Annotated in this window: 39 protein-coding genes and 1 tRNA gene (2 of these 40 running past the window's edge); 18 read left to right on the plus strand and 22 right to left on the minus strand. The window is 25.9% G+C overall.

What is annotated here, in order from left to right; translation table 4 throughout:
* Together ACXYRQ_RS00590 and ACXYRQ_RS00595 are read right to left on the minus strand one after the other, a co-directional pair.
* Window positions 1-502, minus strand: the 5' portion of a protein-coding gene (locus ACXYRQ_RS00590) for a valine--tRNA ligase (RefSeq protein WP_458614470.1). The gene continues 1,988 nt to the left of window position 1, outside the view; the window shows 502 of its 2,490 coding nt (coding positions 1-502); the start codon lies at window positions 500-502; the stop codon falls past the left edge of the window.
* 174 nt (window positions 503-676) lie between these two features.
* Complete coding sequence (locus ACXYRQ_RS00595) at window positions 677-2,167, minus strand: APC family permease (RefSeq protein WP_458614471.1); 1,491 nt, start codon at window positions 2,165-2,167, stop codon at window positions 677-679.
* Window positions 2,168-2,391: 224 nt separating this feature from the next.
* On the opposite strand from ACXYRQ_RS00595, the gene ACXYRQ_RS00600 reads away from it, so the two are divergent.
* The 3 genes from ACXYRQ_RS00600 to ACXYRQ_RS00610 all read left to right on the plus strand — a co-directional run bounded on the left by ACXYRQ_RS00600 (window position 2,392) and on the right by ACXYRQ_RS00610 (window position 6,661).
* Complete coding sequence (locus tag ACXYRQ_RS00600) at window positions 2,392-5,385, plus strand: hypothetical protein (RefSeq protein WP_458614472.1); 2,994 nt, start codon at window positions 2,392-2,394, stop codon at window positions 5,383-5,385.
* Between the two features lie 9 nt (window positions 5,386-5,394).
* Window positions 5,395-5,532: a hypothetical protein gene (locus tag ACXYRQ_RS00605; protein ID WP_435130575.1), complete on the plus strand. Its 138-nt coding sequence runs from the start codon at window positions 5,395-5,397 to the stop codon at window positions 5,530-5,532.
* A 100-nt stretch (window positions 5,533-5,632) separates the two neighbouring features.
* Complete coding sequence (locus ACXYRQ_RS00610; protein WP_458614473.1) at window positions 5,633-6,661, plus strand: Eco57I restriction-modification methylase domain-containing protein; 1,029 nt, start codon at window positions 5,633-5,635, stop codon at window positions 6,659-6,661.
* On the opposite strand, the gene ACXYRQ_RS00615 is transcribed toward ACXYRQ_RS00610, so the two are convergent.
* Window positions 6,651-7,322 carry a hypothetical protein gene (locus ACXYRQ_RS00615; RefSeq protein WP_458614474.1) on the minus strand — a complete coding sequence of 224 codons (672 nt, stop codon included), beginning with the start codon at window positions 7,320-7,322 and terminating at the stop codon, window positions 6,651-6,653. The genes ACXYRQ_RS00610 and ACXYRQ_RS00615 overlap by 11 nt on opposite strands.
* Window positions 7,323-7,404: 82 nt before the next feature.
* Here ACXYRQ_RS00615 and ACXYRQ_RS00620 point away from each other — a divergent pair, with 82 nt between their 5' ends.
* The 6 genes from ACXYRQ_RS00620 to ACXYRQ_RS00645 all read left to right on the plus strand — a co-directional run bounded on the left by ACXYRQ_RS00620 (window position 7,405) and on the right by ACXYRQ_RS00645 (window position 13,768).
* A complete protein-coding gene (locus ACXYRQ_RS00620) occupies window positions 7,405-8,640 on the plus strand; it encodes an MFS transporter (RefSeq protein ID WP_458614475.1) in 1,236 nt (411 codons plus the stop codon).
* Between the two features lie 125 nt (window positions 8,641-8,765).
* Complete coding sequence (locus tag ACXYRQ_RS00625) at window positions 8,766-9,599, plus strand: pseudouridine synthase (RefSeq protein ID WP_458614476.1); 834 nt, start codon at window positions 8,766-8,768, stop codon at window positions 9,597-9,599.
* Window positions 9,600-9,606: 7 nt separating this feature from the next.
* On the plus strand, window positions 9,607-9,909 hold the full coding sequence (locus ACXYRQ_RS00630) for an Asp-tRNA(Asn)/Glu-tRNA(Gln) amidotransferase subunit GatC (RefSeq protein WP_458614477.1): 303 nt from the start codon (window positions 9,607-9,609) through the stop codon (window positions 9,907-9,909).
* Window positions 9,909-11,234: an amidase family protein gene (locus tag ACXYRQ_RS00635; RefSeq protein WP_458614478.1), complete on the plus strand. Its 1,326-nt coding sequence runs from the start codon at window positions 9,909-9,911 to the stop codon at window positions 11,232-11,234. The genes ACXYRQ_RS00630 and ACXYRQ_RS00635 overlap by 1 nt, the downstream gene beginning before the upstream one ends.
* Window positions 11,227-12,651: an Asp-tRNA(Asn)/Glu-tRNA(Gln) amidotransferase subunit GatB gene (gene gatB, locus ACXYRQ_RS00640; RefSeq protein ID WP_458614479.1), complete on the plus strand. Its 1,425-nt coding sequence runs from the start codon at window positions 11,227-11,229 to the stop codon at window positions 12,649-12,651. Before ACXYRQ_RS00635 ends, gatB begins: the two co-directional genes overlap by 8 nt.
* The gene (locus ACXYRQ_RS00645) at window positions 12,632-13,768 is read left to right on the plus strand and encodes a YhjD/YihY/BrkB family envelope integrity protein (protein WP_458614480.1); all 1,137 of its coding nucleotides are present in this window, start codon (window positions 12,632-12,634) and stop codon (window positions 13,766-13,768) included. Before gatB ends, ACXYRQ_RS00645 begins: the two co-directional genes overlap by 20 nt.
* Before the next feature lie 58 nt (window positions 13,769-13,826).
* Here ACXYRQ_RS00645 and rpmE read toward each other — a convergent pair whose 3' ends face one another.
* The 3 genes from rpmE to ACXYRQ_RS00660 form a co-directional block, all read right to left on the minus strand.
* Complete coding sequence (gene rpmE, locus ACXYRQ_RS00650; RefSeq protein WP_435130593.1) at window positions 13,827-14,039, minus strand: 50S ribosomal protein L31; 213 nt, start codon at window positions 14,037-14,039, stop codon at window positions 13,827-13,829.
* A gap of 12 nt (window positions 14,040-14,051) precedes the next feature.
* Window positions 14,052-14,651, minus strand: coding sequence for a 30S ribosomal protein S4 (gene rpsD, locus ACXYRQ_RS00655; RefSeq protein WP_458598161.1), 600 nt, complete (start codon window positions 14,649-14,651; stop codon window positions 14,052-14,054).
* 190 nt (window positions 14,652-14,841) lie between these two features.
* Window positions 14,842-15,435: an FMN-dependent NADH-azoreductase gene (locus tag ACXYRQ_RS00660; RefSeq protein ID WP_458614286.1), complete on the minus strand. Its 594-nt coding sequence runs from the start codon at window positions 15,433-15,435 to the stop codon at window positions 14,842-14,844.
* A gap of 216 nt (window positions 15,436-15,651) precedes the next feature.
* Here ACXYRQ_RS00660 and ACXYRQ_RS00665 point away from each other — a divergent pair, with 216 nt between their 5' ends.
* A complete protein-coding gene (locus ACXYRQ_RS00665; protein ID WP_458614481.1) occupies window positions 15,652-16,839 on the plus strand; it encodes a restriction endonuclease subunit S in 1,188 nt (395 codons plus the stop codon).
* 203 nt (window positions 16,840-17,042) lie between these two features.
* On the opposite strand, the gene ACXYRQ_RS00670 is transcribed toward ACXYRQ_RS00665, so the two are convergent.
* Together ACXYRQ_RS00670 and ACXYRQ_RS00675 are read right to left on the minus strand one after the other, a co-directional pair.
* Window positions 17,043-17,807, minus strand: a complete 765-nt coding sequence (locus ACXYRQ_RS00670; RefSeq protein WP_458614319.1) for a hypothetical protein — start codon at window positions 17,805-17,807, stop codon at window positions 17,043-17,045.
* A gap of 1 nt (window position 17,808) precedes the next feature.
* Window positions 17,809-19,821 (minus strand): S8 family serine peptidase, encoded by a 2,013-nt coding sequence (locus ACXYRQ_RS00675; protein ID WP_458614482.1) that lies wholly within the window; start codon window positions 19,819-19,821, stop codon window positions 17,809-17,811.
* A 709-nt stretch (window positions 19,822-20,530) separates the two neighbouring features.
* On the opposite strand from ACXYRQ_RS00675, the gene ACXYRQ_RS00680 reads away from it, so the two are divergent.
* Window positions 20,531-21,718: a phosphopentomutase gene (locus ACXYRQ_RS00680; RefSeq protein ID WP_435130604.1), complete on the plus strand. Its 1,188-nt coding sequence runs from the start codon at window positions 20,531-20,533 to the stop codon at window positions 21,716-21,718.
* 47 nt (window positions 21,719-21,765) lie between these two features.
* Window positions 21,766-22,692, plus strand: coding sequence for a nucleotidyltransferase (locus ACXYRQ_RS00685; protein WP_458607191.1), 927 nt, complete (start codon window positions 21,766-21,768; stop codon window positions 22,690-22,692).
* Here the strand turns inward: ACXYRQ_RS00685 and ACXYRQ_RS00690 are convergent.
* From ACXYRQ_RS00690 to ACXYRQ_RS00705, 4 genes are all read right to left on the minus strand, one after another.
* Window positions 22,685-23,938, minus strand: coding sequence for a hypothetical protein (locus ACXYRQ_RS00690; protein WP_458614483.1), 1,254 nt, complete (start codon window positions 23,936-23,938; stop codon window positions 22,685-22,687). The two genes, ACXYRQ_RS00685 and ACXYRQ_RS00690, sit on opposite strands and share 8 nt — an antisense overlap.
* Window positions 23,898-24,833 carry a DNA polymerase III subunit delta gene (gene holA / locus ACXYRQ_RS00695; protein ID WP_458614484.1) on the minus strand — a complete coding sequence of 312 codons (936 nt, stop codon included), beginning with the start codon at window positions 24,831-24,833 and terminating at the stop codon, window positions 23,898-23,900. The genes ACXYRQ_RS00690 and holA overlap by 41 nt, the downstream gene beginning before the upstream one ends.
* A 7-nt stretch (window positions 24,834-24,840) precedes the next feature.
* Entirely contained in the window at window positions 24,841-25,854 is a 1,014-nt protein-coding gene (locus ACXYRQ_RS00700; RefSeq protein WP_458607193.1) for a ComEC/Rec2 family competence protein, read from the minus strand.
* Window positions 25,855-26,030: 176 nt separating this feature from the next.
* The gene (locus tag ACXYRQ_RS00705) at window positions 26,031-26,525 is read right to left on the minus strand and encodes an MAG0490 family ComEA-like DNA-binding protein (protein WP_458598091.1); all 495 of its coding nucleotides are present in this window, start codon (window positions 26,523-26,525) and stop codon (window positions 26,031-26,033) included.
* 101 nt (window positions 26,526-26,626) lie between these two features.
* Here ACXYRQ_RS00705 and ychF point away from each other — a divergent pair, with 101 nt between their 5' ends.
* Entirely contained in the window at window positions 26,627-27,727 is a 1,101-nt protein-coding gene (gene ychF, locus ACXYRQ_RS00710; protein WP_458614485.1) for a redox-regulated ATPase YchF, read from the plus strand.
* Between the two features lie 9 nt (window positions 27,728-27,736).
* Window positions 27,737-27,810: transfer RNA gene (locus ACXYRQ_RS00715), tRNA-Trp, on the plus strand.
* 21 nt (window positions 27,811-27,831) lie between these two features.
* Here ACXYRQ_RS00715 and prmC read toward each other — a convergent pair.
* The 3 genes from prmC to msrA are packed head-to-tail and all read right to left on the minus strand — an operon-like array spanning window position 27,832 to window position 30,197.
* Window positions 27,832-28,560, minus strand: a complete 729-nt coding sequence (gene prmC / locus ACXYRQ_RS00720) for a peptide chain release factor N(5)-glutamine methyltransferase (RefSeq protein WP_458607194.1) — start codon at window positions 28,558-28,560, stop codon at window positions 27,832-27,834.
* Window positions 28,560-29,639 (minus strand): peptide chain release factor 1, encoded by a 1,080-nt coding sequence (gene prfA, locus ACXYRQ_RS00725; protein WP_458614486.1) that lies wholly within the window; start codon window positions 29,637-29,639, stop codon window positions 28,560-28,562. Before prfA ends, prmC begins: the two co-directional genes overlap by 1 nt.
* A gap of 60 nt (window positions 29,640-29,699) precedes the next feature.
* The gene (msrA, locus tag ACXYRQ_RS00730) at window positions 29,700-30,197 is read right to left on the minus strand and encodes a peptide-methionine (S)-S-oxide reductase MsrA (RefSeq protein WP_458607196.1); all 498 of its coding nucleotides are present in this window, start codon (window positions 30,195-30,197) and stop codon (window positions 29,700-29,702) included.
* 278 nt (window positions 30,198-30,475) lie between these two features.
* Between msrA and ACXYRQ_RS00735 the strand changes: the two genes are divergently transcribed.
* From ACXYRQ_RS00735 to ACXYRQ_RS00745, 3 genes are all read left to right on the plus strand, one after another.
* Window positions 30,476-37,087: a beta-N-acetylglucosaminidase domain-containing protein gene (locus ACXYRQ_RS00735; RefSeq protein WP_458614487.1), complete on the plus strand. Its 6,612-nt coding sequence runs from the start codon at window positions 30,476-30,478 to the stop codon at window positions 37,085-37,087.
* 43 nt (window positions 37,088-37,130) lie between these two features.
* The gene (locus ACXYRQ_RS00740) at window positions 37,131-37,508 is read left to right on the plus strand and encodes a TaqI family restriction endonuclease (protein WP_458614488.1); all 378 of its coding nucleotides are present in this window, start codon (window positions 37,131-37,133) and stop codon (window positions 37,506-37,508) included.
* 140 nt (window positions 37,509-37,648) lie between these two features.
* Window positions 37,649-37,876, plus strand: coding sequence for a hypothetical protein (locus tag ACXYRQ_RS00745; RefSeq protein WP_458614500.1), 228 nt, complete (start codon window positions 37,649-37,651; stop codon window positions 37,874-37,876).
* A gap of 1 nt (window position 37,877) precedes the next feature.
* Here ACXYRQ_RS00745 and ACXYRQ_RS00750 read toward each other — a convergent pair whose 3' ends face one another.
* Window positions 37,878-38,756, minus strand: a complete 879-nt coding sequence (locus tag ACXYRQ_RS00750; RefSeq protein ID WP_458614489.1) for a DNA-methyltransferase — start codon at window positions 38,754-38,756, stop codon at window positions 37,878-37,880.
* Window positions 38,757-38,802: 46 nt separating this feature from the next.
* On the minus strand, window positions 38,803-41,247 hold the full coding sequence (locus tag ACXYRQ_RS00755; protein WP_458614490.1) for an N-6 DNA methylase: 2,445 nt from the start codon (window positions 41,245-41,247) through the stop codon (window positions 38,803-38,805).
* 316 nt (window positions 41,248-41,563) lie between these two features.
* On the opposite strand from ACXYRQ_RS00755, the gene ACXYRQ_RS00760 reads away from it, so the two are divergent.
* Window positions 41,564-44,455, plus strand: coding sequence for a hypothetical protein (locus ACXYRQ_RS00760; protein ID WP_458614491.1), 2,892 nt, complete (start codon window positions 41,564-41,566; stop codon window positions 44,453-44,455).
* Between the two features lie 506 nt (window positions 44,456-44,961).
* Here ACXYRQ_RS00760 and ACXYRQ_RS00765 read toward each other — a convergent pair.
* From ACXYRQ_RS00765 to ACXYRQ_RS00785, 5 genes are all read right to left on the minus strand, one after another.
* Window positions 44,962-46,104 carry a transposase gene (locus ACXYRQ_RS00765; RefSeq protein ID WP_458614492.1) on the minus strand — a complete coding sequence of 381 codons (1,143 nt, stop codon included), beginning with the start codon at window positions 46,102-46,104 and terminating at the stop codon, window positions 44,962-44,964.
* 1,020 nt (window positions 46,105-47,124) lie between these two features.
* Window positions 47,125-52,935 carry an Mbov_0399 family ICE element protein gene (locus ACXYRQ_RS00770; protein ID WP_458614493.1) on the minus strand — a complete coding sequence of 1,937 codons (5,811 nt, stop codon included), beginning with the start codon at window positions 52,933-52,935 and terminating at the stop codon, window positions 47,125-47,127.
* A complete protein-coding gene (locus ACXYRQ_RS00775) occupies window positions 52,910-53,482 on the minus strand; it encodes an Mbov_0398 family ICE element protein (RefSeq protein ID WP_458614494.1) in 573 nt (190 codons plus the stop codon). Before ACXYRQ_RS00775 ends, ACXYRQ_RS00770 begins: the two co-directional genes overlap by 26 nt.
* Window position 53,483: 1 nt before the next feature.
* On the minus strand, window positions 53,484-56,246 hold the full coding sequence (locus ACXYRQ_RS00780) for an Mbov_0397 family ICE element conjugal transfer ATPase (RefSeq protein WP_458614495.1): 2,763 nt from the start codon (window positions 56,244-56,246) through the stop codon (window positions 53,484-53,486).
* Window positions 56,246-57,671, minus strand: the 3' portion of a protein-coding gene (locus ACXYRQ_RS00785) for an Mbov_0396 family ICE element transmembrane protein (protein ID WP_458614496.1). The gene runs 56 nt beyond the window's last position; 1,426 of the gene's 1,482 nt are visible here — the last part of the coding sequence; the start codon falls outside the window, past its right edge; it ends in the stop codon at window positions 56,246-56,248. Before ACXYRQ_RS00785 ends, ACXYRQ_RS00780 begins: the two co-directional genes overlap by 1 nt.

Below are 57,671 nucleotides of genomic sequence, written 5' to 3' on the forward strand. Positions count from 1 at the left end.
CTTTGTATAATAAACCTTTGTTATACATATCAACAAATACTTTTTGCACTGCAGCACTAGCTTTTTCATCTAAGGTAAAGCGTGCATTTTGATAATCGAGAGCTAATCCCATCTTGTATCATTGTTGTTTAAATATTTCAGCATACTTATGCTTTCATTCTCAAACTCGCTTGATAAATTCGTTGCGACCTAAATCGTGTCGAGTTTTACCTTCACTTTTAAAAATAACATCTTCAACCTTAGATTGAGTGGCAATTCCGGCATGATCCATACCGGGAATTCACATCACATCATAACCTTTAAGTTTTTTATAACGAATAATTGTGTCAGGAATATATGAATCAAGAGCATGCCCTAAATGTAGCATCCCGGTTACATTCGGAGGCGGAAGCAAGATTGAAAAAGGTTTTTTCTTAACATCGTGGGTAATAAAATATTTTTTATCACGTCATTTTGCTTCTATACCTTTTTCAACTAATTTATGATCATAATTTTTGTTCATAAATCCTCCTTTTAAAGAAGTTATAATAAATCTTTATATATTATAAACTATTTCATAAATTTTCTAGGGAAATGCTAAAAATAATATAAACTTATGCAACTTTGTGGAACAATAAACTAAAAGTATGTTTATTTAGTGTAAAAATATTAAAAAAAACTACATAAGATGCAGTTCTTAATTTGTATTAGGATGTTCAATTTCACAATTATGTGTGTGATCGCTATTTTGTTTTAGTAGTTGTGTATATTCTTTTGAAGAAAGATTTTGTGATTGATTTTGTGGGTTTACAATTGCTTTTTTAAAGTCAATAAATCATTTGAATAATAAATATACTCCTCAAACAATAAATCCAATTACCATAAATACAATATAACTTAATATTGTTATTAATTGTGAACTATCATATGCTTCACCTACAATAGGTGGAATAAATGTAATTAATAATACTATAATAATTAAGATACTTGTAATAATGTATACTAACTTTTCTCATAATGGAGACTTAACTTCATTGCGCAATTTTTTCGAAAGAACTAATACTGCTATAATAGCAAGTAAATATTGCACAAAGAAGACTAAATTACCTGCATTTAAGATAGTTTCAAATTGATCTGGTACACCCAATAAACCTGGTAGAATTGTAAAGATAATCATTGAAGCTATAGTAATGGATGCTGCAAAAACGATTGCTTTACGGTGTTGTCCGTTTTTAGCTACTTGTGATAATTGACTTGGTAAAAATCCATCTTGAGCTAATGGAACAACTGCTTTTGCATAATATATCATTGAAAAGACGGTTGAAGTAACTTGTCTAAATAAAAGTCCGATAGTAAATATAATTAATCCTGCAATTCCCATAACCTTATTCATTATTGCAGCGGTATAATTCGAGATAGTTTTTGTTGAAACACTTGATGAATCAATAAAAATAAACATTAAATAAAATACTAAATAAATGAATAAGATGATACCAAAAACAGAAAGCAAGATTTTTCTAAAGTTTTTCGCTTCAACTTCTGTTGATAAACCTGATAATCCTTCTACTCCACCATACGCATATATGAAACTTAAGATTGAACTTATTATCATAAATGGTGTAACTTTTTCTGTGTTTTTAATAAATGAATTCCCTGGATTTTGAATTAATAAAGCTATAACAGAAGCAAAAATAATAGCAATAACAATCCATTTTACATAGGCTGTTCAAACAATAACTTTTTTAGAAATACCAAAATTTAATGCTGAAATAATTGTTAAAACAATAAAAAATAGTAATGCTAAAAGTTGTATTAACAATGAATATTTCTCATAGACTGATGAATTGTTGATAAATAATCTAATAATAGATATAAAGAACAAAGGTGTAGTTGCAGAAAACAAGGGAGCCTGCAAGAACTGGTTTCATCCATTAAAATATCATAGTCATCTTTTCTTTGGGAATGCTTTTTTAACAAAAACATATGATCCACCAACTTCTTTTGAATACATTTGGGTTCCACGTGCAAAAGCAAGCATAACACCACCTGCAATAAAGGAAGTAATAGCAAATACTAAAATACTGTAACTACCTGTTTTTAAAACACTAGCAATCGAGGCAAGAAGACCAAATCCGACGATATAATTAATACCATAGAAAAGAAAATTCTTTCCTTTAATTTTTTTCATTTAATCACTCCTAATATATTGATTTTTAAATATATATCAATAAATAATAGCAAAAAATTAATTTTTTCCTAAAAAAATGATAAAAATTTAACTTTTTAGTTATATAAATCCTGTTATAAAAGTATATATAGTATTTGATATTATAAAATATCAAAATATTTTACTTTTTTTGTTTCTAATTTGTTCTTTTGTTGTTCTCTTAATATATATAAAGTGGAGGTAAAATGACAAAAAACATAAAACTGATTATGATTTTAGGTTCAACTGCAGTTGTTGCAGGAGCAGCAGCATATCCAATTAAGCTTGCAATAACGAAACTGCAGAAAAATTCATCTAATTCACCTGTTCTTACAAATCAAAAAAGTTTTGAATATCAGAAGGTAATTGAAAATATAGACAATTTTAATAAGCAAAGACCTAGTTTTGATAATTTAAATGCAGAAAAAGATGCATTTGTAAAATTACAAAACCAAATTAATGAGAGAATAAATAAAATAAAAGGTTTTCAAAATAAAATCCAAGACGAACTAAAACGAACGCAAAATATAAATCTTTCTTTTAATCAAAATATCTTACCGATTAAAGAAGATTTAAAAATTTTTTTAAACGATATTATAGACAAAAATAACGAAATACAAGCTGTTAAGTTGAATCAAGAACTTAATTCAAATCAAATAAAATCATTAAAAAGTTTTTTAGATGAAAATAACAATAGATTGAACTCTAAATGAGATATTTATCTAAAATTGATAAAAAAACATAATGAAAATTTGAAAAAACTATCAGCTGATACAGATGAAATTCCATGAGTAAAGCAAAGTTATGAACAAACCGCTTTATTAGAATCTAATATACAAACTTTATTAAATGAAATAAATAATAATGTTTGATTGGAAACCGATGATTTTTTAGGTTACTATAATCATATAAATAAGATTATTAATGATGTTATTGGATTAATTGATTCAAGCGATATATACATAAATTTTTGAATAAAGCATGATTTGAATATTAATATCAATTATGCTAATTCGATTAAGAATAACGAAAGTTCTTTAAAAAGTTTGCAACAAAATATGAATTTATTAAATCAGAATTTGCAAACTTATAAAGAAACAGTTAACAAATTTATTGAATCAACAAATTTGTTAAAAAAGACATTATCTGAATCTAAAAACTCACTGCAACAAAAGCAAGAAAGTTATTTAAACTATCTAAATAACTATAAGAAAGTGATTAATGATGCATATACAAAGCAACTTACTTTATATCAAAGCGCATTAAAAACAAGCCAAAACAATGATATAAAAAAAATAGCAAGCAATATGAATGATGCTATAAGCAAGCAAGAAAAAGAATTTGAAGACAAATATAACAAAGAAGAAAAAGCAGAAAATAAATTTAATAATATAAGTAATTTTATAAGTAAGGATTTTTGATTTTTACAAAAGAATTGGTATAAACTAAGTCAAAATGTCTTAGATAACGAGAATAATGTTTCAAAAAAAGCATTTGATAACGATATAAAATTAAACGATAAGAATATTGTAGTTTTAAATTTATATAATCAACTTAATAAAGTAAATCATAGAAATATGGATTTAAAAAATGAACTGATTAGACAAAATAATGAGTTAGATAAAATAGACAAACTTTATAAAGAAAATAACAGTGATGAACTATATATAAAGAAGCAAATTTTTCTAAGAGATATAGATAAAACTAAAAGATTAATTGAAGATACTGATAACAAAATAAAACAAACTCAAAATCAAATTAATCAAGAAATAAATAAATATGATGAAATATTAAAGAATACCGATAAATATTTTACTGGTTCGTTGCAATTATCTAATGCAAATTCATTATTTTTTTCTATCAATGAAGAAAATATGAGTACTATAAAAGCACAAGGTAGGCAAATAGCATTACTAGAAACAGATATTAATGATAAAAAGAAATTAATCGATTTATTAAAAGGTAATATTAATGATTTAACAGATTCAAAAAGAAAACTTGAATCTAAATTAACACAGTTAGATAATGATAAAAAAGAACTAGAGCAAAAATTAAATGAAACCAAAAAAATAACAAATAAAATGAATCAACAAAATGATGATAACTTAAAAATTATTAACACAAAAAACAAAGAAATAGAGATATTAAGACAAAAAGATTCTGAAAATGAAAAATTAATTCAAACAAAACGTAACGAAATAGACAGAATAAATACAGAAAATTTAAAAATTCAAGAACAAATTCAATTTAATAGACAAAAGATACAGCAATTAAATGGTCAACTTGATGGCAAAGTTGAAATAATAGATAATTTAAATACACAAATCCAACAACTAAATGGCCAGCTTACACAGAATCAAGATGCAATAAATGCAAAGGCAAAAGAAATACAACAACTTACAAATCAAAATAGTGAACTAAGAGAGCAAATACAACAAAAAGATGAAGAAATTTTAGAACACCAAAGAACAATAGCAGAAAATACAAAAATTATTGAAGGAAAAGACAAAGAAATAAAGCACTTATTGCAAACATTAAGAAGTGCATATCAAGCAAGAGATGAAATAGCAAATAATACCAAAAATTATGGTGAAAACATTGTAGCAATGTATTTAGAAATAAACAAACTCAAAGAACAGTTAAATGATATAAACCAAAAATATGCAGATACAGATCAAGAAAAGAATCGACTTCAGGCATCACTTAATACACTGACTACTAATTTCAACAATTTACAAAACCAAAATAATAATAATTTAAATGAAATTCAGTTACTAAATAAGAGAAACAACGATTTAAAGGACAATAAAACTAAATTATTATCTGATTATCAAAGTATGATTAATAAATATGAATTCGCAAAAAAACAATATGAAGATTTAAAATTAGAAAATTATGAATACAGAAGAAAATGAGGTGTAGCAGGTGAGCTAAACAGAGAAAAAGATGTAACTATTGCAGTTCTGAACAAAAAACTAATTAATTATAGTGAATTAATCAAGCTGGTAAAAGAACTAAGAGATATCTATGATGGTATTTCAAAAAAATCAAAGTATAGATACAGAGAAGGGCCTTCATCTTCTGGATATCCTTATACAGGAAGCGAAATGTATGAAAAAATAGATTATGGTGCCACATATGAATACCACGCCAGAAAATTTCTAGAAAATGCTAAACCATATTATGAAAATGAAGAATAAAGGAGATAAATGAATACACCGAATAAACAAGAATTATCAAATAACCAAATAAATGAATTATTTTTTGAGTATATTGAAAAAAGCAAAAACATTGAATGTTCTGATATTTTCGATTTTACAATATATGAAAAATATTTAATGACATAACATTAGCAGCCTAATAAGGCTGTATTTTCAAATTTTGACATTTTAAAACATAAATTGTTATATAATAATTAAACAAAAATTAAAGGTGATAAAGTAAAATATGAATAAAATTAATTATGGACAAGTATTTACGCCAAAAGATATCGTTTTAAAAATGATATCTTTAATTTCTTTTGATAACAATGCTTTTATATTGGAAACTTCATCTGGAACAGGTAATTTTTATTTTGAATTAATCAAAAAATATAATAATCTTATAGCATTAGAAATAGATGAAAATATAGCACATGTAGGAGCAAAAGTCATATCATATTTTAATACTAATTATCATCCAGATGTTATTATAGGAAATCCACCATATGTAGATTATAAAAATATTATAGATGCACCCAAAAGTAAATTTTTAATCCACAAACCTAACCTATATTTATATTTTTTAGAAAAAGCATTATCAGATTTAAAGCAAAATGGCGAACTTATTTGAATAATTCCTGCTGCAATTTTTACAACAACTTCTGCAAAGTATTTGTTAAAAATTATTTATGATAATTTTTCAATTACATACTTTGAATTAATCCCTGAAAACATTTGAGAAAACGCTGCTGTTCCTACTGCTATTATAAAGATAGTTAAAGTTAAAAATCATAAAGATAAAATTAAATATTTTTGATCTAATTGAAAAATTTTATTTGGTAAAAAACCAAAATTACCTACAGATATTATTGTAAAAGTAGGTGGAGCAAGTGGCTTCAATTCAAAATTGCAAAAAGGGAATATATCTTTTGTTGTTTCACATACAGAGAGAACAAAACAACTGAATAATATTTTGTATCAACCAAATAAATGAATTCGACCTGTCCCGATCCCACCAAGAAAATTTACATATCAAATTTTTGTTAACTGTAAAACAAGAAATAAAAAACCTTTTTATGTTTTAGATTTTCAAGAAAAAGGCGAATTTATCCATTATGATGCATCAGTTTTGTCAATATATGTAAATTTAGATTATCAAAATACTAAGAAAATTGTTGATATTTTAAACAACATTGACTGAGAATTAATGGGAATAAAAAGAGACGGAAGGTATCATTTTACACAAAGTATCTTACAAGCAATATTTAATTTTTAAAATTGTCATTAAAATCATCTAAAATTTTTGCTCTCTTTTTAACGGAATGAAAAAGTATATTTAATAAAAACTCTTTAGATTGTGCATATGTTCGATTAACTAATTTGCGATTCAAATTAGGATTAAATTGAAAAGGTAAGTTATTCCCGTTCGGAATTAAATATTGCATCCTTTTTAAAGAAGTAAAGAAAATATCCTTAGGACTATTTTTGTTGAATACTAGCAAATAATAATCTGTTTGTGTTGCTTTTAAATTCTTTGCTAACTTATAAAAATAATTTCCTCATATATTAGAAAAATTTGGATTTATATCCCCAGTTAATGCAAAATATAAACCTGTTTTCGAACTTATATTACTTGCTGATTTAAGATTTGGATTAGTTATTTTAATATTCAACGGGAGAAAAAACGAATTATCAGTATTTTTGATTACTATATCATATCAAAATCTTGGTTTTGGTTGTTCATAAATTTTGACATCATATTCTTTTAAAATATTTATTTCATTTTGGATATTTAAAAGAATTTTTACTATTTTTTCTTCATTAAAAATTGAATTAATTCGTCCATCATTGTAACTTTTAGAGAAATTTATATCAAGTTCTTTTAACTTTACAATAACTTCATTTAAAACTTTATCATAATCGCTTACATAATACATATATTCCTTAAATGTTTAAATTTTACATTAACAATAATAAAATAAAAATAAAGTTGTAAAATAATAAATACAAGGAGATTTTATGGTGAGCATTAATAGACAAATCACTAATAAAATTTATTGATTTATTGCAGTTTTTGTATTATTTTTTGGTAGTCAAGGTTTTCAAATCGGAGCATCAGTATATATTTTTCAAAGTTTAAATAACTTGTGATATATCACTCTTTATTATATTTTAATTCAAGTTCCGATGATATTTGTTTTTATTTTCGGACCAAAAATTATAAAGTTATTCAAATCCAAAAATATTTTAATTTTCTCTGATTCAGCAAGTATATTTATATTATTAATAGTTTTAATCATTGCATTTAAAACACATGATAAAGCACTTTCATATTCTTTAATAGTTGCTAGTGGTTTATTTAGTATAGTCAACTCATTCAGAATTTTAGCATTTAAAAATATTGTCTATTATTTAGCAAACCAAAGCAAAGAACTTCCGATATTTAATATTACAAATGCATTAGCTATTGCGATTTCTACATTCATCTCTCCTTTATTCACTTTATTTTTATTCAAATGGCCTTTTTTTGCAGTTGTTATTTTTAACATTATTACATTTGCAATATCCTTATTTTTCTTTATTTTATTAAAGCCTAATCAGCATTCATTAAAGTTAGTTGAAGAACATACACAAGATAAAATTGCAAAAATTAAATATGAAAAATGAATTTTTGCTCTTAGTTTAGGATTATTTTTCTCGATATTCTTATTTCCTAAACAAACAGGGATTTTGCAGTTTTTTAATTATATAAAATATGATTATAAAAAATGGTCATTTTTATTTTCGATGATTATAGGTGGTTCAGCTTTATTAGGAACCGGTGCAATTTTAGGTTATATAACAGCAAAAAAGAAAGTATCGCGAAATCGGTTGTTTATGGGACTTACAATTGTTGCTTCTCTTTTAAATCTTATTTGAATCCCGATTTTATTTGCTGTAAAGGAAGACAAATTAGCACTGCTTATCACATATATAATTTTAAACTCATTTATGCAACTATCACAATCATTGCTATTTCCTATCGGAAATAATTATTTGTACTTAATTTTTGATAAAAATGAGTTCAATAAACAAAATGCTGTGACATTAATTATACGAATCATTTTTTATTGTTTAATCTTAGTTATATTTACTTGATTAGATGATTCATATGGATTTGAATATATGTTCATCCTTTATGCAATTTTATTCTTTATCATCCTTATTGCAATGGTTATTTCTCGTTATCGGATACATAAAAAAATACATCATTAATTAAAATTACTTTTAATGCTTATTTGTAGTATTAAAAGTAATTTTGATATATTTATAACTTATATAAAAGCATCAAATAATCAAAAACACAAAATAATGTATAATTTTATTTATATAGGAGCAAAATGTTTGAAATTAGTGCAACAAATAACGATTCTGGGCGAACATTATTTAAACTTATAATTAAATATTTGAATAATGTTCCAGTTTCACGGATAGAAAAACTTTTTCGAAAAAAAGATATAAAAGTGAATAATAGTAGAAAAGTAAGTAAAGATCAAATAATTAATGAAAATGATGAAATTATTGTATATGGGATAAATGATATATTTAAAAATACCTTTAAAAAAGTATCATTTGATTTAAATATTTTATATGAAGATGATAATATTCTTTTAATTAACAAACAAGCAGGAGTGGTGGTTCATGGCGATGAACATAGTTTAGATCAGCAAGTTCTTTCATACCTTAATTATAAGCAAATTGATAGTTTTAAACCTAGTCATGTAGGTCGTTTAGACAGAGAAACCAGTGGAATTATTTTATATGCTAAAAATTATGCTTCATTGGTTTCTTTAAATGCTTCTAGTATCAATTTTATTAAAAAATATTTATTTAAAAGTGACTTTAATGAAGCATATAAAGAAGTTGAATTATATTTTAGTAAGCAAAATAATAAAATTAAAACATCAGTTAAAGCTAAAGATGGTTATAAATATGCTAAGACTATCTTTTCAATAGAAAACAACAAGCAAATAGCACAATTGCTGACTGGACGCAAACATCAAATCCGTTTATCATTAAAATTCCTAGGTAAACCAATTTATGGTGATATGAAATATGGTGGTAAAAAAGCATCTAGATTGATGCTACATTCATATTATTTAAAATTTGTAGGTTTATCTGGTAATTTATTTTATTTAAATAACTTTGAATTTTATGCACCAGCAAAGTGATAGGAGAAATATGATTAAAATTACTAAAGAAAAACTGAATGAAATTGTTAAAACTTTGATGTTTGAACCTACCAAGCAAGTAGTTAATGACATCCTTGAAAATTGAAATAAACTGCAAAAACAAATTAAATATTTTGATAAATTAGATTTAACAAATGTTAAACCAATGAGTCATATTAATGAAAGTTATCAAATTGATTTTCTTAGAGAAGATGAATATAAAGAAGAAGATCGCGTTACAAAAGCAAGAATATTATCTAATGCACCTGAATCAGATGGTGATTACCTTAAGTTAACAAAGGTGGTAAAATAGTGCGTAGAATCAAACATCTTGGAAATTATGATGCTGCATACAATGATTTAAAAAATGATAAAAACAATGCTGTTGCGTACTTATTTCCTTATAATACAGTTTTTTATACCAAAGATATGAGTTTATCAAAAGCAGTTTTAACAATTAAAGATAACTATGCAACTAAATGTGCTCCAACATCAGGATCATCAAAAATTTTAGAAAATTTTGAACCTGGTTATTCAGCTACTGCAGTTAAAAAACTATATGCTAATGGAGCACACTTTGTTGCCAAAGTACATCTTGATGAATTAGCACTCGGTGGAACTGGGACATACAGTGGATATGGGTTAATAACAAATCCGTTAGATAAAAATCGTTATGCAGGTGGTTCTTCATCAGGTTCTGTTGCTACATTTAATGAAAACATTTCGATTGCATTAGGTTCTGATACTGGTGATAGTGTAAGATTACCAGGTAGTTATAATGGAATCCCAGGATTTAAACCATCATATGGAGCAATCAGCCGCTACGGTTTATATGCTTATGCATCTTCGCTTGACACAGTTGCTTATTTTGCTCATAATGTTAACGATATTATCGCAATGTCACAGGTGTTATATGGTAAAGATAACAAAGATATGACATCTGTGGATGTTGAAATTAAAGATGTTATTAAAAGTAAACCTAAGAGTGTAATTGCACTTGATTTTTCACAATTTTGTGAAGATTATATCAATGATGCATATCAACAATTGTTGCAAAAGTTATCTGCTACAGGGATAAAAGTTGAAAAAATTAAACCAAATATAGATATTTTAAGATGTGTAAAACCTGCTTATGAAATAATTTCCTATTCAGAAGCAAGTTCAAATTTAGCTAATTTAACAGGTATCGGTTTTGCAAATCGTATTGATGCAAGTTCATGAGAAGAAATTATTCGTAGTACTCGTTCAAAACACTTTGGAAAAATGGTTCAAGAACGCTTGTCGCTAGGTAGTTACTTTTTATATGCTGAAAATGTTGAAGAAATGTTATTTAAAGCACAAAAAGCTCGTAGGGTAATAGTTGAGTATTGAAAATCCTTGCAAGATCAAGGTGATTTAGTTATTTTCCCAGCCTTTGCTGCAGTTGCTCCTACTTTTGATGCTCCTAAAGACTACGATGTGATGAGTTATATCTTAACTACTGCCAATTTAGCAGGGAATCCATCGATTACATTACCATTAGCAAAGCATCAGAATTTACCATTTTCGATAGCATTAGAAACCAAGATTTATGATGATAAAAAGTTATTAGCATATGCAGAATGATTTGAAGAACTAATCGGAGAAAAACATGAATAATTTTGAAACAATTATTGGAATTGAAATCCATGTTGAATTAAAAACTAAAACTAAAATGTTTTCTGCAATGTTAAATGATTATAATGCACCGGTAAATACCACAGCAAATCAAATTGATTTAGGATATCCAGGGACCTTACCACAAGTTAATAAGCAGGCTGTAAAGTATGCTATTGCACTTGCTAAAGCATTAAATATGCAAATTGATACACAATTACATTTTGACCGTAAAAATTATTTTTATCCTGATTTACCAAAAGGATATCAAATCACTCAATTTTACCGTCCGATAGGTAAAAACGGTAAAATCGATATCATAGTAAATGATAAAATAAAAAGTATCACAATCGAAAGAATCCATTTAGAAGAGGATACAGCACGTCAACATCATAGTGAGCAAGGGACTTTATTAGATTACAATCGTGCCGGAGTTCCACTGATTGAAATTGTAACATATCCTGTGATAAAAAATTCCGATGAAGCAGCAGCATATGTAGATATGATTAAAAAGACTGTGCAGTCACTTGATATATCAGAGGGAAAACTAGAGCAAGGAACTTTACGTGCTGATATTAATATTTCTTTACGTCCTTATGGTGTAGAAAAATTTGGTACAAAAGTTGAAATTAAAAATATGAATTCGCTTTCTAATATTAAAAAAGCAATTGAATATGAAATTAAATTACAAAGAAGTAAGTTACTTTTAGGACAAGAAATTTTACAACAAACTAAAAGATTTGACGATCAAAGCAATGCTAATGTTGTAATGCGAACTAAAACAGCAGCAGTTGATTATCGCTACTTCCCTGAACCTAATATTCCTTATATCAAACTTTCTGATGCATTTATTAATTCAGTAGTATTAAAAGAACTACCACTTGAGCTAAGAGTTAGATATCAAAGTCTAAAAATTCAAAATATTTATATCAATAGCTTATTAGATGATATTAAATTAGCACAGTATTTTGATTTGATTCCTTATGAAAATAAAGAAGCTTTATCAAAAGTATTTTTTGCTGAAATAGTTTCACTTGCTAACTTAAAAGGTGTTTTAGCCTATGATTTAGGGATAAAAGTTGAGGATATCGCTAAAGCAATGCAACTTTTAGACCAAGGAGTTATTTCAGGTAAGTCATTAAAGAAATTGATTCCTTTGCTTGTAAACTTTAATTCAGATATTAATGATCTTTTAGAGCAACATCAACTTAAACAAATTTCAGATCCAAAACTTATTACAAATTATTTACAAGCAATAATAGAAAATAATTCAGCATTAGTTTCTGAATACTTAAATCGGCCTGAAAAAGTATTGAAGTTTGTGTTAGGTAATTTAATGAAACAGACAAATGGACAAGTAAATCCGATAATTTCAAACGAAATTGCAGTTAAGGTTCTCGATGCTCGCTTCAAAAAATAAACCACTTAGTTACAAAAAACTAATTAAAATGCGAATACCAAAAAAGATATATAAAAGATTTTATCTTAATATTGTTTATTTTGCTACCTTTGATTTCTTTTATTGGATTTATGAGTTTTTTATCAAAGGAATTATTAGTATTTTTGCTTTTGTTTTAATTCGCAGTTATAATCAAAATCAAAAAGTTAAGCGGCGTAAGGTAGTAAATTATGTTTATGATAAATTCTCTTCATCTGAATATAACTTTATTTGACTCTCTACTGCTTTTTATATGTTAATTTCCTTTGTTTCTGTTATTTATATTGTTTATTTTTTAAACATTACCATAAATGATAACATTGGTTCATTTACAAACTATGTAGATAGTTTTTATAAAGAAACAGTTGAAAACAAAGATGGTAACACTAGTACTTTTCAAGCACTTTTTAATGTTACCATCTTTAATAAATTTATTCCAGGTGGAGATTTATACTTTAACCCATCACCTGGTAAAATGCAAGTTAATAGTTTGCTACAAAAGTTATACACTTTGATTCCTGGTTCCTTTGTAGCCTTACCTGCTTTATATATAGCAGCAGGTGGATATGGAAAACTCATCACTTCTTATAATGTAATTTATTCGCATGAAAAAGTAGGAACATATTGAGGTAATAAAGCAAAAGGTTTGTTTATCGTACTTGGTGTAGCTATTATTTTATGAGCTATGTCTACTCTTAATATCTTTATTCAAGCACGCTTATTTAATGCACACAGACTTGATGGGAGTGGTGTAAACGACTTGTTGTATATTATTTTCACTATAATATTTTTTATCTTAATATTTTTGTATTTATTTAAATTTGTTCCATCTTTTAAAATAAATTTTAAAGGCATTTACAAAGGTGTTATTATTTCTGCTCTTCCTTCGGTTATTTTAGTTATCGCTTATACATATTTAAGTAGATTATTTACTAATAATAACTATGGAGCAGCAGTAGGATTCTTTTTTAGTATCGGATTCTTTGTGAACTGATTTGTGTATTTTATGTTTTTAGGAATTACATTTAATAATGCATATTATAAAAGTTATATTAATACAAGGACGATACCAAAAAAAACCTTGGCATGATGGTTTTAAAAAAACTTATCGATATGGATAAGTTTTTTATTAATCACAAATATTGGTATCTATAATATTATTTAGATGCCTTCTTTTCAAGACGTTTGTTAAATCTATCAATTCTTCCAGTTGCTTTTGCTTGTGTTCTATTTCCAGTATATACAGCATGACATCCTGAACAAACATCAACTGTAAAATGTTTTTTAGTTGAATTGAATTGAAATTCACTTTGACATGTTGAGCAAGTTACTTTAACTTGATGGTAATCTGGGTGTAAATCTTTTTTCATATTTATTCCTTATTATTTTGAGTAGAACTCAACTACTAATGAATCTTTAATTTCTGGGTGAATTTCTGTTCTTTCAGGTAAGCGATCCAATTTCACACTAAAGTCTTTTCTGGTTAATCAAGCAGATGCTACTTTATTTGCTAAACTTTCAGTAATTTGTACATTTGCTCTTGATTTTTCTTTTAATTCAATAACATCTCCTACTGATACAGTTATTGAAGGAATATTAGCTTTTTTACCATTTAAGGTGAAATGATTATGGTTAACTAATTGACGAGCTTGTCTACGTGTTGAAGCGAATCCGGCACGATAAACAAGGTTATCTAAACGTAATTCTAATAATTGTAGGAAGTTGGTACCTGTAACACCTTTTAATTTGGTTGCTCTTTCAAAAGTTCTACGAAGTTGTTTTTCGTTAAGTCCAAATAGGTGTTTTACTTTTTGCTTTTCATATAAGTGCAATCCGTAATCTGATAGTTTAACTTTTTTATTTCCGTGTTGTCCTGGTGCATATGTTCTTTTTCTACCTTTAGAAAACTCTTTTCCAGTTTCTAATATTGAAAAACCAAGACGACGTGATTTTTTAAATACTGGTCCAGTATATCTTGACATTTATTATCCTCTTTTCTGCATATAGAAGAGGGTTTATTTCTTGTTTAATAACTTTAACTTAATGCTTTCAAAATTCAGCTTTATCTACTAACAAGTTATGTGCGTTAAATTTATATAAAACAATAACAAACTGCTGCTAATTTATGCTTCTTAATTCTATCACAATTTTGTTTTTATAAAAATTAAATGATTAGAATTTTGCAAGAATATGATCAAGTTCATGTTTGTGGTTATCTACATAAACTGTAGCTTTTTCATCAGAAATAGGTTTTACCTTAGTTCCGTTAATTCGGTAGATTTGTACATTTTTAGCACCTAGGAATTTTCATGTTCCTTCAAGTCATGAAACATGTGAACCTCATTGATACCAATCTTGTGGCGCTCCTTGTGAAGCAATAATTAAAACATTAAGGTGATCTAATAATCCAATTGCTTCACCTTTTTTAGAATATTTATATGAAAAAGTTTTATCAGCTAACGAAACACTGTCAATAAAGTTTTTAACTACAACTGAAGCAGCAAAGTTAATCATTGATGTAGAAATAACTACTAAATCAGTTTCTTTTAATAAATTAATTCACTTATCCGAATCAATTTGTTTTCAATAATCAGGATATGTTTTTTTGGTTAAAAAGATGTCTCCATGAGTTTCATTTAGATCAAATCTTTTAACATCTTTACCTTCACTTTTAAATTTTGTTTCAAGATAATCCATAGTATCACCGGTATATGATGAATGATCCTTGTTAATTAAATTACCGTCTAAAAGTAATATTTTTTGCATTAATTCTCCTTTATTTATTTAGGATATTATTATACTATTTTTCTAAAAAGTATAAAAAAACTTGCATTTTTATAGGTTATTTTTTGTTTTTTGTTTTGTAGTTGATTAAGAGTGGAGTTTTAATTACTAGATATATTTATATTTTGTATCGAATTTTATAAATAACAAACAAGTTATTATAAAATAATTTATAATATATATTCAAAGGTGGTAGAGATGAACAAAAAAATACCTGAAATAAGATTTAAGGAATTTACTGGTGATTGAGAAGAGGATCTCTTGGGAAACATTTACGATTATGCTTCTGAGGGCGGAACCCCAAATACAAACATAGAGAATTATTATAAAAATGGAAAAATTCCTTTTTTAAAAATAGAAGATACATCAAGCAAATATGTTTATCAAACAAATAATTTTATTACTGAAGAAGGTTTAAAAAATTCTTCTGCATGAATGATTAAAAAAGATAGCATAATTTTTACAAATGGAGCTACTATTGGAAATGTTTCTATCAATAAAATACCCCTTTGCACAAAACAAGGTATTTTAGGGATAGAAATAAGAAATAAATTTAACCTGGAATTTGTATATTATTTACTAAAAACATGAAATGTTCATTCTCAAACGCTTAAAAATGTTACTGTTGGTACAATACCAACAATTACACTAGGAAATTTTAGTAATATTACTTTTAAAAAACCTAAAAACACAACTGAACAACAAAAAATCTCCCAACTTTTAACTTCCTTAGATTCTTACCTTACACTTCATCAGCAAAAATATGACTTTTTAATGAATATTAAGTCTACATTGCTATCTAAAATGTTCCCTGATCAAAATTCAAAATTTCCTAATATTAGTTTTTCGGAATTTACTCACGCTTGAGAACAGGATCAAATTAAAGAACTTTTTGATATAACACGTGGTTATGTTTTAGCAACTAAGGATATTTTTCAAAGTCAAAATGGAGAAAATATATACCCAGTTTATTCATCGCAAACACTTAATAACGGACTACTCGGTTATTATAAAAAATTTCTTTTTGAAGATGCTATTACATGAACCACCGATGGAGCAAACGCAGGAACTGTAAATTATAGAGAGGGAAAATTTTATAGTACAAATGTTTGTGGTGTTTTATTAGAGAAAAAATATAAACCTAACTTATTTCTTGCTCACTCATTACAAAACGAGTCATTTAAATTTGTAATGAGAGCAGGAAATCCAAAATTAATGAATAACACTGTTGCTGATATTACTATAAAGGTAACTTCAAGTGTCCCTGAACAACAAAAAATATCTCAACTTTTCACTTCCTTAGACTCATACCTTTCACTTCATCAGCGTAAGTTAACTGCTTTAGAGAATATCAAAAAGACAATGTTAGATAAAATGTTTGTTTAAACAAAACACTACATCACAAACCCTCTGATGTAGTGTTTAATTTTATAACAACTAAGTTGTTACTTGCTTATTATCTTTTAATTATTTCACCTGTATCTAAATTATAAATAGTGCTAGGGATATTACTTCCTTTCCGAAAGCAATATAATGATAACAAACAGGATGTTGGTACAATATCACACCAACATCCTGTTTTTGTGGTTTTATGTTTTAGACATAGGAAATACAAAACTTATTTCCTTAGGTAAATATTCATAAAGGTCTTTTACCTGCTGATTACTAGGGTTTATATTAGCTGTTATGGTTTTAGATTTATCAATGTATTTTACATTCATAGTTATACGACTTTTTCGCGAACTTTCTTCAGCCATATATTTAACACCTATTTGTTCTAAATTAATAAGTCAAAAATGTAAATTTTCTGTGTCGTCATTTATGTAATCTGGGACTAAATTATATTGTGAAATCTGAGAATTCTGGTTTCTTGTTTCATACATTAACAAATTCTTACTCTTGAAGAATTCATTAATATTTTCGTTGTTTAAATAAATATTTTGAAACTCTTCTTTGTTAATTTGTTTTAGTTTTTCTTCTGTTAAAGTATTTATGTCAAAATTAACTTTGTCTTTAAATGTTTGATAATATTTCTTAACATAATTTAAATTAAATTTATCTAAAAATAATTTATTGAGTTCATCTACTGATTTAATAAATACATATTTGTCTTTGAATAAGGGTTGAAACATCCCGTTATTTTCTTTGTTATTTTCTCACAAATAATAAAAGTAATTTTCTTTAATTTTCTTAATATCATTTAGTCTTTGATATTCATCTACATATACATAAAATCTTTTTAAATCGTATTCATCATATTCTTTATTATTGTTTGTGTTATTTGTACAACTAGCAACAACCAATGATGTTAATGCAGAAAAAGGAAAAATTCATTTTTTTATAAAATTCTTCATATTATTTTTCCTGTATGGTATATGTTAATGCTAAACTATCATTGATTGAATTATCAAATAAAACATCAGAATATTTTTTAACTTTTAATCGATATATACCTGATTCAGGAGTTACATACTCAAGTATTTCATCGTTAGAGTCACTTGATATGATGCTTTTTACAACAGTTCATTTTCCAGAACTATCTTTTTTTTCTAAATATAAATCATAATCAGAAAATAGTTTATCATTTTGTTTTTGATTTATTGTTTTTAGATTCAATCTTTCTTCATTAATATGAGTATTTTTTCATTCTGCTTTTTCTTTTGCTAACCTTGATCCCTCAACAGAATTAGCTATAACACCACCTAAAACTCCTAAAAACCATCATCAATTTACATTTGCATTATATGTAGGTAAATTTTCATGTTCTTTTAATAAACCTGAATTGAACAATCAAGAACTTGCTCCCTTGATTTTTTTATCTTTTTGAACATAGAATTCTCTAGTAAACAAAACAAAATCATTATCAGATTTTGAAACTTCTTTAGTTACTAAATTATCGGCTGCTTCTAACATATTTTCAAAATCTACAATACCAGAACCATATTTTTCTGTATATCCATTCGCTTTATAATTGAGATTATTTACTTTTGGGGTTCTTGATGAAGCACCTATAATCGATTTTATAGATTGTAATCTAATTTTGTCTTTGTCTAAGAAATCTCTTTCTCTTAATAATGTTGAAACTAAACCTGTAACAACGGGAGATGCAAAGCTTGTACCTTGTGTATCTAAGTAATTTCACTCACCTTTACTATTTTTATGCCATCTTTTATATAAATATCCTGGAGCAACCACATTAGGTTTAGAAGTGGATGTAAAACTTTTAGGTAATAAATAATTAGAATATTTTGCTATCGTTTCGGTAGGTTTTTGTGCTCAATTACTAAAATCAAGAGCTCCTACAACTAAATTATTAAGGGAAAGTTTATATCCATTTAATCATTCGTTTTCTTTTTCTTTTTTATTGTTACCGTTACCTGATGAAAATATATTTACAACTCCATATTTTCTAGATATATAATCTAAAAATAGGTTTTTTTCATTATATATTGGATGCGCATCATCAATTGTATAACCGTAGCTATGGTTTATAACCCTAACCTTTTTATCTTTAACCATTCATTCAATACCTTTTTGTCATTCAGAATCTTCTATAAAGGCAGAAAAGATAAGTTTAGAATATCTATCATATCCTTTTTCGCCTGCTGTTATATTTGAAACTTCATTTGCATGATGGGTAATTGCAAAATCTGGAGTTTCGTTTATCTCAATACCAAATCTATTAAAATTTTGTAGTTTAGTTTCATCTAATCTCCCTATTACTTCTAAAACTCCAACATTCCCTAAGTTATTGTAATATCTTCTATTCTCTCTTTCTATTTGCTTCTTAAAATTTACTATTTCTAAATCTTTTGTGTTATCGATTGTAATATCCCTATCATAGTAAATATCTCAATCAATAACTTTTTGCTTGCGTGAATTCGTTGTATTAGATAATTGAATATTTTGTATTTCGTTTGGAAATACAATACCTTTATAAATTTCTTTTTTTTCTATAATACTTTTGACAAATTCTTTTCTTTGATTTTCATTATCAAAATAGAATCAAACGATCGGCATCATCGAGCTTGTTTGATAGCTTTTGAAATATAAATTTGATTTTTTAATGTTTTCTATGAATTCATTATTTTTTTGGACAGTTCATTTTTCATCCATAACTGAATTTTCTGCTTCATAATTTAATAAAAGTTTTAATTCATAATTATTGTTTACAGGTACATTCCTCACAGAATTAAATAGTTGTCCGTTTTTGTTTATACGAACTTCTAATTTATTATTTTGATATCCTAAATATCAAGGTTTTTCTTGATTTTTTAACACATTTGTAGTTGTTAATGCTGGTATACTAGCAACTGATGTAGTTAAAATACTACTAAATAAAAATATTTTTTTAATTTGCTTTTTCATATTTACTCCTTTTATGTTTAAGTAATAAATAAATTTTTCTTCAATTTCTTAACATTCTTATTCTACATAAAAAAAAGGTGAAATTAGAAAAAATAATTTAAAATATATTAAAAAATTTAGAAAATGTGCAAAATCTATGAAAAGGAAGTTTAACAAGAATTAAGATAAAAAATTAAAAAATTTTAGACATTTGTGAAATCAATTACTGATTTTCAAACTTAAAATCTAAATTTTTAAGTCATGTAGGTTATATAAAAATAACTTATGAACAAATATTTGGTATTAATGAGTATAATATGAGATGATTAATACTTAATAAAAATATAAACAAATTTAAATCAAAATCGCCACAGCTATTTGCTGCAACGATACAAAGTTAAATCTGTTAGTTTTATACTTTCTTGTTTATGTGTTTTTCCTGTATTTCCCGTTTTGATGGTGAAAATTCTGTTTACCTATTGTTTATAGGGGTAAACAGAATTTTAAGGTATTTTTTTCTTACTAATTTTTTAATCTTCAAGCGTAAGTTAACTATTCTTAAAAATATTAAGAAAAAATTATTAGAAAAAATGTTTATTTAGGTTAGAATACACAAGAATTTAAACATAAAATATGATAACTTACAATATTAGTAATTTATCAGTTATTTTATTCTGCTAAAAAAGGAGTAAAATATAATTAATATTAAAATATAAATACAGGAGCAATTATGGCAAAATTTAGACGTATTTTTATGATTGTAACAGACGGTTTAGGAATTGGTCCGGATAAAGATCAAATTAAATTCGGTGATGCTGGCGCAAACACTATTCGATCTGCTTCAATGGTTGAAGAATTTCAAATTGATACTTGAAAAAAATTAGGTATCGGTAATATTGCTAATCTTAACGGAAATTATTATGTTCGTAAGCCACTTGCATATATGGCTAAAGTTCAAGAAGTTTCAAATGCAAAAGATACACTAGCTGGACATTGAGAAATGATGGGGGTTAAAACTAATACTCCGTTTCCTACATTTACTGAAAACGGATTCCCACAAGAATTAATAGATGAATTATCAAAGGCTTTTGATGGAAGACCAATTGTAGGAAACAAAGCTGCATCAGGGACTGAAATCATTAATGAATTAGCCCACGAAGAAAAAGAACGTGGTGCAATTATAGTATATACATCAATGGATTCGGTATTACAAATTTGTGCTCATGAAGCTTGAACTGGTTTAGATAACTTATATCGTTATGCTAAAGCAGCGCGTGAAATTTGTTCATCAAAATCTGAATGAAATGTTGGTAGAATTATATGTCGTCCTTATATAGGTGATTTTGGTAGTTTTGAAAGAACTTTTAACCGACATGATTATGCTAACGCACCAGGTTATACTATTTTAAATAGTTTATATAACAAAGGTATTGAAGTTATTTCAGTTGGTAAAATTAATGATATATTTGTAGGCAGTGGAATTTCTAAGCACTTTCCATCCGAAGGTGATGCAAATGGGATGGATATTACAATTGATTTAGCGACAAAAGACGGTGAAAATCAATTTATTTTCACTAATCTTGTACAATTTGATTCGCATTTTGGACACCGTCGTAATGTGCATGGATATGCACAAAATATAGCTAATTTAGATACAAAACTTGCTAAGTTAATCAATGTAATGCGTGAAGATGATTTATTGATTATAACTTCTGATCATGGAAATGATCCAACCTATCCAGGATTTAACCATACCCGGGAATTACTGCCAGCAACTATTTTCTCTAAGTCATTTAAATCTCCAAAGGTTTTAACTAACTTTAACGGTTTGGGAACATTAGGAAACATTGTAGCACGTAATTTCGATGTTGATATAGTCACTGAAACCGGAGATGATATCTTTGATGAGTTAGTTTAAAAATACAGCAGTATTGCTGTATTTTTAAAAATGATTATAATTTAAATATGAATAAGCAAATTAAAGTAGGAATTGTAGTTGAATATAATCCGATGCATAATGGACATATTTATCAAATTAATTGAATTAAAGAAAAATTTCCTAATGCAAAAATAATCATAGCGATGTCTTATAAATATTCACAACGTGGTGAAATAATTTGCTTACCTTTTTATCAAAGAAAAAAAATGGCTAAAAAATATGGAATTTATAAAGTTATTAAAATAAATAACAAAATCTCAGCACAAGCTGCACATATTTTTGCTTCAGAAGCCATTAAGTTGCTTAATAAAGCAAATATTGATTATCTTGTTTTTGGTTCTGAAACAGATGATATAAACACTTTTATCAATGTTGCTCAAATAATTAAGAATAATCAAGAAAAATATAACCAACTTGTTAAAAAATACCTAAAACAAAAAGGTAATAGTTTTCCAAGAGCAACAAATTTAGCATTAAGCAAATTAAGTGGATTTGAAATTAATCAACCTAATGATATTCTAGGTTTAGAGTATGTTAAAACTATAATAAATAATAATTTTAAAATTATCCCTATTTGCTTAAAACGTACCATCGGATTTCATAGCGAACAAATAAGTAATAATTTTGCTAGTGCGACAAAATTAAGAGCAATGCTTAAAGAAAATCAAAGTATAAAGCCATTTTCTCCTTTTGATATAAATAAAATCAAGCCGAAATTTCTTATAGAAAATACTTATCCAAAATTTCAAAAGATTGTAAGAAAACTATCAGCATCCAAAATAGCTCAATTTCATATGGTAACTGAAGGAATTGAAAATCTTTTTAAAAAACATATTGAACAATCAGATTATCAAAGTTTTATCCAAGCATGTGTGAGCAAAAGATATACTGCAAGTAGAATAAAAAGAACATATTTATATGTTCTTCTTAAAATTAAGAAATTCGTTATTTAATTTTAATAGAATATGCATTGATATTTTTATAAGGAATATCATTTGTGTTAAAAATCATAGTTTTCTTAATTGAATCAACAGTTATTTTAAAATTATAGATATATGGAATAAACAGATTATTAAAAACTGTGATTTTTACAATTTTTGCTATTGGATAATGAAAATAAAAAGTTTTTTGTTCACATTGATTAATAAAATATGAAGTTAAAATTTGATAATAATTAACTTGTGACAATGGTTTTATAGAATTATCATTTGATGTTAAATGTCTTAAAATAAATCCAATATTATTAGGAATCAAGCAATATAATTTAACTAAAAGTTTTATTTTATCTATTAAATAAAAATATCCTGATTTTTCAAAAACCATAAACTTTTTTAAATCAAAGATAGTAGTGTATTTTGATTTAAAAGTTTTTATAATTGCTTTAAATATATGATTGTAGTTCGATGAAATCCTAAAATCATATAGGTAATCATCAAAAACTTGAAATGTTTCAAAAATAGACAAATTACTTTCGTTTTCTTCATGGATATATATTGATCGATTATATAAACTTTTAAATGCATATAATGTTTTTTTTAAGTAATTAGTTATTTCTTCTTTGTCTTTTTTATTAATTTTATTTATCTTAGATGATATGTTTTTTAGCATTAAATCATCATTGTTGAATACTTCGGAATATTTCTTAGTAATTAAAATTAAGTTATCTCTTAATTCATTTTTGCTAGGATCAAATTTACTTAAATCTAGGTTTTTTGTTACTAACATATCTTCATATATAACATTCTGTGTCGATGTTAGCGTTTTTTGTATTGTTTGACTATCTTCTGAATCATCAAGAATGTTTTCGTTTCGGTTAATTGCATTTGCAATAACCAAAATATTACTAAAGTTCAACTCATAAGCAATTGAAATATTTTTAAATTGCGAAATCAAAGAAAGAAAATTTTGTAATAATTTCAATTTTCTTTCTTTTTCTTTTTTATTTTCAAGTGTATATTTTGAACTTTTTTCAATATACATAAATTCTTCATTGAAAAAATATAAATATATATCAGGAATAACAACAATAAATTTTGTTAATGATTTAGTTGTGTTTTTAAGGTGAAAGAATACCGAATCATAATATTCTTGGTTTTTTTGATAGTTACTTTTTGTTATTACTTCACCATCTAAAAATACAAAGTTCTTATTATCAAAATTATGTGAAGTTTGTGATCAAGAATGTCTCAAATAATACATTACTTGGAACCTCCGAACTTTTTAGTTGGATATCTAACTCAGCAAGGTTTATTAAAATATTATGAATCTTTTTAATTCCGTATAATTTTATAACTTGCAAAATCTTCTTATACCTTCAATCTTGCAATTTTGTTTGTTGCATTATATCATAATCAGTATATTCAAGTTCTTTGAGATTATAAACCCTATCTGCAAGTGAAAAAATACTAAAAATCTGTGACATTAAAGTTATTTCATTATCACCTTCACTACTGCGTTCAAGGTATTTTTGATAAATTTTACCTACATCTTTACTTTCTATCGAATTTATAAAAGCAAATTGGTTGTTTAACTTATAGTCTGATATAAAATCGTCAATAATATCCTTAGTTAAATTATCGGTATATGAAGTCATTTTCTCAACTTCATTTTGGATGATAAATAAGTTTTCTGGTAATTTTTCAAGCAAGTAAATTAAGTTACTTTGTGATATTTTTGTTCCCTTAGAACGAATAAAATTACCTATCTGTGTTCTTATTTCATACTTATTTATTTTATGTAGTTCTATAACTTTAAAAGCGCTCAAAATAAAATCTGTTAAATTATTTCTTGCATATTTAATTTGATTTAATACTAAAATCAAAGCATTTTTGTTCTGTCGCATAAATACTTTTTTAAAATATTCGATTATTTCTTTGTCTTTTTCGGAAGTTTTTGTTGCAGTTAATAGATTAAGATTATAAACGATAAATAATTTCGGTTGCTCAAACAAATTTTCACTTGAAATTTCATCTAAAATTTCAAGTAAATTATAATTTTCACGATAAGTAAAGATATTTTCATCTAAAAATTTTTCCTTAATTTTATTAATTTCGCGATTTATAAAAAACTCTTCATCACCTATTATAAAATACATAATAATATTATAACTGATAATGCCACTTTTTATAAAGATACATCATTAAAATAGAGCAAACATAAATTAAAACTACCATAATTTCTTTAACATATAAAAATTCAATTTTGATATTTACTACAAAATATAGCATCATTGAAATAATTGAGTTTACACTGTATATAACTAAAAAAGATGCAAAAGGAAATCAAAATAAAACTAACGATACTATTAAAATTATCTCATATAATATAGCAAAAATAGGTATGATTAAAAAAGAAAGCAAATTTATATTTTTATTCATATAAATTATGAACAAAATTGATATAAATCATAATGCTAATGAAGTAATAATTTTTGTTTTAATTCTAGTTAACTTTTTTGTAAAAAGTAGTAGATAAGTTAAAATAAAGGTGATAAATAATCCAACAGATAAATTAATTTGATTGTTTAAAGCAATACATATAAATGCAGTAAAAAGATATTTATCAGACTTATCCTTGAAATATTTTTTATTTCTAGGGAGTATTTTAAAAACAAAAGCACGGTTAGTTGAAAAACTTCAGTTACACAAAAATCAATAAATTCCTATAACAAAAATTCCAATTCATTTTCTTTTTGTTATTTTCTTTAATATTTTATCAATTATCCCAAAATGTAGTCCACTAATAATAAGCAGATGCATAATACCAATTTTTGATGCATTATCAATTAACGATGATGTTTTATATGTATATCCAAATGTCATTGGGATCAAGGTTTGCTGGTAACCATCAAATTTTGAGTAAAAATTAAAAATATAGTAGCGAAAATCTCAGTTTGTAGCAGGTGAAATATTTGTTGATAGGATTTTTTTATAACTTGTTTCAGCAATGTTTCCTTGCACATTGATAAATTGATAAATTGAATAATTATCATTATAATTTGAAATATAATACTTTAAATTTCAAAAATTTCGTATTGCTATATAGCTTTTATAAACACCAATTACTTGGAATGTGTTATTTACACCTGATGCATAAAAATATCTATATATAAGCATTTTAGATAATAAAATTACAGATAAAATTACTATGAAAATAAGCAGCCGAATTAAGTATTTTCTAAAAATATAAATCTGAATTAGTGAAATAATTATCCAAAAAAGTAAAATCAAAATACTAAATGATGATAAAACAAGATAAAAGAATGTTAAAACCAAAAATGCATTAAATGATGCTATTCTAGAATCAAGAAAGTTCTTAATTTTTCAATTGTTTTCTGGCCAATACCAGAAATTTTTGAAAGCTCGTCTCAAGTTATTATGTATCCTTTACTTTCTTTATAATCAATTATCTTTTGTGCATATGATTTACTTATCCCATAACTTGTTAATTGATTGATTGAATGCAAATCTTCTCAATTAAGTTGATGGTTTTTAAACGGAACATATATTTCTTTATTTTCAATTGCTAAATCATCTAATTTAAATGCAGATACATCTCCATCTGGTAATAGTTTTGTAATAAAGAATAACTGCCGATATGTTAGTGGACTAGAACTTTCGTGAATCCCTGTTTGTTTTACTGCACCTTTTAAGATATATCTTTTTATCATTTCTTTTTTTACTGTATTTTGCTGTGGTGTAGCAAAAAAAGTAAAATAACTAAGTGTTCCAAGTGTAGCTGCTATCAAAATTATGCTTATTATATATTTAAAAATTTTTGCTTTCATATTTTATATATAGATTATTTTAAAAAAAGAAAGCAAAAAGAACAAAAAAAGAACTTTTTAAGAACTTGAAATTTAGTAAAATATAAAGAACAAGGAGATTTATGTCATTAAAAGCAGGTATTGTCGGACTTCCAAATGTTGGAAAAAGCACATTGTTTAGTGCGATAACTAAAAAACATGTTGAAGCAAGCAATTATGCATTTACAACTATTGAGCCTAATATTTCATCGGTTCCTTTAATCGATGTAAGATTAAAAAATATAGCTAATTTAGTTAATCCAAAAAGAATAGTATGAGCAACTTTTGATTTTGTTGATATTGCCGGATTAGTCCAAGGTGCTTCAAAAGGTGAAGGATTGGGAAATAAGTTTTTAGCTAACATTCGTGAAGTAGATGCAATTATTCATGTGGTTCGTTGTTTTTTAGATAAAAATATTATGCATGTTTCTAATTCAGTTGATCCAGTTCGCGATAAAGAAATAATTAATATTGAATTAATTTTAGTTGATTTAGAAACAATTAATAATGTGTTAAACCGTGTTGCAAAGAAAGCTAAATCAGGGGACAAAGATGCTATTATCGAGCAAAATGCCGCAATGAAAATAAAAAAAGCACTCGAATCTGAAATACCTGCTAGGGAAGTTGACTTAGATGAATATGAAAGTAAATTTATTAAAGGGTATCATCTATTAACTTATAAACCAATTATTTATGTTGCTAATTTATCATCAGAACAATTTTTGGATTATAATAATGATGCAGTTTATGTGAAACTAAAAAAATCTTTAAAAGATTATGAAAAACTTTTACCGATTTCGGTAAAAGTTGAATCAGAATTAACCGAAATCGAAGATGAAAATGAAAAACAAGAATTTTTATCACTTTATAGAATAAAAACTAGTGGATTAGATTTACTTACCAAACATGCATTCGATTTATTAAATTTACAAACTTATTTTACAGCCGGAGAATTAGAAGCAAGGGCTTGAGTGTTTCATAAAGGATGAAATGCTCCTAAATGTGCCGGAGTAATTCATAGTGATTTTGAAAAAAAATTTATTAAAGCAGAAGTAATTTCTTATAATGATTATATAAATTATCAAGGTGAATTAGGTGCTAAGAATGCTGGAAAAATGAGATCGGAAGGAAAATCATATATAATGCAAGATGGTGATGTTTGTCACTTTAAATTTGGTAAGTAACTTCTTTATGGGGGTTTTGTATAATGGTATTATAGCAGTCTCCAAAACTGATGATAAGGGTTCGATTCCTTTAACCCCTGCCATATCAAAATGATCAAAAAAACCTAGTTGTTGCTAGGTTTTTTATATGCAAATTCCACAATTCTTGGTTTATTAGCAATATCATTAATAATTTTGATGTCATATTTTCATTTTTGATGATTTCATCAGTTTAAATGTAACGGGTTGATTTCAAAAAATATTTTTGCTTCATTTTTTAAATATTTATCAGCTTTTTTAATAATTTGCTGATAAAAATATAAACCATTATTATCAGCAAATAAAGCATTATGTGGTTCAAAATTAAGAACTGATTTATCAAGTTTTTCGTTTGTTGATAAATAAGGTGGATTACTTACGATAACATCGAATTTACCTGTGATGCTATCAAATAAGTCGCAATTGATAATCTTGACTTCTAAATTATTTATCTTCTTATTTAAGTTACTTTGCATAATTGCTTCATCAGAAATATCAGATAAAATTACTTCTGAATTAACAAAATATTTTTTTAATGCTAGTCCGATAAAACCTGAACCACAGCATAAATCTAAAATTCTTAATTTAGCATTTTTAGGATACATCTTTTTCACATATAAAATTAATTCTTCGGTTTCATATCTAGGTATTAAAACATTATATCTCAGATCAATTTTTACATCAGCCATTTCAATATATCCGATTATTTTTTGAACTGGCATACCTTTCATAAGTTGTTGTTCTTCAAAAGAAGATATGTTTTGATCCAAACCATATCTTCTTTTTTCAAGCAATAAATCTGCTTTTGTTGACATTAGATCCCTGCTTCTTTTATTTTTTCATTTTGTTCTTCTGCTAATAATGCATCAATAATCGCATTCAACCTACCTTCCATAATAGGCGCTAAGGATGTTGAATAACTGATGCGATGGTCAGTAACACGATCTTGTGGGTAGTTATAAGTTCGTATTTTTTCAGCACGCGCTCCTGAACCAGCAAGTTTTCTAAATGCTGATTCTTCGGCATGCTTTTTTTGAATTTCCAAATCATAAAGTTTAGATTTTAAAATTCGCATTGCAATCTCTTTATTTTGGATTTGTGATTTTCCTTCTTGACAAGATACTACAATTCCACTTGGAAAGTGTGTAATTCTAACTGCTGAATCAGTTGTATTAACTGATTGACCACCATTACCACTTGAACGGAACACATCAACACGGATATCTTCGGTTTTCACTTCTATTTCTACATCATCATCAATTTCTGGCATTACTGTAACAGTAGCTGTAGATGTATGAACACGTCCTTTTGCTTCGGTTACAGGAATTCTTTGCACACGGTGTACTCCTGATTCAAATTTTAATTTAGAATAAGGTTTTTCACCTTTCACAGCAAAGGTAACTAATGTAAAACCCCCTGCTTCAGCTCCAATTGAATCTAATAATGTAATTTTCATATTATTTTGTGTACATCATTTTGAATACATACGGTATAAATCACCTGCAAAAATATTTGCTTCATCGCCCCCAGCTGCTCCACGAATTTCAACTATTATATCTCTGTTATCATTTTCATCCTGTGGAAGAATTAAAATTTTTAATTCTTCAGTTAATTTGTTCATTAATTCTTCGGTTGTTTGAATTTCAAGTTTAGCAAATGCCAAAATTTCTTCATCTTTTTCTATTGATAACATTTCTTTTGCTTGTGTATGATTTTCTTGAGCATCAAGGTATTTGTTAAAAACTATAACAATATCTTTAATTGAATTAATTTCTTTGCTGATTTTGTTATATTTTTTTATATCCGAAATAATTTCAGGTTTTTCAAGCGACTTTTCAAGTTCTTGATATTTTTCCTTGATTTGATAAAGTGATTTATACATTGTTTGTTCCATAGTATTTTTATTTTATCATAATTTAAATATAAAAGAACCAAAGCGTTCGCTTTGGTAAATTTATTTACGATATTTCGCTGGAACACCATCTAAGTTGATATGACAATATCCAAATGGATTTTTGTTTAAGTAATTTTGATGGTATTCTTCTGCCTTTGTATCATCACTAACAGGTAAAATCTCAATATAATTATCTTTACCTTCAGTTTCTTTAAATGCTTGATTTAGCTTTTCAAATTCAGCTCTTAGTGCAGTTTCATTAGTATATATCCCAACACGGTATTGTACGCCACGGTCATTTCCTTGTTTGTTTAATGAATAAGGATTAATAATTAATAAAAATAGTTTAAAAATATCATTAGGTGTTAAAACATCTGCATCATAAATAATTTTTACAGCTTCAGCATGCGATGAACCATTACATACTTGTCGATATGAAACACCTTCGCTACCACCATTAATATAATGAACACTTGTGCTTAAAACACCTTTGACTTTTTGGAAGAATGCTTCTACTCCTCAAAAGCAACCACCAGCTAAATATACTTCTTTGTTCATAATTTCCTTTCTGTATAAAATTATATATAAATTCTTTAATAAATAAATTTCATTTATTTCTTTCTTTGTTATGAAAATAAAAAAAATTTTCAAATTTTTGGTTTATCTTGTACAATAAAACAAAACAATGTAAAATTTTTTCATCTATTATGATGTTGATTCCTTGTTTGTTATAATTGCTCCGTATATATATATATATAGGTTGTGCTTTCACTAAAACCACTTGTATATAGGAAGAAATATATTTATATACCTTTTAAAACATAATAGAGGTTTATATGAATTTAAAAAAACTCAAAACCTTGCTAGTATCTGCATCAGCAGTTGGATTACTAGCAAGTATTTCAGCAACTGATTCACAACCAGCAACTAATAAAGATAGTTCTAAATCAGTTGATAACACAAATAACGATTCTCTTTATCAAATTTTTCCAGGTGTACAACAATCACAATATCAAAAAGATAAAGACTTTTTAATCACAAATGATGTAAATATCATTTTTGAAGAAGGAATTGATGATGCAACAATTGCACGTTTTGATGAAGTATTAAAACTAAAAAAACTGCATTATAAAGCAACACGCAGGTTTATAGCAGGTAAAACTAATATTTTAGTCGGAATCAAAGGTGATAGCACAGATGATTTAGTTGATAAAAAAGTTAAAGAAATAGGAATCAATTTAGATGATAGTTTAAATACTAAAATCGATTCATATCAATTGGATTCTAAAAAAGTTGATATCGACGGACAAGAAACTGATTATATAACAGTTATGGCTAAAAATTCCGATGCTGCTTTTTATGGAGCAACCACCTTGTGACATATCTTTAAACAACTTGATGGGAACAAAATTGCAAGTTTTGAAATCAAAGATTGAGCAGATGTTAAAACTCGCGGAGTTGTTGAAGGATATTATGGAAATCCTTGGAGTTTACAAGATCGCCAAGATTATATGAAGTGAGGAAGTTACTATAAACTTAATGCATATATGTATTCTCCAAAAGATGATCCAAAACATCGCATCAAATGAAGAGAGTTATATACACAAGATGAACTTGATCGTTTGATCAAACCGCTTGCAAAACTTGGTAATCAAACCAAAGTAAGGTTTATTTATACCTTACATCCATTTTCAGATAGCAGAATGACTATTGCAAACTATGATAGCGATTTGAAAGTATTGAAAGCGAAATTTAAGCAAGTTATCGATGCAGGTGTTCGTCAAATCGGGGTGTTAGGTGATGATTTTGGTAAACCATTTAAATCAGGTAATGATCAAAATGCTGAAACCCAATCTGAAAATCAACAAAAGAAATTTCTGGAAGATTTAGTTTCTTGATTAAAAGAACTTAAAAAAGATTATCCTGATTTAGTTCTAACCATACCTTATGTAGTTGATGAGTATATGGGTGATGGTCAAAAATATTTTGCAAGTTTTCCACCAGAAGTATCAGTTGTTATGACTTCAGGGGCAATTTTCGGAACCGTAAATAATGATTGATTAAAAAAATATGATCAAACATTATCAAATCAAATACAAACTCAAAATACAGATTCAAAAACAACTGCAAATATGGTGAATCCACCATTATTATGGATAAATTGACCAGTTAGTGATCAAGCCAAAACCAAACTGATTTTAGGTGGATACAAAAACTTTTTAAAACCAGATGTGGATGCTTCTAAGTTTTCAGGATTACTGCTAAATCCGATGCAACAAGAACAACCATCAAAAGTTGCTATTTTTGGTGGAGCAAACTATGCTTGAAAAGTTTGAAAATCCGATGCAGAAGCAGATAAAATCTGAGAAAACTCCTTTAAACATGTACTAAATAATTCCGAATTTGATAACGCAGTTTCAATTGCATTTAGAGAAATTGCAAAACATATGATTCATCAAGATCAGAGTAATTTATCTCCCCCACAACTACAAGAATCACAAAATATCAAGGATATAATTACAACACTGCAAAACAAATTATCTAATGATTCATTTACTGATTCAGATATCAATTCATTAATCGATGCATTTAATACAATTTCAAACTCTTTAAAAATCTTTTCATCTTCTACTTTAAATCCACAGTTAATTGCTCAAATGAAACCATGACTTGATTCTTTTAAAGAATTATCTGCTGGAATTACTATGTTATTAAATGGGTTAAAAAGTTATAAAAATGGTGAGCCAGATAACTTTATTGAATTTGCTAATGTAGGTAAAAATTTGATCGATGCATCTAAAAAACATAGTTTCGATTACTTAGGTAATCAGTTAAATGCTATTCCTGGTTCACAATACATCCAACCACTTGCACAAAAATTAATTGATTGAACCTTAAATAAAATTAATAATCAAACATTGCAACCTAGCAGTTTTACCAGTACTTTTATCACTGAAATGAAAGGTAAACAAGGAAACATCGATCCATCAGTTGTTTTTAATAAAGATAATACAACACAACTTATTTATACTCAATCTAACGACGCTAGTGCTGGCATCAAAGCAGGTGATTGATTTGGAGCAAGATTTAATCATCCTATTTCGCTACATTCTGTTTTTGTTAAATTTGTAGGGGCAGAAGGAAATCACTTTTTAACGTCTAAATTACAATATCAAATAAATAACAGTGACCAATGAGTAGATGTTCCAAATCAAACATCAATAAATTATTCTGATAATGAATCAACAGGTAAAGATATAAGTTTTAATACTATATATAATGTAATTGCAATAAGACTATATGATACAGAAGAAGCACCAAGAAATAATAAAAATTTACGTTTATTAGAATTTCGTGCTAATCCAGATGTAGCTGCAAGTGATATTGCATATACAGGGCTACAATTTAATCAAGAAAATACTACTATGCAATCAAAAGATGCTTATCAACCTGATGCACATAGTGGACCTGCTTATTTAACTGATAATAAATTATCAACAGAAGGATGATATTCTAATGCTAAAAACGGTCAAAATGATACTGTTTTCGTCGGTGACACACTAGGATTCAGTTTACCAAGCAAGCAACTTGTTACATCAATCCGAGTAGAACAAGCTTGATCAAAACCTGCTGATGCATTAAATGATTTTATTGTAGAATATAAAGATGAAAATGAAACAGACCCAAGTAAGCAATGAAAACAATTTGGAGCATTTCATCTTAATAATCAACAAATTCAATATATTTCAGGTTATGCTAATGCTAAGGATTTTAGATTTAAAGTAGTAGCACAACAACATGTATGATGAAGATTAGCTGATATTTCAGTATATGGACCAAATTATACCAGTAAGCAAAAATATCGTATTTCTTCAAACATGAAAGTTTATCAAGATTATAACTTAGACCATGTTTTGGATGCAAATGATCAAAGTTTCGCATGACTGTCACATTCTGATAATGGAAATGTGCAAAATAGTGATTATGTTGATATTGATTTCAAGCGTCCGATGCAAGTTGCATCCTTAAGGATTTTGCAAGAGAATGCTGATAAAGTACATAATATCGTTATTCAAGCAAAAAGAAATAACTTACCAATTGATTCAGATGTTGAAAATATCACTGATGCAAAAAATGATCAAAATATCAATATCCCCGATTCGTGGGGTATTATAACCGGGATTAGAATTAAATCAAAAGATAATTTGCAAACTTGATGAAAATTACATGATGTGTCATTTGTTGAAAAACCGCAGCCATCAAATAAATACTTATTCACCGATATCCAAAGTCCAAATCTTGTTACAGATAAAATTGATAATACATTTAAATTATTTAACCAAAATAACCCCGATGCAACCTCGAATATCACTGTTGCAAAGGACAAATTCATCGGTATTGATTTAGGTGATGTATATAATGTAGATTCAATAACAAAAGATATAACAAATCCAGATACAAATCTAAAACTACAATATTCATCAGACGGATATCAATGAACAGATGTTGAAAACACACTTAGTGCTCCAGTAAGAATGCAATTTGTGAGATTAATAAACAAAAAGACAGGCAATTCGGATACTAATTTATCAGTTACTTTTAAAAATTTACAAGTTCATATTATAGATTTTAAAACATTTGGATATTTAGTTTCTTCAACCATAGCAAACAATCATAACAACACAGATACAAGAAATTCAAATTATGCTTTTGATGGTGACATTAACACATCAGTTAGCTTTACATCAACACCTAAAAAAGATAATGAAATTATCTATGATTTAGGTCAGCAAATTGATTTAAAATCTTTACGGATTTATGCAAGTAAATCAACTTCAAATTATCCAAGAAATATAGAAGTTTTAGCATCGGCAACTAATGAAACATCTGCTCATTGAACATCGCTTTTTAGTATCAATGATACCGTCGATTCAACTAATAACTTAGCAAATGTGCAAGCAGGAACAGAAGATCCAAAATATCCAAATGCTAAATATTGAGGAAAAGATGATATCTCTACAAAAGCTAGATATATAAAACTAAAGATAACCAAAGATTATCCAGCAAATACATCATTAACAATTAATGAAATTTTAGTTAACAAAGGTGTCTATATCCCTGCCGATAACGATCCAAGGTTTGGAGGAGAAAATTACTCAGAAATTTCAAAAGATACCAAACCTGCTAATACATTAGATTCAAATTTAAATACATATTATGAACCTAAAAATGCTGCTGGTAAGTTAATTTGGTACATCGAAAAAGGTTATTTTGATAACCGTAATTTAAGGGTTGTTTCAGATGGCGATTCATATGCATCAGTTTATGTAAATATTCTTGATACATCTACAAATGCAGTAGAAAAGAAGTTGGTAGGTAAATTATTTACAAATATTGTTGCATTCAAACTACCACATCAAACAAATAAAGCAATTATATCTGTAGAAATTGATTGAGATGCAAGTAAACCTAAGCCAAAAATTACTGAGTTAATTGGTTATGATATTATCCAAACTGCTGAGACTGATAAAAATGCTTTAAAAACCTTAGTTCAAGAAAACATTGAATCAACTTATAACAATTGAACAAAAGAATCAAAAGCAAATTATGATGCAATTAAAGCTATTGCTCATGAAGCAATTAAGGATGATGAACTCTTAACACAAAAAACTATTGATGATATTAAAACCAGACTAGAAAATGCTAAATCTTCTGCTTTAACTAAAACAACTAAACAACAACAATTACAAGATATTTTAAATTCTGTATTAGAAAACACTGATAATGTAGTCTATACTCTTGATTCATATAGTAAATATCAAAACACTATTGATGATATTAAAGCAGCACTGAAAAATACAAATGATTTGACCGATTCTACTGTAACATCACTAAAACAAGCATATCAAAAAGCAAAAGAATCACTGGTTGTTTCTGATGTTCAACAACAAATAGCACAACTTAACATCAAAAATTTCGATACTATTAATAAGTTAGAATATACTGAATCTTCTTATAATTTGTTAAAAGAGAAATCAGATGCATTAAAAGCAGAGTTAAGAAAAACTAATCCATCTGCAGTTGAGTTAAAAAAACTTAATGATGCATATATCCATGCATACAAATCCTTAGTAGCATCAGTCAAAGGTGCTAAATTACTAGCATATAATGAGTATTTAGAAAATGATGCTTATGGATTTACAGATAAATATCAACTTCGCTTTCCTAGCTTATCTAAAAATATTGCTGATTTAATTAATCAACAGAGTGTGGTAATAAGTAACCCTGATGCTACTTCTGACCAAATTGATGAAGCTTTAGCATCGTTGAAAATAACTACTAATAAAGCAATTGAGCAAAGAAATCATTTGATTTCAAAATATCAACTTCTTACCAAAACACAAATTCCTAATACCAACAATATCTATACAACAGATTCATATGCTGATTACAGTCGAGTTTTTAATCAAATTAAAAATAATCTAATCGATGTTCAAAGAATTACTGAAAAACAAATCAATGATGCACAAAGTCAGATAACAAATGCACAAGATATGCTGAAAATTAATCCATCTAATTTAAATGATGCAAAAAAATATGCTCTAGCTCAATTAGAAAAATTAGATGATAAACAAGATTTTGCAAACAAAATTAATGCTTCCGATTTAACAGCTGATAAATTAAGTGAAATTTTAAAGCAAATTAATGATTTATATAATGCACAAGAAACCAAAAAATTACAAGATCAAAGAAATAAAACAAAAGCCTTAATTGATAAAATAAAAGACTTAAAGATAAAATCTGATTTAACTAATCAAATGTCAGATGCAGATAATATTATTGATTTACAAAAAATCTATCTTACAGCAGATGCACAAATAAAAGCAGAAGCAAAAGCACAAACGGACTTTGATATATATAAAGAAAATATCAAAGGAATTGCAAATCAAATCTTAGATTCAACCAAGAAAGGTCAATTCATCGGTCAAATTGATGCTGCTACTACTAAACAACAGCTAGATTCACTAAAAACTTTAATAGATAAAGAAATTAATGATGAAAAGCAAGCACAACAAGCAAAAGATGAAAAAACTAAGGAGCAATTAGATCAAGCAAATTCAGATGTTGATGCATTAATCAAAAAACTTCCTGATAATCTGCAAGTAGCATATCTTAATAAACATGAGCAAGTTAAAAATAACATTAATGATGTTAATGCATTAAAAGATGAAGTTCAAAAGAAAATTGATGAAATTAACAAAAATCAAGAATCTAAACCTAAAACACCTGAAAATCCTATACCAACTGAAAAACCAGCAGAGAAACCTAAACAACAAATCAAAGCATCTAATGGTTGAAAAATAGCTGTAGGAGTTATAGTAGGAATTTTAAGTTTAGGTATCATTAGTGGGTTAACATACTATTTTATAAAGAAAAAACGTAAATAAAATAAGCATCTATGGATGCTTATTTTTGTGTTAAAATAACAATATGGATAATGCATTCAATGAATTTCTAGAATCAATAAACTTAGATTTATATCGCACTAGATATAAAAATATCAAAATTATGGAAGCAGATATACCAAAAGAAATCCAAGCACTTGATGCTATATATCAAGTTTATTGACATAATAATAACTTACTTGATTTTGATGATTGATATTTAAATTATTATTTAACCGACGATATGAAAGCAAAAATTCTAAATTTCAATAAAAATCATATTGGATTATGCGAATGTTGTTTATTTAAAGGTATAGAGCAAGGATATATCGAACCTGAGCATCAATTATTACATAAATTCAAGCAGGTTATTGTTGTCAAAGAGTTTTTGGTAAAGAAAATGTATTTCAATCAAGTGACTTAGATCGAGATGGTATCGATATTCTAATAGATTATAAAGCTGTCAAAATCGGGATACAAATTAAAAAGGAAACTGGTAGAAAAGAAATCAGAAACAGGATTTCATTAGCTAGAAAATAAAGCATTGCTAATAAAGTTATTGATATTTATTATACTGTGATAACTGATGAACAAGTTGAAAAATGTAAGTATGTAAAGAAAACCAAAGAACATAATCAAGGTGATTATAAAGATTATGCATATTTGTATGGATTAAATGGAGATAGTCCGTATTTAAAAAAACTAAGCAACGGATTTGTAATTTTTACACTTAAATATTTTCAAGAAATTAAAGATTTGATTGATAATAAAATTCAAATATTGTATATTTAGTTTATTTAATTAAATTTACAATATTTTCAGCAAGTTTTATATAATCAGGATTTATTTCAAATGATAAATAATTTCCGCCCATTTCTTTGGTAACATAACATTCGCTACCCGAACCACAAAACGGAATTAAAACATTAAATTTACAATCTTTTGGTCTTGATGCCATAATTAATTTACGAGTTAAATCCATAGGTTTTTGAGTAGGATGGATAATAATATCACATTCATCATGGCTTCTACGTTGCTTCGGATTGCAAAAAATATTATGTGTTTTACAGTAAAAATAACGCTCTTGCAATGCTTTTCCGCCTGCCAGAGTGGATATTTCAAAAACATCCTTAGGTAATGCTCCTTTTTCATGTGGGGTGTAATAGGATTGATAATTTGAATCACTGTTAAAACGACACTTAGTTGAAGTTCGCTTTTTACCAGCAGAGTTTTTTATAAAATTTTCTGTATATGGAACGCGAACATCATCAGTATTAAAGTGAGGTTTATCTTTTCAAAAACAAATTATACTTTCATGTGAACGCTGTCAAAATTTTAAACCTGGAGTAACTTTGTTAGTATAATGTCAAATTAGTCATCGTTGCTTTTTTAGATCTATTTGTGTTGAAATATGTGCTAATATTTCGCTAAAACCATAAATATAACCTAAACCATTTGGCTTTAATATTCGATAACACTCACTAAATCACTGCTTTGCTCAAGTGATATATTCATTAATATCCATTGAATCTTTATTATTACCAAAGTCTTTACCTATATTATATGGTGGATCAATAATAATTATGTCAGCTGATTCATCTGGGATATTTTTTAAACCATCTAAACAATCTTTATTTATAATTCGATTATTAAATTCATAAATTTTGTGCATATTTACTTTCTTTGGATAAATATATAAATTAACATTTGTATATTTATTATAATAATTCTGAAATTTTCATTCCTTCTATAAAACTTTGAATATATTCTCAATCTATTTTACCATCGGTTGTTTGTGGTAGCAGCAATAATGTTTGATCAAATCGCTTTGATTGTCAAGTTCTACCATAAGAAAACTTATAACGGTGCTGATCTAAAATTGTGATCAAAAACATTGCAGTATAGATATTTAAGTGTTTAGATCTTCCAATTGTAATAAATGAATTAGCAATAAAATCATCAGGATGATATAAACTATATCCACCTGAACCATCGCCCCCGGTGATAAATCCAATGCAATTTCCTTTGGTAACTAATTCTTCATCGTATTCAACTTTTTCTAAAACTCCGTTATTTGTCTTTTTAGCAGCAACATAATAAATATCATCGCCTTTTATTAATTGATGAGTTGTTTTTAATCTACCTTTTTCAAGTTTATATAGGTTATCAAAAACTTCTTTAATATTAAATTCTTTTCAACTACTTATATCAATTTTTTCATCTTTTGGATTATTTTTCAAATAATTTAACAGCTTATCAAATTTTTGTGATTTAGATATATATCAAATTAAATCAAAATCTGATATTTCTTTTTCAACTATATCCATTTCTTTTTTGATTTGAAATATCAAAAATTCTTTGATAGTTTTTTCAAAAGAGAATTTAGTTAAATTTGAATAATTTGTTTTTAGATGCGAATGCACATTTCATTCTGAATCAGGTTTAATAGATACACTGATAGCTTTGGATGTGTCAAAATTATTATTGAATAAAAAATCTAATAATTTTGCTTCATTTTCTGCATATTTATCAAATAAATCAATTCTTCCTTTTGCAGTGACAACTAAGCCATCATCAAAGTTATAAAACTTTACATCTTTTTTATAATCATGTGGTAGGTGTGTTTGAAAAACTGCAATAGCAGTATATGTTGATGCATTTGGTTTAAATAAATCAGATGGCATATTAATAACATATTTTAAAGTATGTTTATTTAAAATCATTTGTCTACGATGAGGATCTTTAAAATACATTGATAATGGAGCAATAATTATTCCATATCTGCTGCAGTTATCTAACATCTTAGTTAAAAATGTAATCTCTTTTGGTGTAGGATTACTTGAACTTTCTTCGCCTGAATAAGGTGGATTTATAAAACCAATAGTTGGTTTAACTTGTGCAATAATTTGATCACTTTTTTTATCATTTATAGAATCAATGTTATAAATTCTAGATTTACCATCACCACGGAATAACATATTAGAAATAGAACAAATAAACATTGTCGGATTAATTTCAAAACCCAAAAGTTGATTTTCTTTTATGTTATTTATTTTTGCTTCTTTGTCTGGTATATTACTATTTTCAATTAAATCAATTAATTTATTCATTGCTGCAATTAAAAATGCACCTGTACCACAACATAAATCCATAATCACATCGTTTGCTTTTATATCAACAAGTTTTGTAAATAATGTAGTGATATGTTTTGGGGTTAAAACAATTCCTTTTTTAACATTAGATACACCTGCATATTTTAAAAATTCTTCATAAAATCTACCAATAATATCATAGTTTGATTTAGAAGCAAATTGATTGTTAAACAAAGGGATAATATTATGTTCAATTTCTTCAAGTATTTTTATTAAGATATTAGTTTGTGAAAGTTCTTTAATTTGTTTATATGTTTGTATATAAGTTTTAAAAATTTCTATTTTTTCTTTAGAAATTCCTTGTGATTCTAAAATAGCTTGTATAGTGTAAAATAAACTATTTAAAATATCTATCCCTTGTTGTGCATATTTATATGTGATAGGAAAATTATTAAGGTAGTTTTTAGGTTTATATAAAGATATCATTAACATTGATAAAATTACAGGGCGTTGCTGACTGTCGAGATTTCTTAATAATTTATTTATTTTCTTACTTGATTTTGTAATATTTGCAATAGCAACTTCTTCATCAAAATCATAAAATAATGATAAGAATTTTTCTTCACTAACAAAATTATTAATTTGCTTTTGATGTAAAATTTCATTATTTGCTATTTTAAAACAATCAAAATAATAAGAATTTTGAGTTGATAAATCACCACTTACTGCAATACCTAAAATTTTGTAATTGTCAAATAATGAGTTATTCAAGAACTTAGATAAATATCATTTTATCCCTGAAATAGCACCTTTTTTAATATCAGCATCATAATGATCTTTGATATTTGTTTTTTCTTCAACTAAAATTAATAAATTTGTTTTCTTATTAAAATAAATTCGATCCGGATAACCTGGTTGATTATTTTTGTTTTTTGAAGCAGTATTAAGAACAAAAAGAATATTTTGATCTAATTTTTTGTTAGTCTGACTATCATCTCAATCAGAAAGATTGTATCCAAGTTGTTGTAATTTATCAGTTACTGATGGTGTTATATTTTTATCTTTTCGCATTATTACCTCATATAAGTCTCATATACAATTTAGATATTAATTATACATTATCTAACAAGGATATTTTCATATTCTTATAATTTATTGTTATTTAGAAGATGAAGGTATTCAAATTTACATCATATATTTAATAAAAATAATGAAAAAAATAAACTAAAAAAGGAATAAAATTTTATCAAATTTGATAAAATAAAATGTACTATATTTAGTTTGCTAATGTTATATTATGAATGAAAAATAACCATAAATAACTACATAAATTTTTTATGAATTTATGTTTATTTCTCACTTAAAAATATTTTAATCGGAGATATCAATGAAAAAGAAATTATTTTCTATTTTAGTTCCCGCTTCTTCGCCTGTTATCTTTGTTGCTGCATGTGCAAATACAAATAATAATGATGATTTCCCGAAGCAAAAATTTTATTTTTTAGATTCAGATGATTTTATGAATCTAATGAATAAACTACAAAATGATTATCAAGCAAATAAAGAATTAATAACAAATAGAAATTTTATCGATAGTTTGTCAAAAAATGTTATTTATTTTAATGAACTAAAATCGCAAAAAGATGATGAGAAGTTAAGAGATAGTAATGATGTTAAAGATAAGTATCAAGAAATTATCAAATTCCTTAATTCTTCTTCTTTTGATTATAAAAACATAAATAATTATTTTAGTAATTTGCTTCATGATTTAGACAATTTAATTAAGAAAATTAATAAAGATAATGCTCAATCAGAATTAAGAAATCAAATTACTAAAATTTTTAATCAAAATAATAATGATTCTTTTAATAATATCAAACAACAAATTTTTGAATCAATGCCTAAAAATATTAACCTTTTTTCAAATAATGAATTTCAAAATAAACTCAATGAAAATTTAAAAACTTTTAATTCTAATTATAAGAATTTACAAAATTTAAGTAAATATAGTTTTAATAACGAAGTACAAATAAGTCAATCTGATTTTAATATTAATAATTTTATAAATTCTAAAAGTATGGATTTTAATTCTCTTAATCAAAAATTCAGTGAACTAAATCAAATTCTAAGTGATGAATTAACACAAAAACAGAAGATATTAGACGATAAATTAAAAAATTATGACAACGAAATTAAATCAATGAATATTGATTATAAATTTGATGCAAATTTAATCAAATATTTAAAAACTAAATCTAATTCTTTATTTGTCAATGCCCAAGATGAACAATTTTTATCAACTGTTAATTATATTAATCAGCAGATCAAAGAAATAGAAGAATTTAGAAAACAAAATTCCATTATTTTTAGTGATGTAATAAAAGTAGTTGTTAATAAATATCTTCATTTAAAGAATACTAATTTTGATTCATTAGCTACATTAAATGAACTAAAAGATGAAGTCAAAAAAGTTAACAAATTAATTACATCCTTTATTATCTTAAATAACTATCGTTCAAAAGATATTATTAGATATGCTGAAGCATTAAGTCAAAAAATAAATTCAAGTAAATTTCTAACAACAAAACAAAAAGATGTTTTATTAGATCAATCGAAAAACCTTGCTAATACCTTACAAGTTCAATATTTAACAAATGAAATAAAAGCACAAGAAAGTAATTTTGCTCAACTAAAGAAAGATTTTATTCGGCAAATAAATGCAAATAATCAATTTAGTACATCAATAAAAACCTATTTTAAAACTCGAGCATATAGCAAAGACAGTTTGCAAGAATTTAATGAATTCAAAGATTATCCATTGCAATTTATATTGCTCTTAGAAAATCTTAAAAATGAACTACAAAAAACCGATGATGCTATTTCTGCTAAACATGCAAATGCTAAAAAATTATTAGATCTCTTTTTATCTGATTCTGCGATATTATTTAGCAAAATTTATAACAGTGAATTAAATACCTTAGAAGACTTTGATGTTGAAAACATAGATACAAATGTTTTGAGATTAAATGATTTTTATTACACTTTAAAAAGGTTTAATGAAAAAAATATAGATATAAATAAAACATATGATAATTTATCTTCATTATTATTAGAACAAATAGCAAAACATAACACTGTTTCGCTTGCTAAAGATCCAAATGGATATGATGTTAATCAATATTTACATTCAGGTTCAATAAACTTAAATAACTATCGTGTCTTCTTAAACGAAGGCGATGATGATGTTTTTGATTTTGATGTAAGTAATTTAGAATTAAAACAAAATAATCCGAATATCCTTGTAGTTACATTAAATGTATTTTTAAAAAGCAATCGTTTTATTAAAGCAGAAATTAAAAAAGAAATACCTTTTTCTAATGATATTAAACCTTTTATAAACAAAATTATATTAAACAATCTCGATCAATTTTACAGTGTCGATTATGAATCATTATCAAAATTATCCTTGGATGAATTTATCAAACTTACTGATAAAAAGGTGTTTTTTAAACCCAGAATCAATGGGATCGAAAACTTCTTTAACTTTGATATAGAAAGTTATCAAAAATATCAAGACAAGCATCTATACTTTAAATTTAATGTACTTTTTAATAAACAAATCATTAAGACTGCTATTATCCCAACATTGAATACTGTTGATTTTCTTGAAAATAATGCACCTACATCTCAACAAGATGCTAAGGATTTAGCAGAAATTCAAAAGATATTAAAAGGAAGCAAAGAATACTTTTATAGCATCTTGAAATTTAAACATAATGCATATTATACACATGCACAATATTTAGCTTCAGATGCAATAAAAGCTTTTGATGATGTTTATGATTTACCAAAATTTGGTAAATATCAGATTTTTATCAAAGATGTAATCAATATAGATAATTATAATGCAACTGCTGATTTAATTTTATGATATAAAATTAATGGTAAAGAAGCACCAATTAAGTTTTTAGGTGATTTATATGCAAATCCGATTCATATGATTAACTTTAAACTACAAGACTTTTTTGATATAAAACCCAAAAATGGTGACAATTTCACAGAAAGTGATTTTGATGGATATAAAGCAATTGATGCAAATGATGCCAGAATCTTCGATAACTTAAATGAAGCCAACATTCAGCAAGTAAGAGTCAATGGACAAGTATGAGGTAATGGTAATGTAAGTAATTATTTTAGTATCATCAATGCAAGAGATTTTATACAACAAAGACACTTTTTAGCAGCTAGTTATTTCTTTAAAAGATACCGTAGAAACTAAGGGACATAACATAATCCGTTATCGGTAGAATAATTATACTTTTTTTTTGACCTATCAAAATTTATTTTTATTCTTTTCTACCTTATTTTTACTTTTTTTAGCAATCAAATTTAATATCTTTGATATTAAATTACACGGGTGTACGTACACGCTACTTTAAAGTGCAAGAAAACGACGCTAAAATACCTAACGGCATCGCTATGAAATTTATAAAATAGAATATACATAGTATATTCTAAAATTTCAGTTTTCTTTTAAAAAAGGTAAAAACACTTTAACCTAATGTACACACTATTTTAAAAACACCAAAAATTGTTTTAAGTAATTATCAAAATACACCCCGTAGGGGTGAACACTAAAAACTTTTAGTAAACAAAAAAATATTTAGAGAAAACTTTTATATAAACACTTTTAAATTACCTTTATTTATACCTTATCATATGCTATATATTAAACCCTATTAAATTTTGATAAATTTATCAACAAAATTCTTAAAATCATTTAATTTAAACATATCAATAAACATTAAATTGATCATTTTTTGATATCAAAAATTCTTTTAGACGATCTAAAGAAAAGAGACTAAATCGTTTTGAAAAGGGAGTTTTGATGTAATGATTAATATAAGACTCTGACCATCCCATATCGATATTTTGATATTTAAAGGCATTAAAAATAGCCAACTTATTCTTTTCAAACAACCTTAAAAATGATCGAATTTCTTTATATTTCGATCTAAATTTTGTTGAACTTTGTACATCTTTCTCGATCAATTTTGCTAATTTCAACACCAAATTTAACCTCTTATTTTGTATATATTTTTGTAATAAAGCAACTTGTTTTAACAAATTTAATTCTTTAAAAATTAACAAATTTTTCTTTAAAGTTGTTTTGTTATATCAAAAAACTTGATTAAAATTTCGTATAAAATGAAAGCGATCATAAACACGATGCGCACCTAAATTAATCGCAAATTGATTAAAAACTTGCGTCCCGTCAGCACATAAAAAGGTATTATTTTGATCATAATTTTCAGCAAATAATCCCTTAATTTTGTTTATCATTTCTTGCGTATTAAAACGTTTTACATCGAAAATCATTAAAGACTTTTGCTGTTTTTCGTTATTTATTATCACCAATCTTAAACATTTTTTAATCTTTTTAGCACCCTTATTTTCGATAATATAAGTATCATCAACATTAATTTTGATTAAGTTTTTGTAATCAAAATCCTTATTTTTAAACGAATTTATAACCTTAAATTTATAAGAATTACAATGATATTTCACTATGTCGCTCGGGATAAAATCCCTTATTTTACTACCACGACGAGCATAATTTTTCTTATAAAAAGCATCATAAATATCGATTATAAAATACTTTAAGCGTTTATTTTTAGCCAATATTTCATTATGATAATATGTAAATTTTTTACCACTTTTCTTGTTTTTATACACCCCTAATTTATAAAAATATATCGATCCTTGAATTAAAATTTTACGAATTCTTCATTTTACAAATCATCAATTTTGATATTTTTCTTCATTTTTTCGAACCACATTTTTAAAGTTTTCAGCCTGTTCATTTCAATTTTTGATTAAATTTAAAGTTTGTTTTTGATAAAAATCTTTTACTTGTTCATAGTTCATAGTAATAAAATTTTACATTTTTTTGTTTTAAAAAATAATGTAATTATATTATAATATAATTACACTTTTAAATATAGCAGCAAATTATAACAAAAACTTCTTTTGAATACTAAATCAATCCCTTACTTAAAATCAACTTAACCATATCTAATGAACACATCACATCAATTTTTTATAACAATTACTACAAATTTTTTTATACTAAAAGAAAAACAAAATATAAAATCATCACCTTATGAATTAAAAGTTAAAAAGCAAACAACAAACATTTAAAAACCCCTCTTGATTAGACCTACACAAATTTATAAACTAAATGTTATCGAAAACAATTTAAACATTAATTTTTATCTTTATCACATTTTGATTATTTAAATAACAAAAATTTAAACCAGAAATTAATACTAATATTTAGTTTTCAAATAAATTTAAAGATTAAAAATACAATCATATTTAAAAAAAATCACATAAAAATATATTTGGAACAAAAGCAATATAGAATTTATTATCTTTTTAAAAATAACCAAACTAACAAAAAAGAATTTACATCATAAATCACCTATATAAAAACATAATATCGTATGTATGAGTATGCACACACACGTACACACATTATACACGAGCACACATATAGCAAATATCAATGATAAACCATACTTAACCAAAAATTTAATAAACTAAACACAACCAAAAACAAAATAATTATTTAAATTAACCCCTAGCACCTTTTTAAACCACTTATTTTTACTTTTATATAATTTTGTTTATCTTTTTTATTTAAACCCCTTTAAATACCTTATAACCATTATTTTAAAATAATTAAAAATTTATTTTGTTTATCTTTTTTATTATTATGTTATAATAATAAAGTTAATTAAGAATGTTTAGTTTTTGATTAACAAAAAAATATTAAAAATCTTTTATAATTAAAAAATCAAATCTTAAAGTTTTCTATATAAAAAATCAATATATTGGATAAGAAGTTAAAGATATCGAAAAGACTCCGTTCGGGAGTCTTTTTTATTATTCTACATCATTAATTATTTCACTTTTATTTACTTGATATAACCATTTTAATTTTAATTTAAATGGACTTGTTTTAATCTTAATTTTAAATTTATAAAATCGATATGTAGCAAAATCGTTAGTTATTAAATATGATCTAGCAGTTTTAGACGCTAAACCTAGTTTTCAACCATATTTTACAGCTAAAATTTTTGCTAAAATTACTAATCCAATAATCGCACCTAATAATGCGATCCCACCAAAACTATAACCAATAATCTGCGATATTGATCGATTGATCTTTTTAGCATCTAAATTTGGTAAGATATGTTCTTTGTTTTCTTGATCGATATGTTTTTGATCAGGAGTTTTATGTTCACTTAAATCTTTAATGCGATCTTTAGTAATTTCTTCACCAGTTTTTTTAACTTGTTTTAAATTATTAGAATTCTTTGGATCGTTAGTAATAACATTTTGATTATTATTTTTAGGATCTTGTAGTTCACCATTTTTAGGAGCATCAGGATTTTTTTGATTAACATTTTGATTATTAGGATTATTAGTATTTTTTGTTTGTAAATTTGCTATTTCTTGTTTTGTTTTTAAATTTCGTTCTTCTTGCCATTTTTTATTTAACTTCTTTACTTCTTCATTTAATGTTCTTGCTTCTTGATCTACATATTTATTAGAATTTTGTATTTCAAAAACTTGTTCAGGCGATAAATGATTAATTACTTTACCATATGCAAAACCAAAACTACGGTTCTTGATCGGCATAATTACTAAATTTTTTAAATATATAACGTCCTTAGGATAATCTTTTTTTGTTGTTTGTTTTATTCTTATTTCTTGATCATGTAACTTGTTTTTTAATAAATTTGTAAGTTCGCGATCCGTTCTTATATTAGGTATAAAATCGATTTGTTTTTTTATACCACTACCATCATCATAAGTATTTTCAGTTAAATAAAATTCTCGAAAAGTTCTTATAAACGGGATTCATTTTTTATTAATATCGATATTTTTTTCATCGATATTTTCTTCATTAAATAAATAATAAGTTCTAAAATTATTTATCGCTAATGCTCGAGTATATGCATCTATATCTTTGCTTTGAAGTTCATTTAATTCTTCTTGTGTATATAAATTAACAGCATCAGTATTTAAAATCACATCTAATCACGGGATATTATAACCAGCTCCATATATTAAATAATCTTTATTAGCATATAATCCTATACTTCGACTTTGATCTTGAATGTAATTAGTTATTTTATACTTAGCATCGGATGTATTATCTACATTTAAAATTTTATCATTAGTTAATAACACATCAGATAAATCGTTTAAATTAACTTCATCATTTTTACCAATATTTTTAAATTTAAAACTAAATGAATTAATAATGTTTATGTTGTTAGAAATTATTTTTATATTTAGATTATTATTAGTATTTTTTAATAACATCGTATTTAATAAATAATTATCAATTTTTACATCACGATCTAGTTTTAAAGGTTTATATAACATTCTTTTTGGGTCGTTTTCTAATAATTTTTCACTTTCTTTATTTAAATATTCTTGTACATATTTTTTTAGTTTATTAGCAATTACTTCTTGGTATTTTTTATCAACATAATTAGCAAATAAATAATCATCCTTTAACAACTTTATAATATAAGATAACTTTAAGTCTTCAAATTCTAAATTAATTATATTATCAGTACTTAATTTAGCATCAGGATTCTTATTTTGTATTACATTAACACTTTCACCCTTAATATCAGTATCTTGCTCGCTTTTAAATAAATTAATATCATTTATATGATTATTTGTTAATACGTTTTCAAAACGCTTCACTATCGCACTTCTAATTGGTTTTTTATTAACTTCTATTTCATGATCGTTTAAAGTAAAATCTTTTAAATCAATCGGCGGATAAATAACATTTTGTGCACTATTTAAAAATTCTAATTCCACAAATCCACCAGCATATTTACCCAATCCTTTTATTGGTAATTTATAAATAATTGGATTGCTAGCAACAATTTTGCTTGGATCTGTAAATGTTTTAGCAAAATTATTAATTTCTACGTTATTAATTAAAACATTAAATGGTTGTATTACATAATCAACACCATATTTTAATGGATCAGATCCTATCGATAAAGAATATTTATACATTAAATTATCAGCATAATCTAACAACTTCTTAACAATCCCATTCCCTTGATTCTTATTAATATCATCAGGTTTACCATCCCCGTTTAAATATCATAATTGGTTTATAGTAATCCCGTTTAAATTTAATTTATCATTAGCATTAAAATTATAAACATTAAAAGGATTAGTAAGGGGTTTAACTTGATCATAATTATATGCATAAGAATTATTAACAAAGTCCATGTATTCTTTAATCGTATTATTTAAATTAAAACTAGCTATGGTTTTTAGATCAAAACTTCGTTTTTTAATTAATCAATTAGTAAATGTTGATGGTACTACATTTGGATCGTTTCATAAATAATTAATATAATCACTAAAAGTAACATTTTTAGGTTCTTTTGCTAAAATATCTTGCGCTTGTTTTAAAAAATCTTGTTTTTCATAATAACCTTTTTGATCATAATTATTTAAAAAGTTTCTTACTAAATTTTTATTTTCTACCTTTTGTAAACTATTTAATATATCTTGTAATTGTTTTTTAATATTTATCGATTCTTGTTGTTGTTGTTTATGTTCTTCTACTCTTCTTTTATATTCTATGCTACCAGTTGGATCATTGCTTTGCTGCGCATAATTATTATTAACTACCTTATCTTTAATCGCATCGCTAAAATATTGATCAGGTTGATTATCTTTATCAATTAATACCAGTTGCACATTAGAAATTTGATTATTACTACGACCTACAATAAAATAAAGTCCTTCCGTCGACATATATGAACTTTCACTATTAGCATTTAAGGTTGGTAGATCGATAATTTCACCACTTATATTAAAAGTATTATTAACTTTTTTATATAGCTGCACAACATAATAATCACTAGCATTTTCATTTAATAATAAATTTCTTAATGCCCCTTTACCTAGCACAGCAGCATTAGCAAAAATGCCTAAACTTAAATCCACATTAGATAAATTAGGATAAAGAAAATAAAGTTTTGGTAAAACATTTTTAAATTTATCTAAAAATTCTTTTTTAATCCATACTAATTGATCCTTAGTCCCGGTATTTGGATTAATCAAAGGATCATATTTTGGATTCTTAATTTTTTTACCTTGATCATCTTTTAATACTTTACCTTGTTCATCATATAAATAAGGCGTAATAATTTCTTTTTGTTTCGGATTTACATCAGGATTTCATGCATAATATTTAATATCTTGGACCAAAGGGTAAGAATTAATTATATAATCTATTTTATAAGTAAAATCTATAACGGAGTTATTAGTATCAGGTTTAAATTTAATTACTTCGATCTTATATTCATTTTTAGCATGCGAATTATTTTCATTTGGTTCTTGATTACTATTAGGATCATTTAAAACTTTTTCTTTATCATCAATCCCGTTTCGTTCATCGCGAAGTTCTATTTCAAAGTGTCCGTTTAAAACATCCACCCTTTGTCCATTTACAATTAATACTTCGTTTTCAATATACTTATTATTTTTATTTAATACATCAAAAATTACCTTAATCGGCCCTTTTACTTCTCATTTTCCACCATAATGCTTTAAATTTTCAGGTGGCTGTAGTTGTTTAGGGGTATCTTTAATCCATTGTTCATTAATCCGGTCCGATCAACTTTTTTGATCATCATATAAATTATTTAAAGAATTAGCATCATTAACCACATAAGAATAATCTATTTGTAATCGCGATGCTAATTCTGCATTAGATGCATAACGATTATAAAGTTCACTATTTTCTAATATAATCGGGATATTATTTACCACAAGTTGCGATCCTTGATCGATTACACCTTCAATTAGCTCTAGCATACTTTCATAATAATTATAACGACTAACTTTATAACTATCATTATCACCACTATTATATAAATTAAGTTTATTTAAAAATTCCCTTAGTTCATCCTTTTTTGTTAAGGTATATCATATCTTACTACTTAGATCATTTTTAATCGAAACGTTATTATATAAAATATCTTTTAAAACTAATTTTAACCCTAATTTATTATTAGTATTAAATGCTGCTTGAAATGAAAACACAATTTTTAAATTACCATAATTAACTTCATAACTTTTGCTATTTACTAGTTGATTAATTTTATCTAAATTACCTTTACCACCAGCATCAGCTACTTCTTTTAATAAATTATTATCATTTAACTTAGAATTTTTACCAGCATCAGTTACCAAATGGATCACATTATCTTTAATTCAATCATTAAATACATATTTTACATATTTATTTTGATTTTTATTATTAGATATATTATTTAAAACATTGTATAAAACTTCAAACTCATCGTTTCTTAGATCATATAAAGAAGTTGTATTATAAATATAATTTTGTTTTTGTTTAACTTTTAAATAAGTTATATTTGGATCATGTGGAGTATGCGTATTATCATCTAATAATAAAGTAGAATTACCATTTAATGTTTTAATCCCTTGTATATAAGTCGATGGTCACAAATCTTGTTTTTGTTGAAAATTAAATAAATAATAACTATAATACGCCCCATTATCATAAACAGGATTTCACATACTATTTTGTTGTTCTTTTTTGTAAGGATTTAATTTTATATTTATATCAACCATATTTTTATAATAATTACCTCTTTTATAATCATTATATGATATGTTAAATCATAAAATATGATTCCCAGAATCATAAAACATAGATTTATAACTTTCTTCATATTCACATCCAAACCAAGAACAAAAATCATAACCAAGATAAAAAACTCTAGCATGCGAATTATAAGGATTAAAAAAATCATAACTTGAGAATTTACTATTAGCATTTGCTTTGTTAGGTATAGATGTAACTTTTTCTTCATCGAACTTAAAATTATTATCTTTTGCAAAATTACTTAAACTAATACCTTTATTATTTAACCAATCAACAAATTTATCAGCATTTTTAACATATACTAAAGAAATATAATCACCATTAAAATTCTCTGCTAATTTAGTTGTATAACCAACGTCACTTTCGCTTATCCCCGCATTTGATAAAACTGTATATAAATTAGTACTTTCAGTAGGTAGATGTATTAAATTATTAGATGTTATTTTTTGATAAGAATCATATTCATGCCCTTTATTAGAATCATAATAATATACTGCAGAATCACTTTGATCTAAAATCCCTCACAAACCACTATTTCACTCATTTAAAGTAATTTGTTTTCTTCTACTAGAACTATTTAAATTATAAAATCAAACTTTATTTCCACTTTCTGCTTCAGCATCCTCGTATATACCCTCTAGATCAGGATTTTCATATTGATAATCAAATGCTTGATTCCAATAAATTTTATTAATACCTACATTATTACCAAAATTAAAATTTAATTTATTATTAATATCTTCTTTATAATACATACTATGATTCAAAAAATCTACATTAGATTTTCATTTAACACCATTAAATGTATAAGAATTAGTATTTACATCCTTTAATCATACATAATCATTATTTCACCTTGCTTTATTTAAAATTCCAACATTATCTAATGCTACATTTTCACCAAAGGGGTGATTATCATTATCATAAACATAAGAAATAGCATTCAATGTTAAAATAGGGGTCAACATAACCCCTAGCATACTAATCTTCTTCAAACTCTTCTTCATATTTATTTTCAACCTCACCTTCATTTTCTTCATCATACGGATTCCCGCCGTTCATTTCAGTTCTTAAATATCTTTCAAAAGTTTTTTCTATTTTTTCATTTATTTTTTTACTTTTACTTTCGATATTTTTAGCACGTTCATAATTATATTTTTTTAGTTGTGCAAAATAACTTAGATCCTCAATGTCGCTTTCTTTTAAATTATATAAATTTACCTTTTCATTTTGCATATTTAATAATAAATTTAACTTCTTATCGATTATTTCATTAGTCATTAACAATAAATTAAAGGTATTATCGATATGATTAAAATAAGGAGTCATCGACGCAAACAATGCTTTACGCAGTGCATAAAATAATCGATCTTTACCTTTTTCGATAATTTCTTCTTCGTAAGTATTATCAATAACTTTTAATACAATATTTCGCAACACTTCATAAGGAGTTTGTTTTTTTCTTTTTAATGCTGCTTTTCACGCCCAAAGTTTTTCTACATTTTCAGCACCAGTAACACGGGTTGTTATTTGCACAAAATCTTTTTCTTTCATATTATCCTTTCTTAAAGAATAACGACTTTTCATAATCGTTATAATGTAAATTAACTTTATATCTTATATTTTCATTAATCCCCAGCAAACACTGTCCACGTTGTTTTTGCGCTAATAAATTAATTTCGCTAGGAGTTAATGGATTTGCAGAATTTTCATACAGTTCTTTTACAGCATTAATATCATTACTTTTCATCCCTAAAAAAATACTATAATTACAGTTTTGTATGATTCTTGATGCACTTTCGATTACTTCACTACTTGATCGATAATCTGATGGATTTTGCGTTGTATGTATAGTAGAACCATCAAACTTTCTAATCGTTTTAGTTGCTTCGACAATATAATCTAAGGTAGCAGGATTCTTAGCATTGATATAAATATGTTCTTCATCGATACATAAAATAATTCTAGTTGTAAGTTTATCAATTTCTTCACTACTTAAATATGTTAAATTATGTTCTTGTTTATATAAATTTCGCTTCTTTTCATTATCGATAAAATTTTGATATATCACTTCATTACAAAAACTTAGCACTAACATAATCCCTAATTTCGCAGAAATATGTTCATTAGTATTTGTTAAGTTGTTCATTTTAAAGACAATAAAATCATTTTCTAAATTTATATTTGTAATCCCATTAAACAACATTTCATACTTACCATGATGCAAGAAGGCATTATCAAAACGATCAATTAACATCGAAATAACCTTTTTTCGATTCTCGACATTAAAAATGTTTTCATACTTATATTCTTTCATAAAATTTATAAAATCACTAATGATCGGTCACTGCTCATGTTTTAATTTACTTATATCTTGTTGATAAAAACCATAACTAGCATAAAATTCTTTAAATAACGATTCTAAAATATATCATTCTTCATCGATACTTCACAATGTTTTAAAAAACTTTTCTAGCAATGATACATGCGAATTAATAAGTTGCGCCACACTTAATTCTTCAATATCATCCCTTAATGCATTTCGAACTTGCATTAGATTAATAGTAGTTTTAGCACCACCCCCAATATCTATAATTTGTCCACCAAACTTTCTTGCAAAATCGCTATACTCATTTTGCGGATCGATAATAATTACTTTATTTTTAATCGCTAAATTAGATGCTAGTATTTTAGAAACAATCGTACTTTTACCAATCCCAGAACTACCTAACACCATCATATTATGATTAGTTCGATTACTACTTTTTAAATCAAAAATATCAAATGATATTGGAGCAGATGATCCTTGCGATAAACCAAACACTAAATTTTTATTATCATTAAATATTTCATATAAAAACGGATAACCGTTACCTAACACATAAGAAGTTATTTGATATGCTAAATTAGATAATTTATAATTTAACGATAAAGAAGTATCAATAAATGCTTGAAATTGTAAATAAGAAAGATTATTTACCTTAATATTTTGCGATCTTAACATAACATTATTTTCTCGTTCTAATTCTTTTAATGTTGTAAAATCATTAGCACTATTAATAATAAAGTAATTTACATCATAAAGTTTATGTTGTAATTTTGTTATTTGATAAATAAACTCGTCAACAGCCTGCATATCGATATTTGCTTTTAGCATTTTTGTTGCTTGTACTTCAGTCTCGATATTATTTGTAGAATCCATATTTGCTTTATTTAAAATTCTATCAACAGCATTTTTATCATTATATGGATAATGATTAGCAATTATAATCCCATTTAAATTAAAAATCCCAGCACTTCAACTTTGATCCAGTTCATAAGGTAATTTTGAAACACCTTTAATTGAATAAAACTTATCATTTATCTTAAAATAATTTCTATTAAATACAACTTCGTTATATGAAAATAGTTCATCCAAAATATCACCACATTCTTCTTCATTTTGTATTTTTGCTAAATTTCTTGTATATCAACTTATTATTTCATCTTCACTAACACTAAAACCTCGATAATTATTTAAAAATTTTAAAAGTTCAACACCTTCGAGTTTTGAAAGATAAATTTTACTTTCTAAAAACTTATTATATATAACTTGCGCTTCTTCGTTAAGTTCTTTAAAATTAGGCCCATTTACAATTAAATAATAATTGCTAACTTGTAAATTTTCGTTAATCGAATTTAAATCTTCATAATTAGCATTTAAATAATCATTTCATTTTTCATTATCTATTTTATTTTCATCTAAAAATTTTATATTTTCTTTAAAATTAACATTTTCATCTATTTTTACAAAAGAAAACTTATTATTAAATGAATCTAAACTTTGGATGTAACGAGTTAACATAATTTCTTGCGTTTGCGAATCCTCATTTTCTAAATTAAATCCATGAATCGCAAACACACAAAACATGTTCGAGTTAATATCTTTTTTATTAATCCCCTCTCCCAATGTTTTCTTATTTTGCACAATATCAACACCATACAACCTAGCAAAAGGATTTAACTGTTCACTTGATCTAGCACCTTTATTAGCAAAACGAGCATATTTTTTCGGCGCTAACCAATATAAAAACATTCTATATATTAAATGATATACTTTACCGTTCGATCCATGATGTGGTAATATTAAAATCCCAAACACTAAAATTAACACTAACCAAAAAACATATTGAACCCAACCTAAATAAAATTTAGCAAAAGAAATATAAGATATCCCATAACTTACAATTAATACAATTAAAAATTCTATCCCATCTTTTAACGAAAACCATTTAGTAAGTTTCATCCAACGTTTTTTTAATCTTTTTGGCTGTAGCATTATTCTTTACCTTTTTGTACTGTATCAAAAACTTTCGCAGCACCTTTTAATAAAGAAAATCCCGACATTAATTTAACACCCGTTTTTATAGTATTACCAAGTTTACTATTTGCTGAATTTTTAACAAAATCACCAAACTTGCTATTAGATAATTTTTGCATAGTTTTATTGTTCATTAATTTCTTTGCTAAATTAGTAGCAAAACCAAGGGGGTGTTTTTTCATAGCAGCCGACGCTAACCCGGCTACAGCACCTCCGGCTACAGCACCTCCGGCTACAGCACCTCCGGCTACAGCACCAGCGCCTCCGGCACCCTTAGCGAAGGCTAATCCACGACCAACTTTATATGTTGAACCAAGAGCTCGACCCGCACTACGACCTAACCCTAAACCATTATTAGAGGTTCCGAGTTCGCCACCAATAAATTTAATCATCATTTGCGATAATGTTTTATAAGAAGCCACCGAACCAGTTAAAACTAACAAGGTCGGAATTATTTTTAATCACCCTAAATATGAACTTAAATAACTTTCGCTCAAACCTTGTTCGGGTGAACCATATAAAACAGGAAATTCTTTTTTAAATGCATCAGAATCGATAAAAGTATTAATTATATTTGTAAATATCATTAATAACTTTATACCAACAACATAAATAGATAATGCTAATAAATTTGCTAAATATTCATCCTTTCAAATCGCGACTTTTTTACCACCATCCGAAATCGATCACGGAACCACAAACGGAAAGAACAAAAATAAAACTAACATATTTAATAATTTTGTTATTACATCGAAAATTATCGAAATAAATGTTTTTACCACTAAAAATAAAAATACTAACATTAACAGCATAAAAATACCCATTCCAATAAAACCATCCACACGATCATATATATTAGAATAAGTTGATCAAGCAAACAACTGCGTAGTACCTTTTAAAGGTTCACCAGTATAATTAGGTAAAAATGCATTTAACATCACATTAGCAAAATAATCACTTATTGAATCACTAGAACCACCACGAAATACTATATCAGCAATTTTTAAAATTACATAATTTATACCATACACTAAAAAATGTATAATTAACAGTAATCCCACCCCTTTAAAAGCAGTTAAAATCGCCACTTTTAGCATTGATATCGACTTTTCACCTTCAGTATTTAAAGCAAAACGAATCCACATAATTAAAACAATTAACACCCATATTGCTAAGGATACAATTAAAAATTGATACCACGAACTAGCAACCGATAAATCCGTTTTTTTATTAATATCAAAAGTAAATTTAGATAACCCAAAAAACATATAGTTAGGTAGCTGCAGCGAAAATAAATAAATTAATTTTATTATCAAAGTAATAATATAAATACATATTAATAATGGAATGACTAATATCACATAACCTAAATAACCAATCGAA

The organism is Mycoplasma sp. 394 (assembly GCF_054353895.1).